This is a genomic window from Paraburkholderia fungorum (assembly GCF_046027605.1).
Lineage (GTDB): Bacteria > Pseudomonadota > Gammaproteobacteria > Burkholderiales > Burkholderiaceae > Paraburkholderia > Paraburkholderia fungorum_F.
In genome coordinates this window covers 1-57,493 of record NZ_JAQQEF010000020.1, presented here as the reverse complement: position 1 = coordinate 57,493, position 57,493 = coordinate 1, and the positions used below count along the sequence as shown (strand labels likewise).

56 protein-coding genes and 2 pseudogenes (1 of these 58 cut by a window edge) are annotated in these 57,493 nt (G+C 59.9%); 21 read left to right on the top strand and 37 right to left on the bottom strand.

Going from position 1 to position 57,493, the window contains the following annotated elements:
• Positions 1–679 carry the 5' end (the start) of a MocR-like pyridoxine biosynthesis transcription factor PdxR gene (gene pdxR, locus PQR53_RS27725; RefSeq protein ID WP_408461175.1) on the bottom strand. It extends 725 nt beyond the left edge of the window, so 679 of the gene's 1,404 nt are visible here — the first part of the coding sequence; the start codon lies at positions 677–679; its stop codon lies off the left edge, out of view.
• A gap of 247 nt (positions 680–926) precedes the next feature.
• Between pdxR and PQR53_RS27720 the strand changes: the two genes are divergently transcribed.
• The 3 genes from PQR53_RS27720 to PQR53_RS27710 all read left to right on the top strand — a co-directional run bounded on the left by PQR53_RS27720 (position 927) and on the right by PQR53_RS27710 (position 3,440).
• Positions 927–1,571 (top strand): HD domain-containing protein, encoded by a 645-nt coding sequence (locus PQR53_RS27720; RefSeq protein WP_408461172.1) that lies wholly within the window; start codon positions 927–929, stop codon positions 1,569–1,571.
• 53 nt (positions 1,572–1,624) lie between these two features.
• Complete coding sequence (locus tag PQR53_RS27715; protein WP_408461169.1) at positions 1,625–2,587, top strand: LysR substrate-binding domain-containing protein; 963 nt, start codon at positions 1,625–1,627, stop codon at positions 2,585–2,587.
• Between the two features lie 145 nt (positions 2,588–2,732).
• Positions 2,733–3,440, top strand: a complete 708-nt coding sequence (locus PQR53_RS27710; RefSeq protein ID WP_408461166.1) for a nitroreductase — start codon at positions 2,733–2,735, stop codon at positions 3,438–3,440.
• 71 nt (positions 3,441–3,511) lie between these two features.
• Here PQR53_RS27710 and PQR53_RS27705 read toward each other — a convergent pair whose 3' ends face one another.
• A complete protein-coding gene (locus PQR53_RS27705) occupies positions 3,512–4,426 on the bottom strand; it encodes a LysR family transcriptional regulator (protein WP_408461163.1) in 915 nt (304 codons plus the stop codon).
• Positions 4,427–4,881: 455 nt separating this feature from the next.
• On the opposite strand from PQR53_RS27705, the gene PQR53_RS27700 reads away from it, so the two are divergent.
• From PQR53_RS27700 to PQR53_RS27680, 5 genes are all read left to right on the top strand, one after another.
• Entirely contained in the window at positions 4,882–6,240 is a 1,359-nt protein-coding gene (locus PQR53_RS27700; RefSeq protein WP_408461160.1) for a Rieske 2Fe-2S domain-containing protein, read from the top strand.
• Positions 6,237–6,725, top strand: coding sequence for a benzoate 1,2-dioxygenase small subunit (gene benB, locus PQR53_RS27695; RefSeq protein WP_408461157.1), 489 nt, complete (start codon positions 6,237–6,239; stop codon positions 6,723–6,725). Before PQR53_RS27700 ends, benB begins: the two co-directional genes overlap by 4 nt.
• A gap of 39 nt (positions 6,726–6,764) precedes the next feature.
• Positions 6,765–7,787 (top strand): benzoate 1,2-dioxygenase electron transfer component BenC, encoded by a 1,023-nt coding sequence (gene benC / locus PQR53_RS27690; protein ID WP_408461155.1) that lies wholly within the window; start codon positions 6,765–6,767, stop codon positions 7,785–7,787.
• Positions 7,784–8,572: a benzoate diol dehydrogenase BenD gene (gene benD / locus PQR53_RS27685; protein WP_408461152.1), complete on the top strand. Its 789-nt coding sequence runs from the start codon at positions 7,784–7,786 to the stop codon at positions 8,570–8,572. Before benC ends, benD begins: the two co-directional genes overlap by 4 nt.
• A gap of 84 nt (positions 8,573–8,656) precedes the next feature.
• A complete protein-coding gene (locus tag PQR53_RS27680) occupies positions 8,657–9,055 on the top strand; it encodes a RidA family protein (protein ID WP_408461149.1) in 399 nt (132 codons plus the stop codon).
• A 65-nt stretch (positions 9,056–9,120) separates the two neighbouring features.
• Here the strand turns inward: PQR53_RS27680 and PQR53_RS27675 are convergent, their stop codons facing one another.
• The 3 genes from PQR53_RS27675 to PQR53_RS27665 all read right to left on the bottom strand — a co-directional run bounded on the left by PQR53_RS27675 (position 9,121) and on the right by PQR53_RS27665 (position 13,346).
• Positions 9,121–10,248, bottom strand: a complete 1,128-nt coding sequence (locus PQR53_RS27675; protein WP_408461146.1) for a porin — start codon at positions 10,246–10,248, stop codon at positions 9,121–9,123.
• Positions 10,249–10,318: 70 nt separating this feature from the next.
• Positions 10,319–11,698, bottom strand: coding sequence for an MFS transporter (locus PQR53_RS27670; RefSeq protein ID WP_408461144.1), 1,380 nt, complete (start codon positions 11,696–11,698; stop codon positions 10,319–10,321).
• Between the two features lie 181 nt (positions 11,699–11,879).
• Positions 11,880–13,346 (bottom strand): amidase, encoded by a 1,467-nt coding sequence (locus tag PQR53_RS27665; protein WP_408461141.1) that lies wholly within the window; start codon positions 13,344–13,346, stop codon positions 11,880–11,882.
• A 133-nt stretch (positions 13,347–13,479) separates the two neighbouring features.
• Here PQR53_RS27665 and PQR53_RS27660 point away from each other — a divergent pair, with 133 nt between their 5' ends.
• Positions 13,480–14,397, top strand: coding sequence for a LysR family transcriptional regulator (locus PQR53_RS27660; protein WP_408461139.1), 918 nt, complete (start codon positions 13,480–13,482; stop codon positions 14,395–14,397).
• A gap of 57 nt (positions 14,398–14,454) precedes the next feature.
• Here PQR53_RS27660 and PQR53_RS27655 read toward each other — a convergent pair whose 3' ends face one another.
• The 15 genes and pseudogenes from PQR53_RS27655 to PQR53_RS27585 form a co-directional block, all read right to left on the bottom strand.
• Complete coding sequence (locus PQR53_RS27655) at positions 14,455–15,471, bottom strand: MBL fold metallo-hydrolase (RefSeq protein ID WP_408461136.1); 1,017 nt, start codon at positions 15,469–15,471, stop codon at positions 14,455–14,457.
• Between the two features lie 13 nt (positions 15,472–15,484).
• On the bottom strand, positions 15,485–16,819 hold the full coding sequence (locus PQR53_RS27650; protein WP_408461133.1) for an MFS transporter: 1,335 nt from the start codon (positions 16,817–16,819) through the stop codon (positions 15,485–15,487).
• Positions 16,820–16,946: 127 nt separating this feature from the next.
• Positions 16,947–17,045: pseudogene (locus tag PQR53_RS27645) on the bottom strand (cyanase); the annotation flags it as partial.
• A gap of 275 nt (positions 17,046–17,320) precedes the next feature.
• The gene (locus tag PQR53_RS27640) at positions 17,321–18,124 is read right to left on the bottom strand and encodes an ABC transporter permease (RefSeq protein ID WP_408461130.1); all 804 of its coding nucleotides are present in this window, start codon (positions 18,122–18,124) and stop codon (positions 17,321–17,323) included.
• Positions 18,121–18,891, bottom strand: coding sequence for an ABC transporter ATP-binding protein (locus PQR53_RS27635; protein WP_408461127.1), 771 nt, complete (start codon positions 18,889–18,891; stop codon positions 18,121–18,123). Before PQR53_RS27635 ends, PQR53_RS27640 begins: the two co-directional genes overlap by 4 nt.
• Positions 18,888–20,183 (bottom strand): acyl-CoA thioester hydrolase/BAAT C-terminal domain-containing protein, encoded by a 1,296-nt coding sequence (locus tag PQR53_RS27630; RefSeq protein ID WP_408461124.1) that lies wholly within the window; start codon positions 20,181–20,183, stop codon positions 18,888–18,890. The genes PQR53_RS27635 and PQR53_RS27630 overlap by 4 nt, the downstream gene beginning before the upstream one ends.
• Positions 20,180–21,259 carry an ABC transporter substrate-binding protein gene (locus tag PQR53_RS27625; protein ID WP_408461121.1) on the bottom strand — a complete coding sequence of 360 codons (1,080 nt, stop codon included), beginning with the start codon at positions 21,257–21,259 and terminating at the stop codon, positions 20,180–20,182. The genes PQR53_RS27630 and PQR53_RS27625 overlap by 4 nt, the downstream gene beginning before the upstream one ends.
• Positions 21,260–21,262: 3 nt before the next feature.
• Positions 21,263–22,840, bottom strand: a complete 1,578-nt coding sequence (locus PQR53_RS27620) for a class I adenylate-forming enzyme family protein (protein ID WP_408461119.1) — start codon at positions 22,838–22,840, stop codon at positions 21,263–21,265.
• Complete coding sequence (locus PQR53_RS27615) at positions 22,837–23,601, bottom strand: VOC family protein (RefSeq protein ID WP_408461116.1); 765 nt, start codon at positions 23,599–23,601, stop codon at positions 22,837–22,839. Before PQR53_RS27615 ends, PQR53_RS27620 begins: the two co-directional genes overlap by 4 nt.
• Complete coding sequence (locus tag PQR53_RS27610; RefSeq protein WP_408461113.1) at positions 23,601–24,032, bottom strand: PaaI family thioesterase; 432 nt, start codon at positions 24,030–24,032, stop codon at positions 23,601–23,603. Before PQR53_RS27610 ends, PQR53_RS27615 begins: the two co-directional genes overlap by 1 nt.
• A 21-nt stretch (positions 24,033–24,053) precedes the next feature.
• Positions 24,054–25,058: a zinc-binding dehydrogenase gene (locus PQR53_RS27605; protein ID WP_408461372.1), complete on the bottom strand. Its 1,005-nt coding sequence runs from the start codon at positions 25,056–25,058 to the stop codon at positions 24,054–24,056.
• Between the two features lie 60 nt (positions 25,059–25,118).
• Entirely contained in the window at positions 25,119–26,120 is a 1,002-nt protein-coding gene (locus tag PQR53_RS27600) for an ABC transporter substrate-binding protein (RefSeq protein WP_408461110.1), read from the bottom strand.
• Positions 26,121–26,155: 35 nt separating this feature from the next.
• On the bottom strand, positions 26,156–26,929 hold the full coding sequence (locus tag PQR53_RS27595; protein WP_408461107.1) for an ABC transporter permease: 774 nt from the start codon (positions 26,927–26,929) through the stop codon (positions 26,156–26,158).
• A 3-nt stretch (positions 26,930–26,932) separates the two neighbouring features.
• Positions 26,933–27,676, bottom strand: a complete 744-nt coding sequence (locus PQR53_RS27590) for an ABC transporter ATP-binding protein (RefSeq protein ID WP_408461105.1) — start codon at positions 27,674–27,676, stop codon at positions 26,933–26,935.
• Positions 27,673–28,446 carry a GntR family transcriptional regulator gene (locus PQR53_RS27585; RefSeq protein WP_408461102.1) on the bottom strand — a complete coding sequence of 258 codons (774 nt, stop codon included), beginning with the start codon at positions 28,444–28,446 and terminating at the stop codon, positions 27,673–27,675. The genes PQR53_RS27590 and PQR53_RS27585 overlap by 4 nt, the downstream gene beginning before the upstream one ends.
• Positions 28,447–28,742: 296 nt before the next feature.
• Here PQR53_RS27585 and PQR53_RS27580 point away from each other — a divergent pair, with 296 nt between their 5' ends.
• From PQR53_RS27580 to PQR53_RS27570, 3 genes are read left to right on the top strand one after another with little or no spacing between them, the layout of a single operon-like run.
• Positions 28,743–29,999 carry an aconitase X gene (locus PQR53_RS27580; RefSeq protein WP_408461099.1) on the top strand — a complete coding sequence of 419 codons (1,257 nt, stop codon included), beginning with the start codon at positions 28,743–28,745 and terminating at the stop codon, positions 29,997–29,999.
• Between the two features lie 4 nt (positions 30,000–30,003).
• Positions 30,004–30,489: an aconitase X swivel domain-containing protein gene (locus PQR53_RS27575; RefSeq protein ID WP_408461096.1), complete on the top strand. Its 486-nt coding sequence runs from the start codon at positions 30,004–30,006 to the stop codon at positions 30,487–30,489.
• Positions 30,482–31,255, top strand: a complete 774-nt coding sequence (locus PQR53_RS27570; protein ID WP_408461093.1) for a pyrroline-5-carboxylate reductase — start codon at positions 30,482–30,484, stop codon at positions 31,253–31,255. Before PQR53_RS27575 ends, PQR53_RS27570 begins: the two co-directional genes overlap by 8 nt.
• Before the next feature lie 25 nt (positions 31,256–31,280).
• On the opposite strand, the gene PQR53_RS27565 is transcribed toward PQR53_RS27570, so the two are convergent.
• The 8 genes from PQR53_RS27565 to PQR53_RS27530 all read right to left on the bottom strand — a co-directional run bounded on the left by PQR53_RS27565 (position 31,281) and on the right by PQR53_RS27530 (position 40,012).
• Positions 31,281–31,958 (bottom strand): GntR family transcriptional regulator, encoded by a 678-nt coding sequence (locus PQR53_RS27565; protein WP_408461091.1) that lies wholly within the window; start codon positions 31,956–31,958, stop codon positions 31,281–31,283.
• Positions 31,959–32,091: 133 nt separating this feature from the next.
• Positions 32,092–33,327, bottom strand: coding sequence for a metal-dependent hydrolase family protein (locus PQR53_RS27560; protein ID WP_408461088.1), 1,236 nt, complete (start codon positions 33,325–33,327; stop codon positions 32,092–32,094).
• Positions 33,328–33,373: 46 nt separating this feature from the next.
• Positions 33,374–34,372 (bottom strand): 4-hydroxyproline epimerase, encoded by a 999-nt coding sequence (locus PQR53_RS27555; protein WP_408461086.1) that lies wholly within the window; start codon positions 34,370–34,372, stop codon positions 33,374–33,376.
• Between the two features lie 57 nt (positions 34,373–34,429).
• Positions 34,430–35,332: a dihydrodipicolinate synthase family protein gene (locus tag PQR53_RS27550; RefSeq protein ID WP_408461083.1), complete on the bottom strand. Its 903-nt coding sequence runs from the start codon at positions 35,330–35,332 to the stop codon at positions 34,430–34,432.
• A gap of 68 nt (positions 35,333–35,400) precedes the next feature.
• Positions 35,401–36,648, bottom strand: a complete 1,248-nt coding sequence (locus PQR53_RS27545) for an NAD(P)/FAD-dependent oxidoreductase (protein ID WP_408461080.1) — start codon at positions 36,646–36,648, stop codon at positions 35,401–35,403.
• A gap of 87 nt (positions 36,649–36,735) precedes the next feature.
• A complete protein-coding gene (locus tag PQR53_RS27540; protein ID WP_408461078.1) occupies positions 36,736–37,884 on the bottom strand; it encodes a branched-chain amino acid ABC transporter substrate-binding protein in 1,149 nt (382 codons plus the stop codon).
• A 163-nt stretch (positions 37,885–38,047) separates the two neighbouring features.
• Entirely contained in the window at positions 38,048–38,593 is a 546-nt protein-coding gene (locus PQR53_RS27535) for a GAF domain-containing protein (RefSeq protein WP_408461075.1), read from the bottom strand.
• Between the two features lie 9 nt (positions 38,594–38,602).
• Entirely contained in the window at positions 38,603–40,012 is a 1,410-nt protein-coding gene (locus PQR53_RS27530; protein WP_408461072.1) for an MFS transporter, read from the bottom strand.
• A 299-nt stretch (positions 40,013–40,311) separates the two neighbouring features.
• Between PQR53_RS27530 and PQR53_RS27525 the strand changes: the two genes are divergently transcribed.
• Positions 40,312–41,847, top strand: a complete 1,536-nt coding sequence (locus tag PQR53_RS27525) for a methyl-accepting chemotaxis protein (protein ID WP_408461069.1) — start codon at positions 40,312–40,314, stop codon at positions 41,845–41,847.
• A 107-nt stretch (positions 41,848–41,954) separates the two neighbouring features.
• Here the strand turns inward: PQR53_RS27525 and PQR53_RS27520 are convergent, their stop codons facing one another.
• The 3 genes and pseudogenes from PQR53_RS27520 to PQR53_RS27510 all read right to left on the bottom strand — a co-directional run bounded on the left by PQR53_RS27520 (position 41,955) and on the right by PQR53_RS27510 (position 44,487).
• Entirely contained in the window at positions 41,955–42,869 is a 915-nt protein-coding gene (locus tag PQR53_RS27520; protein WP_408461067.1) for a VOC family protein, read from the bottom strand.
• A pseudogene (locus PQR53_RS27515) lies at positions 42,805–43,212 on the bottom strand (SDR family oxidoreductase); the annotation flags it as partial. The pseudogene PQR53_RS27515 and the gene PQR53_RS27520, both read right to left, overlap by 65 nt.
• Positions 43,213–44,193: 981 nt before the next feature.
• Entirely contained in the window at positions 44,194–44,487 is a 294-nt protein-coding gene (locus tag PQR53_RS27510; protein ID WP_408461064.1) for a hypothetical protein, read from the bottom strand.
• A 435-nt stretch (positions 44,488–44,922) separates the two neighbouring features.
• On the opposite strand from PQR53_RS27510, the gene PQR53_RS27505 reads away from it, so the two are divergent.
• The 4 genes from PQR53_RS27505 (at position 44,923) to PQR53_RS27490 (ending at position 48,181) form a co-directional block, all read left to right on the top strand.
• Complete coding sequence (locus tag PQR53_RS27505; protein WP_408461062.1) at positions 44,923–45,369, top strand: cupin domain-containing protein; 447 nt, start codon at positions 44,923–44,925, stop codon at positions 45,367–45,369.
• 464 nt (positions 45,370–45,833) lie between these two features.
• A complete protein-coding gene (locus PQR53_RS27500) occupies positions 45,834–46,580 on the top strand; it encodes an SDR family oxidoreductase (protein ID WP_408461059.1) in 747 nt (248 codons plus the stop codon).
• Between the two features lie 152 nt (positions 46,581–46,732).
• Positions 46,733–47,587 (top strand): DJ-1/PfpI family protein, encoded by an 855-nt coding sequence (locus PQR53_RS27495; RefSeq protein WP_408461056.1) that lies wholly within the window; start codon positions 46,733–46,735, stop codon positions 47,585–47,587.
• A 129-nt stretch (positions 47,588–47,716) separates the two neighbouring features.
• Positions 47,717–48,181, top strand: a complete 465-nt coding sequence (locus tag PQR53_RS27490) for a YybH family protein (RefSeq protein ID WP_408461053.1) — start codon at positions 47,717–47,719, stop codon at positions 48,179–48,181.
• Between the two features lie 61 nt (positions 48,182–48,242).
• On the opposite strand, the gene PQR53_RS27485 is transcribed toward PQR53_RS27490, so the two are convergent.
• The gene (locus tag PQR53_RS27485) at positions 48,243–49,190 is read right to left on the bottom strand and encodes a GlxA family transcriptional regulator (protein WP_408461050.1); all 948 of its coding nucleotides are present in this window, start codon (positions 49,188–49,190) and stop codon (positions 48,243–48,245) included.
• A gap of 145 nt (positions 49,191–49,335) precedes the next feature.
• Between PQR53_RS27485 and PQR53_RS27480 the strand changes: the two genes are divergently transcribed.
• Positions 49,336–49,617, top strand: coding sequence for a LysR substrate-binding domain-containing protein (locus PQR53_RS27480; protein WP_408461047.1), 282 nt, complete (start codon positions 49,336–49,338; stop codon positions 49,615–49,617).
• Positions 49,614–49,760, top strand: a complete 147-nt coding sequence (locus tag PQR53_RS27475; protein WP_408461044.1) for a hypothetical protein — start codon at positions 49,614–49,616, stop codon at positions 49,758–49,760. The genes PQR53_RS27480 and PQR53_RS27475 overlap by 4 nt, the downstream gene beginning before the upstream one ends.
• Positions 49,761–50,015: 255 nt before the next feature.
• Here the strand turns inward: PQR53_RS27475 and PQR53_RS27470 are convergent, their stop codons facing one another.
• The 5 genes from PQR53_RS27470 to psrA all read right to left on the bottom strand — a co-directional run bounded on the left by PQR53_RS27470 (position 50,016) and on the right by psrA (position 56,064).
• Positions 50,016–50,699, bottom strand: a complete 684-nt coding sequence (locus tag PQR53_RS27470) for an MgtC/SapB family protein (protein WP_408461042.1) — start codon at positions 50,697–50,699, stop codon at positions 50,016–50,018.
• Between the two features lie 16 nt (positions 50,700–50,715).
• Entirely contained in the window at positions 50,716–52,167 is a 1,452-nt protein-coding gene (gene phnY / locus PQR53_RS27465) for a phosphonoacetaldehyde dehydrogenase (RefSeq protein WP_408461039.1), read from the bottom strand.
• A complete protein-coding gene (gene phnA / locus PQR53_RS27460; RefSeq protein WP_408461036.1) occupies positions 52,164–53,459 on the bottom strand; it encodes a phosphonoacetate hydrolase in 1,296 nt (431 codons plus the stop codon). The genes phnY and phnA overlap by 4 nt, the downstream gene beginning before the upstream one ends.
• 29 nt (positions 53,460–53,488) lie before the next feature.
• Positions 53,489–54,793 carry an MFS transporter gene (locus tag PQR53_RS27455; RefSeq protein WP_408461033.1) on the bottom strand — a complete coding sequence of 435 codons (1,305 nt, stop codon included), beginning with the start codon at positions 54,791–54,793 and terminating at the stop codon, positions 53,489–53,491.
• Between the two features lie 179 nt (positions 54,794–54,972).
• Positions 54,973–56,064 (bottom strand): iron-containing alcohol dehydrogenase PsrA, encoded by a 1,092-nt coding sequence (psrA, locus tag PQR53_RS27450; protein ID WP_408461030.1) that lies wholly within the window; start codon positions 56,062–56,064, stop codon positions 54,973–54,975.
• Between the two features lie 101 nt (positions 56,065–56,165).
• On the opposite strand from psrA, the gene PQR53_RS27445 reads away from it, so the two are divergent.
• On the top strand, positions 56,166–57,059 hold the full coding sequence (locus PQR53_RS27445) for a LysR substrate-binding domain-containing protein (protein WP_408461027.1): 894 nt from the start codon (positions 56,166–56,168) through the stop codon (positions 57,057–57,059).
• A 164-nt stretch (positions 57,060–57,223) separates the two neighbouring features.
• The coding region (locus PQR53_RS27440; protein ID WP_408461024.1) for a dihydroxy-acid dehydratase domain-containing protein at positions 57,224–57,493 on the top strand (270 nt) is incomplete at its 3' end.

Below are 57,493 nucleotides of genomic sequence, written 5' to 3'. Positions count from 1 at the left end.
CGTCGACCGGCACGGCTGTCACGGTCATGCCAGTCAGGCCGAGCGCGGTACGCGTGAGCGGAAAACCGGGATCCTCCATCCAGGCTTCCATGCCTTCAACGCGAAGCCCGCGGATCGCGAGGTCGAGAGCACCAGAGAACCCTGCCGTTACAAGAACCTGCGAGGGATTGCATCGAAGGCCTCGTGCCACGCCGAGGTAAGCTGCGATTTCCCTTCGCAAGCCCGGATCACCGCGAGGATCCGGGTAGCCAACCGGAGCCATCGCAGCTTGCCTGGCCCCACGCGTCAGGATGCGCGACCATAGCTTGAAAGGAAAGGCATCTTGAGCGGGCACCCCCATTTGAAACGTCAGAGGTATCGTGCCGAAGTCATGGAAGAGATCCGGAAGAGGCGGCGCTTCCGGTGCGCAATTGGGTGCCGCAGTCAGGTTCGGGCGCTCGGCTACGCGAGTTCCCGCCGCGCCCAAACCGATTGCGAATTGCTCATCGATCAGACGCTCATAGGCGACACGCACAGTGCCTCGGGAAACGCCGAGTTGCGCGGCTAAATCTAACCAGGAAGGCAGCCGCGCGCCGGAGGCAAGCTGCCCTGTCTCAATCGCATCTCGGATTGCGCGGTAGATCTGTGCGGATAGCGATGTGTCTGCGGAACGATCAAGGCCAATAGGGAGGGTCGTCATCTCCCTAATGGTACATTCAAACCAATCAATCTTGGCACTGTATTGTGACCCGAGAAAAGCGTATTTTTCTCCATGTGAAGGGGCCGATCCGCCCGCTAGCTGGAATTTCCCGACCTAAAATGAATGGGCGCCACAACAAGCCCGGGCTTCAGATGTATGGTGCCCAGCGCATAGGGTTCGGGCGAAGCGGACGCCGGCCTGCTGCCGACAGAAGTGCCCACAAGCCAAGTAATGGAGGATAAAAACCGTGGCGACGAGCGACATTTTCAATGTAAAAATCCCTGACAGTAAATTGACACGCGAGGTTACGCAGCTCATTCGCGACACCGAAAGCGAATTGCTGTTTTCCCATTCAACTCGCGTCTACTTCTGGGGAGCCCTGCTTGGGAAACAGAAGGATCTGACGTTTGATCCCGAGTTACTCTACGTCGCAGCGATGTTCCACGATCTCGGCTTGACATCCATTTATCAGGAGAGTCAGCTTCGCTTCGAGGTGGATGGCGCGAATGCCGCACGCGATTTCCTGCGAAGCCATAACATCTCGAAACAGGACGTAGAGAAAGTCTGGAACGCCGTCGCGCTCCATACGACTCCGGGCATTCCAGAACACATGCATTCAGAGATCGCCCTGTTGCAGGCCGGCGCCGGAATGGACGTGGCCGGACGTGGCTTTGAACAGTTCACAGACGAACAACGCGAAGCGGTAATCGCCGCATATCCCCGCGACACCGATTTTGCCCATCAGATGATCGATGCGTTTTATCACGGTATGAAGCATCGGCCCGGCAGTACATTTGGTACCTTTAACGATGATTTCCTTGCCTACAAGGATCAGAGCTTCCAGCGAGTGAACCTCTGCAGCATCATCCTGGACTCAAAGTGGGAACGGTGAATTTTCCACCTGACGTTCCAATCTGAGGCCTTGATCAATCGTTGATCGTAGCGATGAGAAATCTGGATTTGAATTTGCTTCGTGTGTTTGACGCCATCATCCGGGAACGGAATGTGCTTCGCGCGGGCGAAGCGATCAGCCTCAGTCCGTCAGCGGTCAGTCATGCGCTCTCGCGACTGCGGGCGTTGCTCAATGATGAGTTGTTTGTGCGCACGGTTGCAGGGATGGAGCCGACCGTCCGGGCGCTGGAGATGGCGCCACTCGTGCGAGATGCACTGGTAACGATCGAGCGTGCGGTCGGGCCTGCACAATTCAACCCAGCCGTCACCGACCGTCAATTCTGTATCGCCGCGACCGACTATATGACGGCGGTGGTATTGCCGCACTTTCTCCGAACGATATCGACTCTCGCGCCGCATGCAAGCGTCACCGTGCTGCCCGCGAGCAGGATCGACTTGACCACGCAAATCGATGTCGGTCGCGTGGAGATTGCGCTTGGATCTTTTTCCAGCGTCCCCAGTCGGCTGAGCGAACAAGTGCTATTCGAGGAACGGGACATGATGGTCGTCGACACGGTTCATTCGCTCGCCGGCAGCGAAATTGGCTTGGAGGCGCTTTCCAGCTTGCCATTAATGGTCGTGTCGACCGGCGGCTCGGAAGATGGCCTGCTATCCGAACGAGGGCTGACGCGCCGCACTGAAATGTTCGATCGCACGGCCTTGATGGCTGCGTTCAGTTCGATCGGAAAGCGGCCGAAGTTCACGATTGTCCAACCTCATTTTCTCGCTATTCCCAGCCTGCTGACTGACACCGAGACCGCCGCGATCGTGCCGGCTACTCTGGCGAAGGTTTTCCACCAATCAGGGAGAGCGTATTCCTCGGAGTTGCCTTGGGACGCTCCGCCGCGCGCCGTACAGATGGTCTGGCATGAGCGGCATACTCATGATCCTGGGCACGAATGGCTGCGCAGCATGCTGGCGAATGCGGTACAGCATGTAGCTGGGATGAACGCATAGTCCGTCACCGAAACCCGCTCCAAAAGAGATAGCCCTTAAGTGCACGACATGCATTTTCATTTTATGAAAATTGCACTTCGGTAACGTAAATGAGCGGCGTAGAGTATCCATGGCATAGATATGTCAAATGATAGGACTCTGAACCATGGCCGTTGACCAAACTAAATCGTCGCAAGAATTATCCGAAGTTGAGAAAATCATGATGAGTCGATTTGCCAATCGATTCTATTTGAATCGCGAAGTCGATCTTGAGACCCTCACTGGCATCCTTAGTGCCGCACGTTACGCGGGCACAGGCGCGAATGTGCAACCGTGGCGCGTCTATGTCACGACAGGGGCAGCCAAGACAGCGTTGACAGATGCCATCACTACCGTGCACGAAACGGCATCTGGCGAGCATTCGTCTGAATACCGCTATCTTCCGGACTCGTTACCGGAGCCGTTTGCCTCGCGTCGGCGTGAATTCGGCTCGGTCTTCTACGGCTCCCTGAATATCAACCACGATGACGTGACCGCACGTGCGGCACAGACCGCGCGAAACTGCCGGTTCTTCGACGCGCCAATCGGTCTGATCTTTACAATCGATCGACGCCTTGAAAAAGGAAGCTGGCTTGATCTGGGCATGTTTATTCAGAACATCATGCTCGCGGCAAAAGCGCGAGGACTCGACACCTGCACTCAGGAATTCCTCTCCCGCTACCATGCTGTTATCCGAGCCAATCTGCCTCTCGCTCCTGACGAGTTGGTAGTCTGCAGCATGGCCATGGGTTTCGGTGATCCAGAATGGGCAAAACGGCGGCCACAAATGCCGAAGGCTTCCATCGAAGAATTCGCCTCGCTGCACGGCTTCTGACTTTCAGTTGAGGCCGCTACGCAGCGCGCTCTAAACATGCGCTCCTGCCTGCCGTGCAGAGCGCAAAGCCCTCAGTCGGTACGTGGTCCATGGGGGACCCTTTTTTCCTCGTACAGCCGGTAGATAAGTTCAAGCATTTCCTGAATGTCTCGCGACTCATCGAGCATGCGCATGCTCATAATGATCGGGGATACCAGCGTGGGGTCGTCCAGTTCCTTGTAGCTCACGTCGTCCCGCTTCAGGCCGTACACACTGCTCGGCACCACGGAAATTCCCTCCCCTGCCGCTACGAGACCGAGTGCAATCTGCAACTCTCGTACTTCATATACTCGGCGAGGCTTGAGCGCGCGGTCCTCAAATGCCGAAAGCACCTGGTCTGCATAACTGGGACGCGGCGCCTTCGGGAAAATGATCAGCGTCTCATTGACCAGATCGCTGAGGGCCAGGATGGGCTTGGCGAGTGAGAGTGGATGCCCTTCTGGAAGCGCAACAATCATTTTCTCTTCGCGAAGAATCACTCGGCGGATGCTCGCATCTTCATGTCGAATGCGGCCGAATCCGACATCAATTCGACCGTCCTTCAGCGCTCTGATCTGGTCCATGGTCGACATCTCGTGGAGGCTGAGTTCGACTGTAGCGTTCTCGTCGCGGAAGCGCCGGATGATTTTCGGCAGCATACCGTACAACGTCGAACCCACGAAGCCGACAGAGAGGCTGCGCTGGATGTTGCCCACGCGCCTCGTCATCGATTCGAGTTCGGCTGTCTGAGCCAGCAATTGCACGGCGTGGGCGTAGAAGAACTTACCCGTCTCTGTCAGGTTCAACGGACGTGAGTTGCGCTGGAATAGCTGCACCTCAAGCGTCTCTTCAAGTTGCTGTATCTGACGGCTCAGGGGTGGTTGCGCCATATGCAATCGCTGCGCTGCGCGCGTGAAATTGCGCTCCTCAGCCACTGCTACGAAATAGCGAAGATGCCGCAGCTCCATCTCAATACCTCCAGGATATAGTCCGATACTAAATCAGTGTTGGACGGGGCATTATGGCGTCCATTATCCTGCTTTTACACTCTGTTTTAGCCAGTAATTATACCTTCTGAGCATATCAGAACCAAAGGCAAATCAAGGGTTAACCCCTGCACAAAATAGAAAGATCTAGGAGCCGACGATGCCGCACATTCAACGAGGATTTGATTCCGCATGTGATCCAAAGACTGGCGGCACTCCGCGTGGCATGCAAGCCGACACGAACAAAGACATAGCGCTGACCACGCCGGGTCAAGGCAAGGTAACCAGGTCGCCCATCGCTTGCGTGCGTTAGCCACGACGTAATCGTTCAGCCCGGCGGCTACCTCATGCCACTGCGGCCGCTCGATTCACCGCAAGAATTTCTTTATGCCGATGCGCGTGCTCCATCGCCTGGAGCGCGCATAGGGAGAGCACACATGCCTGTCATTATCGACAAAGCCACGCAACTGGATCAACTGCTGCACGCCGCCGTTCAGGACGACAAACAAAGCGGTGTATTCCGCTGCCGTCGCGATATCTTCACCAACACCGATCTGTTTGAGCTCGAGATGAAACACATCTTCGAGCGCAACTGGGTGTACCTGGCGCACGAAAGCCAGATTCCCAACAACAACGATTACTACACCACCTGGATTGGCCGCCAGCCTGTGGTCGTCACTCGCGACAAGAGCGGCGAACTGCATGCGGTCATCAACGCCTGCGCGCACAAAGGCGCGATGCTATGCCGGCGAAAGCACGGCAACAAAGGCACCTTCACCTGCCCGTTCCACGGCTGGAGCTTCGCCAACACCGGCAAGCTACTGAAAGTGAAGGACGCGAAGACCACCGAATATCCGGTGCAGTTCAATACCAACGGCTCGCATGATCTGAAGAAAGTTGCCCGTTTCCAGAGCTATCGTGGGTTCCTGTTCGGCAGTCTCAGTGAGGACGTGCTTCCGCTGGAGGACTATCTCGGCGAGACCAAGGTCGTCATCGACCAGATCGTCGACCAGGCCGCAAACGGGTTGGAAGTGTTGCGCGGCAGTTCGTCGTACATCTATGACGGCAACTGGAAAATGCAGATGGAAAACGGCTGCGACGGCTACCACGTCAGCACCGTGCATTGGAACTATGCCGCGACCATGGACCGGCGCAAGGTCGACGGCACAAAAGCGGTGGATGCGAATGGCTGGAGCAAGTCGGTAGCCGGCGTATACGGGTTCGACCACGGCCACATTCTGCTTTGGACCAATACGATGAACCCGGAGGTGCGCCCCGTCTATAAATACCGCGACGAAATCAGGGAGCGTGTTGGCGAAGCACAGGTGGAATTTATCGTCAACCAGACCCGAAACCTTTGCCTGTATCCGAATGTATTTCTGATGGATCAGTTCAGCACGCAGATTCGCGTAGTACGTCCAATTAGCGTAGACAAGACCGAAGTCACCATCTTCTGCTTCGCCCCAAAGGGTGAGAGCGCTGCCGACCGCACCACTCGCATTCGCCAATATGAGGATTTCTTCAATGTCTCGGGAATGGGCACCGCAGACGACCTTGAAGAGTTCCGCGCCTGTCAGGCTGGCTATGCGGGCACCACCGCGCTGTGGAACGACCTTTCGCGCGGGGCGCCGTTGTGGATCGAGGGCCCTGACGCAAATGCGAAGAGTATGGGTCTAAAGCCGCTTATTTCCGGTGAGCGCAGCGAAGACGAAGGCCTGTTCGTGTGCCAGCACGAGTACTGGGTTCGGGTGATGCGCGACGCAGTGAAGAAGGAACAAGAGGAGGCGCTAGCATGAGCTTCGACTACCGGAAAATCTGCGCCGTACTGTACCGCGAAGCGCGCCTGCTGGATGATCGTCAGTGGGACGACTGGCTTGCCTGCTATGCCGAGGACGTCACCTACTGGATGCCGGCATGGGATGACGACGACCAGCTTACCGATGACCACGATAGTCAGATTTCACTGATGTATTACGCCGACCGTGGCGGCCTGGAAGACCGCGTGTTTCGCATCAGGACCGAGCGAAGCAGTGCTTCGATGCCTGAACCGCGTACCAGTCACAACGTTACCAATGTGGAAGTGCTGGCCGAGCGCGGCAACGAAGTGGACGTGCGCTATAACTTCAACACGCTCAGCCACCGCTACAAAACCACCGACCAATTTTTCGGCACGATGTTCGTGACTCTTCGGGAAGTCAGCGATGAACTGTTGATTGCCCACAAGCGAATCGTGCTGAAGGACGACTACATCCGCCAGGTGCTCGACGTTTACCACGTCTGATGTCGAGCATTGAAGGAAATCAGAAGTACAGGAGGCAAGATGGTCAATTACAACATTGCACTTAATTTCGAAGACGGCGTGACTCGCCTGGTTACATGTAAGGCGGGCGAGAAGGTACTCGATGCCGCCTTCCGTGCAAAAATCAACCTGCCGATGGATTGCTCCGATGGCGTGTGCGGTACCTGCAAGTGCCACGCCGAGAGTGGACGCTACGACCTGGGTGACGATTACATAGAAGATGCACTGAGCGAGGACGAGAAGGAGAAAGGTCTCGTACTCACCTGTCAGATGGTGCCCGAAAGCGATTGTGTAATTGCGGTGCCGGCAACGTCCGTTGCGTGCAAGACCGAGCAAGGCAGGTTCACCGCGACCGTATCGAAGGTCGAACAGCACAATGATGCGGCCATTCTGCTCGAACTGGACGTGGACGCGACCGCACCGCAATTCCTGCCGGGTCAGTATGTCAACATTGATGTTCCTGGCAGCGGTCAGCATCGTTCGTATTCTTTCTCGTCGGCACCTGGCGAATCCAGAATCAGTTTCCTCATTAAAAGAATCACCGGTGGGATGATGAGCACCTGGCTCGATTCCGCTCAACCGGGCAACAAGCTGGAGTTGACTGGACCGCTCGGCAGTTTCTATCTACGTGCAGTGGAGCGGCCCTTGCTACTCCTCGCCGGCGGCACGGGCCTGGCACCATTCCTGTCGATGCTGGAAGTGCTGGCGCGCACTAATGCGCAACAGAAGGTCCACCTGATCTATGGGGTGACGCGAGACCTCGACCTCGTGCAGGTCGAGGCAATCGAAGCGTACGCGGCGAAGTTGCCGAATTTCAGCTACTCCACCGTCGTGGCTGAAGCCAATTCGAGTCACCCCCGCAAGGGTTGGGTGACGCAGCATATGCCGCCAGAAGCCTTGAATGACGGGGACGTCGACGTCTACCTGTGCGGGCCGCCACCGATGGTCGACGCCGTGCGTAAGCATTTCGACGACAACGGCGTGAAGCCGAACAGCTTCCACTACGAAAAATTCACCCCCAACGCAACCTGGAGAACCGCATGAACAGGCAACGATTTGCTGGCAAGGTCATGGTTGTCACCGGCGCGGCGCAGGGCATCGGTCGCGCTGTGGCGCTTCGTGCCGCCGCCGAAGGCGGCAAGGTGTTGTTCGTCGATCGCGCCGACTTCGTCTCTGAAGTTGCCGCCGAAGCAAACGATACTGACAACACGGACAACGCGGCAGGGTTCATAGCCGACCTCGAGACATACGAAGGTGCGGCGTCGGCGTTGGCTTTTGCGGTGCGCAAGTTTGGCGGTATCGACATTCTTGTCAACGGCGTTGGCGGTGCGATTCGCATGCGTCCGTTCGCCGAGTTCACGCCCACGCAGATTGACGCGGAAATTCGCCGTTCACTCATGCCGACGTTGTACGCCTGCCATGCAGTGCTGCCGCACCTGCTTGAGCGCGGCGGCGGCACCATTGTTAACGTTTCCTCGAATGCCACGCGCGGTATCCGCCGCGTACCCTACTCCGCTGCCAAGGGCGGGGTGAACGCGATTACACAATCGCTTGCGATGGAGTACGCGGAACACAACATCCGTGTCGTCGCCACTGCGCCTGGCGGGACCGACGCACCTCCGCGGCGCATCCCTCGCAACAGCGCCGGCGACAGCGAGCAGGAAAAAGTCTGGATGGGCGATGCGGTGAAGCAGGTCACTGAATCAAGCTTCTTCAAGCGTTACGGAAGCATTGACGAACAGGTGGCGCCGATTCTGTTCCTCGCTTCAGACGAGGCAAGTTATATCACCGGCTCTATATTGCCGGTCGCCGGTGGTGACACTGGTTGACCTATGAATGCGTTGAGCCAATTGTGTCGCCACGCCGCGCATCGCGTGCCCTTCCCCATCAAACTTCCGTAAGAGACGCATGACATGAACGAACGAAAGGCCATTATCCCTGCAGGAATGGACGCAGTGTACGAGAAGATTCGCTACGCACCCGCAGTCAAAGTGGGCAACACGATTTATGTGTCCGGTCAGATTGGTCGTGACATGACCATGCAACTGGTCGAAGGTCGGGAGGCCCAAATGGTGCAGGCATTCGAGAATCTCAAGTTGGTGCTGACGGCTGCAAATGCGTCGCTGAGTGATGTGGTCGACTTGACGACGTTTCACACGGACATGCGCGACCTGCCATTATTCATGCAGGTGCGCGACCGCTACCTCAATACGCATCCGCTGCCAGCGTGGACGGCAGTGGGAGCACACATGCTAGGAGGTGCGGCGGGCTACGTCATTGAAATCAAGGCTGTGGCCGTATTGTCCGATTAACCTCGGAGCTACTGCTTGCCGAGGCACGCCGCTTGAATCGACGGCGGATGTCCAACATCGTGGCGCTAGAAGTATTGCCGCATACCTATCATAGCTCCCAACTGATTCGCGCCACGATGTGGCGTGGTACCGCCGCCGCCTGCGCTAATTGTGTAGGCGGCCTCTGCACTATTCGAGAGGTAGCCAATTTGCGCATACAGTGCGGTGCGCTTCGAAAGCAAATACATACCGCGCACAGTGGTTAATGTCGCACGAGTATCATGCTGCGCATTGACAACCCGGATGATCTCACCTTCGGCAAGCAATGAAGGAGTGACCTGATATGACACACCGCCAAAAAAGATGTCAGAACGGATATCCGGCGTTGAAGAATGATCTTTCGTATTACGATGAAGCCAGCCGCCTTCCACTTTCACCTTGCCAACCATCACATGAGCCGCAAGCAGCAGCCGGGAGTCCATGTCGGTTGGGCGATTGGTTTGCACAGGAGGCACGCCGTCAAAAAAATTGGCAGCTGCTCCCGTGCCTCCCCGCTGTTCGTCGTACGATAACCCACCACCGAACGTCGGTCCGTCGTACTTGATCATCGCTGTCCACTGCCGGCATTGCGTAAATGCTCCCGGAACCGATCCAGCGCACAGACCTTGTCCCGGAGAATTGCCTCCGACTGCGTCTCTACCAAAAGAATAAGTCGCACCAATTGTGACGTCGTGGTAGACACCTTTGTAGCCAATCGCATTGTCGCTACGCGCATTGGGAACGTAGGCGTCAACGGAGCCGACCCCATAGATGGCAGGCCCCATGACATCGTTATCAAGAACCGTGTAGAGGGTCGCCGTATTCTGACGGCCGAGGAACCACGAGCCCGTCGGCCCCGATATCCCAACCCACGCCTGGCGGCCGAATAAGCGGCCACCTTGATTGAGGTCGCCACCTCGTGGATTAAACGAGCTTTCGAGGTTAAATGTTACCGAGTAACCATTCCCCAATACCTCGGAGCCGCGCAGTCCCCAACGTGACGGAGTTGATCCCGTAATTGCGGGTATTCTCACGACGCCGCTACCAGCAGAGTCGGCGTGTGTGACGTACTCCACACCCGTATCTACAATTCCATATAACTGCACGCTTTGTGCGAATACCGAACCACTGACTAAGCCTACCCCTCCGACGAAGGTAATTGCAATTTTTCTCACTGTGTCTCCAAACAATAGCAATACTAACTATATTTCTTTATATGAGATCTTCAGATCGATACGTAGTCGTTTAGTCGGAATCCGGTGTAAGTTGTTGCAGGATTACGTCTGTACGTATTTGCCGCCGTGCCAGACAATCTTTCAATAAAAGAGCCGCGGCTGCGATGAAGCTCGGAATCGCGAGCATGCTTAGAATGGAGCCGATGCCGAATCCGGCCTGGAGGAAGCTTGCTCCGGCCATGGACCCAACAATGCCACCGATCCGGCCTATGCCTAGCATCCACGCAACGCCCGATGCGCGCCCATTGGTTGGGTAGAATGCAGCGGCAATAACCGGCATGGAAACCTGCGCACCGTTTAAACAGGTCCCGGCAATAAAGATCAGCACGCCAACGAAGAGCACGCCACCGGTAAGCTGTCCAATGCTCCAGAGAAAGACGCCGGTCAGAATATAGGTGAAGGCGACGACACGATGTGCGTTAGCGCGGTCCATGAAATATCCGCAGGCAATCGACCCAAGTCCGCCCCCAAGGGGAAACAGCGCTGTGATCAAAGATGCCTGTTTCAAGGTCATCCCACTGTCTTTCAATAGGGTCGGAAGCCAGCTGGTCAGCATGAAGTAGACGAGCAGTCCCATAAAATACGTAAGCCACAGCAGCAAGGTTCCCGCACGAAAATTCTTCGACAGGATCAACGCAACGGACGTCTGTCTGGTAGCTCCAGATTGCTCGTGAAGTGTGAATCGTTGTCCTGTCAACGTCGTGCCGGAGATACGACCGAGCACCGCATTGACGCGTGCCGCGGGCCATGACTTCGCGACCATGAATCGAACTGACTCCGGCAGATAAATGAGAAGTGCAACGGCAAGTAGGAGTGGCACAGCGCCGCTGACGAAAAACACGCTTCTCCATCCGAATCCGGGAATAAGCACAGCGGCTGCGAATCCACCAGCGGAAGCGCCTATCGTGAATCCGCAAAACATCACATTGACCAGAAGTCCCCTGTGCTTTGCGGGTACATATTCCGAAATCATCGTCGTCGCGTTCGGCATGGCCGCACCCAACCCGATGCCGCTGCACAGGCGTAGCATCGTGAGTACTTCAGTAGAATGGGCTTGCGTACAGGCGAGACTGAATGTACCAAACGACAGAACGGCACCCACCAGGACACGTTTTCGACCGACGCGGTCGGCAAGCGGACCTGCGATAAGAGCACCGACTACAGATCCGATGAGCGCAGCGCTCAGTATGGGGCCGAGTTCGAGCCGTGTCAGCCCCCACTCTTTGGCAAGCGCGGGCGCAACGAATCCGCCTGCCGCCGTGTCGAAACCATCCGCGGCAACGATCAGAAAACACAGCGCGAGAATAAGCCACTGGTAGGGAGAGAACCTTTGCTGGTCGATGAAAGCCTGGACATCAACCACGTCAGATGAAGAGTTGGCTGAGGACATAATGAAGTCTCCTGATTGCGCGACTCGTGTGCGCGTTGCTGATTGTGAGTACGTTGCCCACACTTGAATGCTTGTCGATACCGGTACGGAAATCGAAGATGCACTCGCCATCCCGACTTCTGCGTCATACCGGCCGGGTAGTGACTTAAACGGAGCCCGGGAATATCCGGGTCCGGGCATCTCAGTCAGCCCTATAGTCGAGAGCAGATGTCGCGCCGGCATTGCATTCAATGACTGATGCAGCCGCGAGCAGGCGCAATTCCCGAAAACTGTCGGCCACCAGTTGCACGCCTACCGGCAGTCCACTGGACAGACCCGTTGGAACACTGATCCCAGGAAGTCCGAGCGCTGCAGTGGCGATCATGGGACTCTGGGCGGCTACGAGCGCACGCATCTCATCGACCGTTCCCAGGTCCGCGCCCCACGGTTGAGGCAGGCGGCATGAAACGGGCAGCAGGGCAATTGGGTAGCGGCCAAGGAATTCGTTCCACTTGCGACGTAATTCGTCGAGCCGTGCGATTGCCCGAACGTAACCGTTCAGGTCGACTGTAGGCCCGCAATCAGCCATGTTGTGGACCGATCGTTTGATGTCGGCGTCTCCGATCGCATCCACGCCGGCAATCATGCCAAGACGAGACTCCGTCATTACGATCGACTGCCAGACTCCAACGCACTGCTCAATTTCCGGGGGCAGCGCGCGCTCGACAACATAGCCGGCCGCTGAGAGCGCGACCGCCGCCTGCTGGAGCGCTGCCTTGATTTCCGCACAAACCGTGGTTCCCGGAATCTCGTCGATCAGGGCGACCTTAACTGGCGCAAAATCATCCGGGTGTTCCAACCGCGCATCGACCCATGTTGGGTCACGCGTATCGGCGGCGATCATTGCGCGTAGTCCGAGTAACGCATCGGCGACCGATCGAGCGAGTGGGCCCTGCGCGGACATGGACTGAAGGCCGTAGAAGCGCTGGCTGGTGGTCGGGTGATAGGCTGGGACACGTCCCGGCGTGGGACGAAGGCCCACCACACCGTTCACGTACGCGGGGTAGCGGATAGATCCGGCAATGTCGGTGCCATGCGCCAGAGCGCACATGCCGGTCGCTACGGATACACCGGCACCACCGCTCGATCCACCTGACGTAATGTCCTCCCGCCACGGGTTCAGCGTCCTGCCGTGTAGGGGATTGTCGGTGAACCACCGGAAAGAAAACGGCGGTACGTTCGAGCGGCCGATGATGTTCGCGCCGGCATTGCGTAGGTTGGCGACCACGGAACTGTCCGCGGGCGCGACGCGTGCAGCGTAAGCCGGAACGCCATTCGTCGTTGCTTCACCGGCTACGTCGACGTTGAGCTTTATCGTCAACGGTACGCCATGCAGGATTCCGGCTTCGTGGGGTGCGTTTCGCAACAAATCGTCCGCCCGATTCGCGGTCTCGATCGCCTCCTTACGGTCCCCATGCACAATGGCATTCAGTCGTGGGTTGACCGAATCAATGCGCTGGTGGAAGGCCTCGAGCACCTCCGCGCAAGAGACAGAACCTGCGCGAACCTGTGCAGCGATATCGACCGCGTGCCAACGCCAGATCTCGCCTGGCAGTGTGGTGGTTGATCCTTTGGCTTGCAGAAAATCGCCGTTGTGCTTGGTTGACATGTCTAATCCAGCTTAATGTCGTTACGCGGAAAGAAGGGGTGAGTGCGAATATTCTTGCACCGGACCACTATCCAGACAACCGAGCGGCAGGATAAAGTGTATCGAAATTCTTGATATCACCTGGAACGAAACTATGGCTTCCCTTGATGTGGAATGGATCTGGGTTTTCGACGAGATATACAAGACACTGAGTGTGACGAATGCCGCGGATAAGCTCGGCATTACCCAAGGCGCGGCCAGTACCGCGCTTAATCGTCTGCGTGCCTATTACGACGATCAACTCTTCATCCGCACCTCACGCGGCATGCGGCCAACGCCGCGCGCAGTCGCGCTGCACCCCGTGCTGCACCAGGTGCGCGAGGACCTGGAAGTCGCTCGAACAGGCGCGCCCGTCTTCGACCCGGTCAATTCCCATCGGACATTTCGTGTGTGCATGACTGACCTTGGCGAGATATCCCTGCTTCCGCGGCTGCTTAGCCACCTGCAGTCTCACGCACCAGGCATTCATGTCGAGGCCGAGAAGATCAATTCCGACAGTCCACGGCGGCTGGAAGACGGCACAGTCGACCTGGCGGTGGGTTACATGCCGCAACTCGATGCGGGCTTCTATCAGCAATCCCTGTTCGAGCAGGACTTTCAGTGTATTGCCAGCCTTTCGCACCCGCGCATTGGAAAGCGGCTTGGCAAGGCCGCCTATGGCGCCGAACGGCACGTGGAAGTCTCCAACCCAGGGACGGGGCATACCGCGATGGTCGACAAGGCGCTCGCTTCTGCTGGCGTCACACGCGACATCGCATTGCGGGTGCCGAGCTTTCTGGCCGTTGCGCAGATCGTGAGTGAGACGGAACTTCTCGCGACCGTGCCACGCTATTACGCACTCGCCATGTTGTCCCGCGAGCCGATTCGCAATTTGGTGGTGCCGTACGAGTTGCCGCGCTACACCGTGAGGCAGCATTGGCATGCGCGTTTCCATCGCGATCCCGGCAACGTCTGGTTGCGACAGACCGTTGCCAGTCTCATGCCCGCCGCTGTGATGAGACATCCGCTATGAGCGGAGCGAAGCGGCGGCGTGGAAGCCCCGCTCAAGACAGTGGCTTGCCAATAGGGCTTATTGCAGACCGGCGTAGACCATCTTTGTGAACTGGTCGCCATTGAACACAAAATTCCCCCATTTGGCGTCAAACGCGGCTGTGGGCTTGGCGGCAATAATTTCGTCCAATGACTTGCCTTGCTTTTTCAAGGCTGCGACGTTGTCGCGTACCGCGACCAACATGTCGCGAAACTCGATCAGTTGCGCGCGTGTACCCACCGCACCGTGGCCGGGAATTACGATCGTGTGATCTGTCGTGAATGCCACAGCCTTGTTGGCCCATTCGATCGCACCATTGATGTCGCCGCCATCTTCGTTATCGATGTACGGATAAATGCCATTCCAGAAGGTGTCTCCGAGGGCCAGCACATCGGCCTTTTTGAAGTAGATCCACACATCACCGTCGGTATGGCCATGGCCAAAGTTTTCGACTTCGATGCGCGTTCCATCGAAGTTAAAGGTCTTTTCATGGTCGACAATCAGCGTCGGACGCGCACCTGCCGGCACCGGCTCGAAGGTCCAGTTCCAGGCATTGACATGAGTGGTTTCGGTCAAATGCCTCAGGGTATTCTTCTGCGCGACGATGGTGGCGCCGGCCGCATGCATCCATGCATTGCCATCGGTATGATCCCAATGCCAATGCGTGTTGACCACGTATTTCAGCGGTGCGGGACTGATCTTGTCGAGTGCCGCCTGCACTTTTACCTGCGATTTGCTGATGCCCGCGTCAACCAGGAACTTGCCATCCTTGCCCGACAGGACGGTGATGTTTCCGCCGGAACCCATTAGCACGGTGATATTGCCACGCAGAGGTTCCACGACGAGATCAGCATCCGCACGGCGTAAATATCGCGACCCTGCGCCGGTATGAAAGTAGTCATCCGGCACAGCGTCCTTGCCTGATGAAGGCTGAGTGACGGTCTTGGCGAACGCCGCTGTAGAGACCAGCGGAAAGCCGGCAGTCATGGCGATCGACACCAATAGCAGGCTGGGCAATACGCCCGATTGCTTCCACAATTTGATAAACGCATTCATTTTTTATCTCCGTTTAGCGCGCCGAATTGTCCGTATGTGGAACAAGTATGGGGATAGGCAGTGAACTTCGACATCTACGAGGTGAGAGGAACGGTGTCAATGCAAGCATTCCGAGCGCAACGACAAACAAAAGCCAGACTGGAACCGCAAAAGAGCCCGTCAAATCTCGCAGCGAGCCGACAAGCAAGGGCCCGGCAGCCGCAAGCAGGTAACCCACGGTCATGACGAATGCATTCCACGTGTTAGCCTCGTCCGCGTCGTGCACGCTATCGAGTGGCAAGGTCATGCCGAGTGTGAAACCGCCGCCCAGACCAAACGCCGCAATGGCAATCCAGACTTGGGGTATGAGTAACGGCGTCAATGCCAGCCCCAGCGTCCCTACTGCCGCGAGCACCGCGCAAGCGGCGAGCCACCCACGGCGGTCATGGGCCCGGCTCAAAAACCCGAACACAGGAATCCCAACCGTAAACGCCGCTGTGTAGGTTGCGAGCAGAATGCCTGCCGACGCCGCGGACAGTCCGTGCTCCAGATATATTGGCGAAGTCCAGGACAGCAACGCGAAGAACAATAAATTGTCGCAGGCGAAGAACAACGCAATCAGCCACGCTGTCCGGTTCTTCAGCGGTAATCGTGCTGCGCGCGCCGCCCTGTTGACTACAACCGCAGTCTTCCGCCTTTCCCATACAAGGATTGCAAGCCCCGCGAAAACCGCTATCAGCGCGACAGGCGTCCAGACACCTGTTCCAAGTCGCCAGCCATTGGCGCCCGCAATCGCTGCGATCGGCCCGGTCGCGGCAGCAGAGACGCTGCTACTGAACGCGAGCGCGATTGCATAGATGCTCATGAACATCGCAACCTTGGTTGGGAACCTGGACTTGATAAGCCCCGCGAACAACGTTCCGGCTATCGCGATTCCGGCTCCTACCCCTGCTGTAGTCAACAGAAGTATCGAGACGTTCGGTGCAAATGTGCGTGCCGACATCGATACAAATAGCAATACGAGAGACCCAAGCAATACGCCGTTTCTTCCAAAGCGCCGCGCCAGCCACGGGCTCGGCAGCGCCAGCAGCCCCATGAGTAGAATCGGAATGGTCGTCAACAATGACGCCATTGCATGCGAAAGTGAAAACTCCCGGCTGATGAGCGGCAATACCGGCCCGATCGAGGCGATGCCGGGTCGAAGAGCCATCGCTATGACCACCATCGCAATAACTAGCAACACTGCCTCTCTCGTATCAGCCGATCCTTGATGAGTATCTTCAGCATGAATCTCTGTCACAGCACTATTCGACACGATATCCTCGTCATCGCGATCGGCGTCTATGGGTGGTGCTGCAAGCGCTTTCATTGAAATACCCCTTTTGAATTCGTCGAATCTGAGGCAGTGCGGATCATCTCGTCATAGCGCGGAATCCAGGCACGACCCCCACGCTTCCAGTGGGCTGATATTGACCGTTGAGCGGACGACAACGCGCTTACCACCCCTCAGGATCATCGATTGACTGAAGGTCAAATTTGAAATCGATCGCGCTGATGATGAAGTCGCGAGACTTCTCATGAACCGACGCTTTCGATGTCGAACCGTAGGGGGCTGATTAAGAACTGATGGAGGGAGGATGCGCCGATGCGGCTAGAGGTGTCCAAGACTGGTTGATTATCCTGGCTATAGGAGATACCAATACTTGGGAGAGGTGAGAGGTGACGCTGCTGCGGCACATCTCTCATTGCAAGCTCACGCTCGTCAAAACTCAAGCGTAAGCAATCGGCGCATCTGATGTGCGCCGGAGCCTTCCGGGATACCTGAGCATGTCCGTCCTGAATCAAAGTTCCGGACGCTGACCAGCAAGCCTTACGCCGACGTGTCAGTCATCGTGCGGGTTGACTGCTGTTCCCAGAACACGACGCGCCGCTGCAGCACCCGCACGATCTGCGCGCCGCTCACGCCGATCACGGCAAGCAGCACCACGCCTGCGAACATCGTCGCCACACTCATGTTGACCGACGACGAACTGATCAGATAGCCAAGCCCGCGCTGCGACGAAAGAAATTCACCGATCACCGCACCGATTAGCGCAAGTGAAATCCCGATCTGCAAACCGCTGAAAATCTCCGAGGCGGCTGAAGGTAACTTCACGTGCAGAAACAGAAACGCCCGTGACGCGGAAAATGCGCGGCACGCGTCGAGCAAATCCGGATCGGCGCGCCGCAGTCCGTTGACCGTGTTGATGAAGAGCGGAAAAAAGCAGACCAGCACGACGAGCACGATCTTCGACGCGCTACCGTATCCACACCAGACGAGGATGATCGGCCCTAACGCGACCTTGGGCATCGCCTGCAATCCGGCGAGGAGAGGAAACACGAAGCGCTCGAACATGCGCGATTCCGCCAGCAGCGCGCCCAGCAAAACCGCCAGCGCAGACCCGATCGCGTAGCCCGCCAGAGTTTCGACGAGCGTCGCGCCAATATGCGGCCATAACGTGCCGTCGGCGAAACCGTTTACGAGCGCATCGAACACCTGCTTCGGCGCGGGCAGAATGTAGTCGGGAATGGCGAACAGCCGAACCGCAGCCTGCCAGACGGCGATCACCACGATCAGACTGACGAGCGGATAGACGAAGGCCGGCACAGCGGGCCGTGCGCGTCGGGTGGTCATTGGAAATGTCCCCTCAGATAACGGCAGGCCTCGACGAAGGCCGCGCTCGCCATCGTGTCGGCGTTGCGTGGACGCGTGAGCGGTACGACGAAATCGTCGATGATGCGGCCGGGCCGAGCGGACATCACCACCACGCGGTCGGCCAGAAAAACTGCCTCTGGAATGCTGTGGGTAATGAACAGCACCGACTTGCGTTGCGTCATCCAGATGCGCTGCAATTCCAGCGTCAATGATTCGCGGGTCATCGCATCGAGCGCGGCGAACGGCTCGTCCATCAGCAGGAGTTCCGGATCATGCAGCAACATCCGCGCGAGTCCGACGCGCTGCTGCATGCCGCCGGAGAGTTCAGCCGGATAGTTGTCCGCGAACGAGGCAAGACCGACGAGTTCCAGCAAGTCCCTGGCGCGTTCCACTGCGGGTGCGAGAGGCAGACGCAGCGTGTGTGCCGGCAACATCACGTTGGCGAGCACGGTTTTCCACGGCAGCAGATTCGGCTTCTGAAATGCGACGCCTACGTCGCGGCCGGGCCGATCGAGCCGCTTGCCGCCGATCGTGGCGCGACCGCCCGTCGGCGTGATCAGGCCGGCGGCCACTTTCAGCAGCGTCGACTTTCCACAACCGGACGGTCCGAGCAGCGTGACGAACTCGCCGCCCGCGATACGCAGATCGATGTCGCGCAGCGCGTCGATCGTGCCGCCGCGGGTCTGATACCGCACCGAGATGCGCTCGGCAGTGAATGCATCGGTGAAGGAAGTCGTGGAACTCATGCCGCGCCGCTCGCCGTTTCGATGAAACGCAGCACACGTGGCCAGGATGCTTCATTCGCATGTGCATTGGCGGCCGCCGTACCGCCCGCGGTGATTCGCACGCCCGCGACCGGGTGCGGTCGTGCGACCAGCGTGGTCGGCACGTACGGGAACAGAATCGAGTGGCCGGCGCCTTCATAACGCAGATGCTCGACGGAATGCGCGAAGCCGCGCCGCGTCAGATCGTCGACGATCATCGCGGCGTAGTGGCTCGATGGCCAGAAGCCGTCGTCGGTGCCGGAAATCAGCAGGATCGGCGCGGCGATCCGCTCGACCGCGATGCGCGAGCGGGCCACGGCGGCCGAGTCGTCGAGTGCCGAGACGAAGGCGGGCGCCTGGCGGAGCGGTTCGCCGGGCGTGGGCGGATGGCGGAAGGCGCTCCAGTCCGCGTGGCGGTTGTCTTCCCAGACGTGAGGCAGCGGTTTGCCGGCGAGTGTCCACGCCACCGAATCCGGTGGTTCATCGGCGGCGCCCGCGCGCAGCGTGCCGTGCAGCACCGCGCTCGGCACGTAGCCGATCACGCCCGACACGCGCTCCGGATACGTCGCGCCGAGCAGCAACGCAAGTTCGGCGCCGCGTGACTGGCCGGCCACCGCTACGAACCCATTGCGAGGCTGTACAGTCTGGCGCAGCCAGTCCAGTGCCCGCGCGAAGTATTCGAGCGGAGTCCGGGAGATGGTCGGCGGCAATCCGGGCGCCTTGAAATAGCCAAGCGCCAACGCCGCGACGCCATGGGCAGCGTACAGCGCGGCGCGTGGCTCGTTGATGCCGCCGCCAGAACCGTTGAGTACGACGACGGCCGGATGCGGGCCAGGCGTCGCGGGAATGAACAGCGTGCCCACCACGCCGTCGGCATGGACCTCGCGACGCGTCACGCCCTCGGCCTGGATCTGCTGCACGAATGAAGCGCGCGCCGTCGCGCCATGCGAGTCGCGCACCTCGAGGTCGACCTGCAAAGGCTCGATGCTATCGGCGCCAGGCGCCTCCTTCACGCAGCGCATCGACCAGACAACCCCCATCGGCTGCACCCCGCTCGCCGCATAGTCGCCGGACACCGGCGCCGCGGTACGCAGATCGACTGTGCCGGTTTCGTCCGCCACGAAGCGGTTGACGCTCTCCCACTCGCTGCCGTCGTGCTGCCGCTGCCGTGCGGTGACGTCGAGCTCGGCGTGCGGCGAAAAGCCGGATAGCACGATGGCTCGCGCCACGTCGATCAGCGCCGTATGTGGCGTCACCTCAATGCGCGCGCTCATTGCTGCCTCGCACGGTCGCGAAGGGCTGCCGCATCGAAACGGCTGAACTCGGCAACGAACTGATTCGAGAAGACCTGCTCGATGGGCACCTCGCCCTTGGGGAATTCACCGACCTTCTGCATCTCCGCCAGATTCGCCTTCACAGCCGGCAGGTTGTACGCGCCGGCCTGGCGCGGTTTGCCGTCCGGAGTCAGCAGGATGCGGTCGAGCCGACGCTTGAGCAGTTCGACCGCTTCACGCAGATTCTTCGTTTCGTCGCCCTGCGGCTTCGATTCCGGATGCTCGGCCCAGAACGCCTTGACGCAGAACGCGGGGTTCGTCTGACACACGATTTGGACCTTCGTATAGGCACGGCCGAAACGCGCGATCAGATCCGGATGCTCCGTAAAGGTATCTCGATGCGCGATGAAGCCGTTGCCCGCGGTTTCGTCGAACACCGCCGGGTAGCGGATGCGCCGGATCGGCGTGCCTGATAGTTCGAGCATGTCGTCCCAGCTACTGTTGAAATTGAGCGCATCGACAGCACCCGTTTTCAGCGCATGAAAACCCGCGCCCAATGCCCCAACCGCAACATAGTCGACGTTTTCGCCGGGCTTGAGACCGGCCTCGCGCAACGCCGCGCGTCCGCCTGGAATCGTGCCCCAGCTCAGCGCGCCCACGCCGATCTTCCTGTCTTTCAGATCGGCAATCGTTTTTACGGGCGAAGACGTGAGCACGGCGAACTCCATCGTGTTGGCCGGCACGCCATTGTAGAAATACCGTACGGGCACAGGTGTGCCGCCGTTCAGATAGCTCGATAGCACCGGCTCAGCGGTCGGATAGCCGAAGGTGATGCGTTTGCTCGCCACCTGCGGAATCAGCGCGCCCGCACCTTGAAACACGATCAGCTTGACGTCGAGACCCTCTTCCTTGAACAGACCCATCTTGTCGGCGGCGGCATACGGTGCGCCGTCGTGCACGGCAGGCGGTATGGCGAGACCCACGGTGACGGTGTCGAGCGCATGCGCACTCACGGCGTCGAGAACGAGCATTGAACTGCAAACGGCCTTGAGCAAGGTGGCGTGGATCGTCTTCATGATTTATCGAATCCTTGCGGAGGAAAGGTCAGCCGCGACGCGTTCTGCCGCCCATTGTTTGAGGGCGGTCCGATCGACCTTGTTGGTCGACGCGAGCGGTATGGCGTCCACGAACCACACGTGACGCGGATGTTGATACGCCGGTGCGTGCGCGAGCGCGAAAGCCTTGACGTCTTCGGCATTGAGCGCCGCGCCGTGCTTCGGCACGACGAACGCGACAGGCTTGGTCCCCTTGATCTCGTCCGCAACAGGGACGACGCAAGCCTGCTGAATCGACGGATGACGTTCGAGCATGGTTTCGACTTCGCCCGGGAAAATGTTCTCGCCACCTGAGACGAACATATCGTCACGCCGGCCGACGAACGTATAGAAGCCGTCAGCGTCGCGTTGAAACACGTCTCCCGTGCGATAGAAGCCGTCCGGCGTAATCGGCTGGATCAGCTCGGGCCGGTTGTGATAGCCGTTCATGAGCCCCGGGCTGCGCATTTCCAGTTCGCCCTCCTCCACTTCCACACCGTGCGGGTCGACCAGCCGCAGATCGACCAGCGGGTGCGCCACGCCCACTGAGCGCGATGGTGTCGGCAGACCGGCGGGATGCGGTCCGAACACCACCGGTCCGCCCTCCGTCGTGCCGTATGCGTTGATGACCTTCGCGTTCGGCAGCAACGTATGGATCTGCGCCAGCAAGGCGTCGCTTACCGGCGCCGATCCCATGCGCACGTAACGCACCGGCGAAAGATCGGTCTGCGCGAGCAACTCGCGCTCCTGCAACATCATGGCGATCATCGGCGGAACGGACGTGAGCCAGGTGCAGCGCCACGCATCGATTGCGCGGATGTAGTGGCGCGCATTGAACTGCGGCAGCAACACCGTCGTCGCGCGCGCGGCCAGTGCCAGAAACGCAAGCGCAAGCGCATTCATATGGAACAGCGGCGCCGCGATCAGCAAGCGTTCGTCGTGCAATGGTTGCGCCGCGAGCCGTGTCTGCACGACCCACAGATGGCTCTGATGGGATAGCACGACGCCCTTTGGACGTCCGGTCGAACCCGAAGTGTAGAGAATCAGAGCGGCTTCGCCCGGTTCGGGAACGTGGACGTCGAACGGTGCGCGCTGCTGCCACTCGCGGTAAGCGGTATAGGCCGAAAACGTGACGGGCGTAGTGGACAACGGCGTGTTCGCCGACGGGTTGTGCGGTTCGTCGAACACCACACACGGCAGTCCGTCCGGCACGTCGGCGACGCGCCGCTGATCGCAAAACACGAGGCGCGCACCGCTATCGGCGATCACATCCGCGATCAGCGCCCTCGGAAACTTGAAATTGACCGGCACCGCGATCAAGCCCGCGCGCATGACCCCCAGCATGGTCGCGATGTACTGTGCCGAATTGGCTGCCAGCACGGCAATGCGATCGCCCCGCTGATACGTAGCGCTCAAGGTGCGCGCGACACCGTCGGCCATCGCATCGAGTTCGCCGAAAGTGTAGCGAGCCGGTTGCTGTCCTTCCTCGAGACCGACTAGCGCCAGCGCGTGCGGGTCCTGATCGCGAGCGATCAACGCACCGAGATTGAGCGGGAACGTCATCGGATAAATTCCAGCAAAGTATCGAAGCGCGGCAACGCCACCAGCGTGCGATCCTGCTCCGTCTGCGCCGGCAAACCGGCCGCGGCCGCCCGCTCCCCTATCTCGCGCCACTGCGGCGTGCGGATTGTGATCGCCGCATAGCGTGCCGCACGCTCGACGACATGCTCCGCCAGCGGCCCGAACTGCGAGTCGAAGCCCTCCCGGTTCCAGAACACCAGTTCGAAGCCGGGTGCGAGTGCGCCCAGACGCGAATAGGTGTCGGCGGATGCGCCGATCAGATGCAGGCGTTCAAGGGCATACGTGCCGTTGGCATGCGACTGCCACTCGTCGCGAAACACCAGTTCGGGCGTCAGGTGCTGACAGAAATAGACGCGTCCGCCGGGCAACTGACCGGGCGCCAGCCGGACCGTCGTGAATCGCGCGTCGCCCAGCGGCGGCACGGGCCGCGAAAAAGTCTGCGGCGGCGTGGCGTCGAAGCCCGCCGCACGCAAGCCGGTGAACGTCGACTCTGGATCGTCGATGCGGAACACAAGACCATCCGCGCCGAGCGGGCTCGAAACGATTTCCTCGCGAATGGTCTTGCCGTCCGCCGGCAGGCCGATCAGTTCGAGATAGTGTCCGCCGAACACGACGGCGTGATTGATCGAGCCGAGTGTGTGGTAGCCGCGCGGCGTCAACGTGAAACCGAGCTGCTCGAACTGAACGTGAGCGGCGTCGATATCGAAGTGCGTGTTGATGACGAGATGGTCGAGTTTGAGCATCAGCTTTTAGCGGGCTGCGCCGCGGTCGAGTACGCGCCACGGCCGCTTGCCACCAGCTTGCCGTCGGCGTCGAATACATGGGCCTCGGCGGTCGAGACCTGAGAGCCGAACTTGATGAGCTTGCCCTTCACGCGCAGGTCGCCCGGCAACGCCGCGCGGTGATAGTCGACCCGCAGATCGATGGTCGGCACGCCGCGACCGGTCTTCGACACCAGCGCCCAGTCCGCGGCCAGATCGACCAGTGCCGCCAGGATCCCGCCGTGCGTGTAACGCTTGTCAGGATTCACCACCCACTCTTCGCGCCATGTCGCGCTCAGTTCGATTTCGCCATCGGCCACCGCGATCACCTTCAGACCGAGCCATTCATGAAAAGGCCCACGGCGCAGACGCGCCTCGATATCCTGGGGCGTCGGCAATGTTGCTTCGCTCATGTTGTTTCCTTTAATCGATGTTCAGGGATTGACCACGACCTTGCCGAGCACTTCGCGATCGCGAATCAGGCGCAAGCCTTCGGCTGCCTGCTCGAGCGGCAGTGCACGATCAATCGAGGGCTTGAGCACACCCTTGCTGATCTGATCGAGCAGGGCACGCAGGTTGTCGTCATAGAAGCTGTTCGAGCCGATCACCTTGAGCTCGAAGCTCCAGATGTAGCGCAGATCTTCGACCGGCGCATGGCCGGCAGTCGCGCCGCACACCAGCAGCGTGCCGCCGCGCTTCAGGCATTTCAGCGACGGCACCCAGGTGTCGCCGCCCGTAAAGTTCACGACGACATCGACGCCGCCTTCGTAGGTCCGGCGTTGCGGCTTGCCGTACTGACCGATGGCCCACTTCGAGAAGTCGGTGGTCTTGTAGTTGACGACATGGTCCGCGCCCAGCGCCTTGAGTTGGGCGGCTTTTTCGTCACTGCCCGCACACGCGATCACTTCCGCGCCGAGCTGCTTTGCAAGCAACAGGCAAGCCGTCCCCACGCCGCCGCTTGCGCCGAGGATCAGCACGCGGTCGCCGGCTTTTACCGTGTTGTGCGTGATCAGCATCCGGTGCGCCGTACCGTAAGCGACGGGCAACGCCGAAGCGTCATTGAAACTGACCGCGTCAGGCAGCGCAATCAGCTGTTCGGCCGACACCGCGCAGTACTGCGCCATGCCGCCGTCGAGCATTTCACCCATCAGGCCTTTTTCGCGATTCAGCGGATTCACGAGTACGCGATCACCCGGCTTCCAGCCGTCGACGCCTTCACCCACCTCGACGATCTCCCCGGCCATATCGAGGCCGATCACCACCGGCAGCGGCACCTTGATGCCCGGCATGCCCTTGACGGTGAACACATCGTGATAGTTGAACGACGAAGCGCGCACGCGAATCACGACGCTGCCCGCCGCCGCGGCCGGCACGGGTCTGTCGGTCACGACCTTCAGTTGATCCAGGTCGCCGTGTTCGTGCAAAACGAGCGCTTTCATCGTGGATGGGATGGGTGATGCCATGTTGTGCTCCAGTTGTGTCTATTGAATCTATTGAATCTATTGAATCGATTTCGACTCGATGTAGGGGCCGGTGGCGAAGAGGTCGTCAGGCAGCTTGCCCTTGATGACCCCGCCGTCGACGAAAATCTGGTGCTCGCGTTTTAGCGTCTCGAGATCGATCGGTTCGAAGGTCACACGATTGATATCGGACCAGCGTGCGGCATACGCTTGCGCGTCGTTCGCCGGCAGGTTGGCGCTTTTTTGCAGAATCGCCGCCACCTCACTGTGGTGCGTCGCGCCCCACTGCAGCGCGGTGCGCATGCCGGCGATCAGCTTCGCGACGTCCTGCGGATGCCTCTCCAGGTAGTCGGCCCGGATCGCGCTGACGCCGATATAAGGCGTTGCGTCGGACTTCGTGAGCTTCTTCCATTGGTCGCCGAAGCTGCCGAGACGGCGCACCTTCAACTCCTGTAACTGAGCGATCGTCACCGAGCGCAAGGCGGCGGCGTCGACCTGCTTCTGCACGAGGAATTGCGCGAGACGTGACTCATTTCCGGGCACCAGCGAGAAGTCGCCGCTTTTGATGCCCTCATTACCTTGCAGCACAGCCGTCGCAATGGCCGCAACCGAACTGCCGGCGGGCGACATGCCAACCTTTTTGCCGCGCAGTTCCGTAAGCGCCTTGATCGGCGAATCATCCGGCACGACGAATTCGACGTCCGCAGGCTGGGTCGCCAGCACGATCTTCAACGGCACGCCGTCGGCCGCCGTGCTAAATACCGCTGCGGCCGGCGCGGCGAACGCGAAGTCGATCGCATTGGCGGCGAGCGCGCGATTGGGCGCGTTGACATCGGCGAAGCGCACGAACTGAACGTCGAGTCCACGTTGCTGCAGGAATTTCTGCGCTTCGAGCACGGCGCCGAAACCGAGGCTCACGCCGCTCGTCCAGTAGCCGACGCGGATCGGCTCCGCCTGAACCGCGCGTGCGGCACCGAGCAGGCTGGCCGCCACGATCGCCGCCGACAGCACGGCCTGTTTCAGTAAAGGGATACGTCTCATGGTCTATGCCCCGTAGTGTGGTTAGTCTTCTGTGGTCAGGCCGCTTTCTTCCAGCGAAAGAGCCGCCGTTCGAGCGGCTTGAGCACGCCCGCCTCGAGCGCCAGCATCAGAACGACGAGCGTCACTGTCCACGCAAATACCTGGTCCGTCTGCACGAGATCCGCCGCCTGGCGCAACCGGTAACCGATCCCGTTCGATGAACCGATCGTCTCCGCAACCAGCGACACGCGCCAGCCGAAACCGAACGCGAGCCGCGCGCCCGCAAAGAAATGCGGCAGGATGGTCGGCAGGAAAATCTTGCGCATGATCTGGGCGGACGTCATCCGGAAACTGCGCGCCAGTTCGACGTGTTGACGATCCACCGTCAGTGCGCCCTGCCATACGTTGGTCAGAATCAGCGGCATGGCCGTCATGAAGACGACGAAGATGGTCGTCGCATTGGAGATGCCGAACCAGATGATCGCGAAAACCGCCCAGATCGCCGACGACACCGTGTTCACGATCGACAGCAACGGCTCAAAAAAACCCGCCACACGCGGATTCGAACCGAGCACGATACCGAGCGGCGCGCCGACCAGTGCCGCCAGCACGAAACCCGCCAGCACCCGGTACAGCGTGATGCCGAGATCTTCGAAAAAGGTGCCGCTTTGCCACAGCGATACGAATGCCGTACCGACCCTCACGGGCCCGGGCAGCACGAATTGCGGCATCCGCAGTGACGCGAGCCACCACGCGGCGATCAACAGCGCGACGAGCACGACACGCTGGGTGACAAGACCAGAAAAGGAATGGGATGAAGCTGTAGACATGGATCAGAGCAGCAAACGGAGTTGGCGGATCGCCTCGGCGACGGCGGGATCTGTGGCGCTGCGCGGGCGCGGCAGGTCCACCTTGACGATGTCGCGCACGCGGCCCGGGCGCGGCGCCAGCACGACTACGCGGTCGGCCAGTACGACAGCCTCTTCCACATCGTGGGTCACGAACAGGACGGTCATCTGCTGCAACTCGCGGATGCGCAATAGTTCGTGATGCATCTGCTCGCGCGTCTGCGGATCGAGTTTCGAAAACGGCTCGTCCATCAAAAGAATGCGGGGCTCGGTGACGAGGCTGCGCGCCAGCGCAACGCGGCTGCGCATGCCACCGGACAACTGGTGCGGATGAGCGTCACCAAAAGCGCTGAGGCCTACCAGGTCGAGAACGGCATCCGCGCGCGCACGGCGTTCACGCGCAGGCACACGCGGCCGTTGCGCTTCAAGGCCGAACTCCGTATTCGCGCGCGCCGTGCGCCACGGCAGCAGACGGTCCTCCTGAAACATGTAGGCGAGCGCGTGGCGCTCTCGGGTGCCCTCTGCTCGCCTGCCGTTGATCCAGAGTTCGCCCTCATCCGGATCGACCAGGCCCGCAACGATATTCAACAGAGTGCTTTTGCCGCAGCCGGAGGTGCCGAGCAGCGCGACCGTCTCACCTTCCGCGACGTCGAACGCCACGCGTTCGAGCACCGGCAGCGCGCCGTACCGTTTCTCGACGCCGCGCAATGAAATGGCCTGGGCCGTCATCGCCGCAACTCCGCCACGGTGAAGACCGGCAACGACGCGCCGGCACTCGACAGGCTCGCGTAAACCTTCTCCATGGTCATGCTCTGGAAGGTTTCGATATGCCGGCGTGCGATAGTTTCGGCGCGGCGGCCATCGCCGGCTTCGAATGCGTCGATCATGGCATTGTGGTCGTGCTTGATTTCGGGCTTCGTGCCCTGCACGCCGAAGCCGAGCGCGACGAGGCGGCACATTTCGTCCATCAGGCTCGCCAGCGTGCGGTGTAGTCGTTCGTTGCCGCTCGCGGCCGCGATGGCAAGATGGAAATCGCGATTCGCATCGAGAAATACGTCGATCTGATCGGACAGCGCGCGCTCCGGATGCGGGACCCGGCACGCTGCCTCGAGACGCCGCAGCAACGCGATGTCGACGCGCCCGCATGCGAGCCGCGCCGCCAGCGGCTCGAGTTGTACGCGCAGCGTGAAGACTTCTTCGACATCCCTCAGCGTGACTGGGGCGATACGGTAGCCCTGGCGCGGAATCGACCGGATAAAGCCTTCCTGCACCAGACGAACCAGCGCGATCCGGCAACTGTTTTTGCCGATCGCGTAGGTGTCCATCAGTTGGCTCTCGCTAACGGTCGAGCCCGGCATGAACCGACAGGACAGGATATCGCGCCGGATGCGGCCATAAGCGTCATCACCGCGCGACAGCGCTGCGCGCTCTTCGCCTGTGGTGAGATTGACGCCGGGGTCTTCGTGGATCATCGACGATGGTTGTCGTGAGCTGCTCACGAGCTTTCCTTGAAACACTCAAGGGGCCATCGTAGGTGTTCTTCAGCGAATACGTAACGAACAAAATACGCTATAGATCCGATGCATTTTGCTAGCGTGGGCTGCTCAGCAGACCGCTCGTTCTGCAACGGGCTTGCGCTTTACCCTCACAAGGCGCCATGCCGCGAAAGCGGCGCGTCGTTCACCGCGTTAAGCGCGGCAAATTCAGTGAACGTCCACGCGGCCATCCGTGGTCCCCAACACGAACGTGCGGTATCCTCATTCCTGTTGCGCATGACCCCAACAAAGAGGCGAAGGTGCTTGAACTATCGGTTCGTGACAAAGCAATGCTAAGCGGTGAATTCGGCGATGGCGCAGCGCTTGCGATGCGTATAGTCGTCGCCACGGCGCACGTGATGAACGCTCAAAGACTGGTCGATGTTTCCTCCGCTCATATCGACGGGTGTCTGTACCACGGATCCGTGAGTCTCGATTTCGTCGAGCGATTTGTCGCGTCCGGAACGCGGGTCACCGTCCCGACCACACTCAATGTCGGATCGCTCGACCTCATCCACCCGGAGTTGTATCGCGGCAAACCGGCAACTGCGAGCGCGGCAAAGCGCCTGATGGAGGCGCATCTGGAACTCGGGTGCGAAGCGACTTTCACGTGCGCGCCGTACCAGTTAAAACACCGCCCACGCCTGGGCGATCAGATCGCGTGGGCTGAATCGAATGCGATCGTTTTCGCCAACTCGGTTTTGGGCGCCCGCACAAGTCGCTACGGCGATTTTCTCGATCTCGCGGCGGCAATTGCCGGCCGGGTCCCGTATGCCGGATTACATGTCACCGAAAACCGGGCCGCCCGTCTTGTGTTCGCAGCGCCCGACTTCAGCGATTCATCGCGGCGCGACGCCTGTTTCGCCGCTCTCGGCTTTCTTCTCGGCCTTAAAGCTGGAGCAACGGTAGCCGCGATCACTGGATTGCCCGCGGACACGACAGAAGACGAATTGAAATCTCTTGGCGCTGCGGCCGCATCCAGCGGCTCAGTGGCACTCTTCCACGCAGTAGGAATTACCCCAGAAGCTCCGACGCTTGACGCCGCGCTACAGGGCGGCGAGCCGGAGCAGACGATTGTTGTCAGCGAGGCGGACCTGGTCGCGATCCATCGCAAGTGGAACGATGCTCGCTCCAGTGAGCCACTCGCCGCGATCAGTCTGGGAACACCGCATTTTTCGGTCGACGAGTTTCACCGGCTCGCCAAATTGTTCGAATCACACAAGGGGCCGCTCCGATGCGACTTCTATGTCAATACGAGCCGTTATGTTCTCTGGCAGATCGAAGAGGAAGGGCTCGCCCAGCAACTGGCCTCGCGCGGCGTTCAGATTGTGGTGGACACATGCACTTACATCACCCCCGTGATGAAACAGATCAAGGGACGGGTGATGACTAACTCAGGGAAGTGGGCGCACTATGCCCCTGCGAACATCGGCGTCACAGTCGCGTTCGGGAGCATGACCGAATGTGTTCGCTCCGCCTTCGAAGGGAGAGTTTGCACTGATGAACTGGCCGGCTAGACCTATGACCACGATCCCGCCCACTCTCGAGTTTGACGGCCAGGTCCTTGTGCCGGGGCGCGCAAGCGGCCTTACCATCTCGCTCCCCCCGTTGAGCTTCTGGGGCGGCTACGACGCTGAAAACGGGGTGATCGTCGACAAGACACATGCGGGCTACGGACAAAGCCTGAAAGACCGGATGCTTGTGATGCCGCGGGCGCGCGGGTCCAGCTCCAGCAGCAGCGTGCTGGCTGAAGCATTGCGCAATGGGACAGGCCCCAGCGGCATCGTACTGGCAGAACGCGACCTGATTCTCGCCATAGGTGTTATTGCTGCCAACGAACTCTATGCCCTGAACGTACCCGTCGTGAGTGTGGGCGAAGATGTGTTCGCGCAAATTGCGTCTTTCACCGCAACACTGGAGATTGACGCCGACGATACGTCGCGCCCCGCGAGAATTTACGTCCAGAATAGGCTTGTCCCTTCATCCAGGACGCTCGGAAATGATTGAACGAATAGGTTTTATCGGCACGGGGACAATCACCGAAGCGATTGTCACTGGCCTTGCTGCGGCGCCACGTGGGCTACGCGAGATCTGGGTATCACCTCGCAATCAGGAAACAGCAGCAAGGCTGTCAGGCAGACATGCATTGGTTCGCGTCGGCCGGGACAATCAGGATGTCGCGGACAGATGCGACCTGCTCTGCCTCGCCGTGCGACCTCAGATTGCAGAGCAGGTGCTGTCGCAGCTTCATCTGGCGCCGACGCACCACATCCTCAGTTTCATTGCGACGTGGAATCGCGAGCGAATTGCGGCATTGATGCCCGAGGTAAAGCATATCGTCCGTCTTGCCCCTTTGCCGATGGTCGCGCAGGCGATGGGGCCGACCATCATCTACCCAGAGGACCGTGTCGCCACCGAACTGTTTGCGCCGCTCGGCGCCGCTATTCCTGTCGAGAACGAAGACGCTTTTGACTGTCTGTTCGCCTCCACCTCGTTGATGGGAAGTTTCTTTGCCATGATCGAAGCGCAGGCGACGTGGCTGCATCAACAAGGCATCCCCTATCCCAACGCGCGCACCTATCTTGCGTCGCTATTTAACGGGCTGGCCTGCACTGCCAATACAAGACGTGAATCCTTCGCCGAACTCTCGAAGGAATTTTCCACGCCTGGCGGCCTAAACGAGCAAATGACCGCTGACCTTGAATCGCAAGGGGTATTCCGCGCTCAAGCCAGCGCGCTCGACCGCATTCTCGCCCGCATCAGGAAACAGTGAAACGGGCCTTGCGACGATGGCGAAATCAGCGCGTCACCACCGCTTCGACAACCGACATGATCTGCTGTGCGGCCGTCTTGACGTGCTGCTCAAGCAGTTTGGCCCCACGCTTCGCGTCGCGATTCCTGCATGCCTCGACCAAGGCCATATGCTCGTCATGCGACTGTTCGCGGATCGGTACCTGCACGGCCTGAAAGCGGAAATAACGATCGCAGCGGTCATGCAAGACCCGCAACATCTGCAGCGTGATATCGCGCTGCGCAGGCAGATAGAGCGTTTCGTGCAAACGCCAGTTCAACTGTCCCCACACGCCCGAGTCTGCCTTGTCCATTTCCTTGACAAGCCGTTCCGCCTTGTCCATCTCGGCCTCGCCGATGCGCGGGATCGCTTCGGAAAAGATCCACGGTTCAAGACGCAGCCTGATGTCGAACGTCTCCTTCACCTCGTCTATCGAAAGTTCAGAGACATATGCGCCCTTGTGCGGGACATTGGTCAGCAAGCCCTCTGCGGTCAAACGAGTGATGGCCTCACGGATAGGAACGCGGCTGACGCCGAGTTCCTCGGCGAGCGCTTCCTGCCGCAAAGGCTCACCCGGAGCCAGATCGCCGCTCAGGATTCGCTGCCGAATCGCCGTCGTGACGAGCTCGACTGTCGTGGGACGGACAATCTTGCGCGTGCTTTCGTCCGCGATGACTTCACTCATCGTGGACGATTCCCTGGTGCGACGTTTGGCGGCTACTGGAGGCATGATCAGTTTCACTAAAGGATTCAGGATACAGTGACCATGCTACCACGGCATCGGCTTTCGGATCCAAAATCCAATGAGCGGCGCTGCGTCACTGCAACGCTTTCCGTACCCACGCGCCGTTCTTCATCACGCCAGCGATGCGCTCGCCCTGCCCGGTAAGGACGCTGATATCTGTTAGCGGATCACCATCGACGACGAGCAGGTCAGCGAATGCTCCCGCGGCGACGACCCCGAGACGGCCCGGCTGCCCAACGATTTCGGCGCCCACCGCCGTGGCCTGACAGATAGTTTCAAAAGCACCGAGAATTTCCGAACGGATCTTCAGTTCGTCGCTTTGATACTCGTGCATGTCGCCCAGCAGGTCGGTGCCTAGTCCCATTTTCACCCCGTTGCGTTTGAGCAGCTCAAGCGCTTTCAGGCCTTGAATACGAACGTTCTCGTTTTTAGCGAGCGCACTTTCTGACACACCGGACTTCGCACCGACCTTGTTCATCGCGTCATAGGTAACGAGCGTCGGCACCGCAAACGCGCCGAACTCCGCCATCACAGCCGCCGCCTCGTCATCGATCAGATTGCCGTGCTCAATCGTGCGTACGCCGAGCTTCACGACGCGGGAGATCGCCTTACCGGTGTAGGCGTGCGCCATGACATAAGTCTGGTGCGACGCCGCTTCCTCCACGATCGCCTTGACCTCGTCGACGGAAAACTGCAGGTTCCCAATCGGATCCGTTGGCGACGCAACGCCACCCGACGCCATGATCTTGATGTGGTGTGCGCCGGCGCGCATCTCTTCGCGCACGGCCCTGCGTACGTCGTCCACGCCATCGACAATGCGGCCGATCGCCCCGAGATTGCGGTGACAGCCGCAGGGGTCGGGATCGGAGTTGTCGAAGCGCTCGCGGAAGTCGCCGTGACCGCCCGTCTGCGACAGCGCCTTACCGGCCACGAACAGGCGCGGTCCGGCGATCACGCCCTCTTCGATCGCACGTGAGAGCGCGTAGTCGGCGCCGCCGGCATCCCGCACGGTTGTGAAACCCCGGTTGAGCATACCGCTCAGTATCGGTACTGCCCGCAAGACGGCAAAGGTGTTCGGCAAACGTCCGTTGGTACCGAGGTGCGCAACCGATGCAATGACGTGCGCATGGCAGTCGATCATCCCGGGCATGACCGTCTTGCCCCCCACGTCGATAACCTGCGCGCCATCTATCGACACCGGTTCGCGAGTGACGTCCTTGATGACCTCGCCGTCGACGACAATTGAATAACGGGCCGAGTCGTTTTCGTGATTCACGTCCAGGACCCGTGCGTTCTTCAGGATCAACATTTCAATTCCCCAGCCGATTTTTGAGCGACCCACGGGCCGCGGTAGATCACTTCAACAAAAAGCCTTTGGCGAGCGGATCACGGTCATCGACAAAGATCGTGTTGTGTCCCGTCACTCGCGCCCACCCTTCGATGCTCGGAATAATCGCGTCGAATTCACCCACCCTGGTCGCTTCTTCCGGCACACCATTGAAGAGCGTTCCAATAATGCTTTCATGAACAAAACGTTCACCGATCTTCAGTTTGCCCTTGGCGACCAGATGTGCCATTCGGGCGGAAGTCCCCGTGCCGCAAGGCGACCGGTCGATGGCCTTGTCACCGTAGAACACGGCATTGCGTGCACTTGCCCCTTCGACCGTCGGCTCACCCGTCCACATCACGTGGCTCAGACCACGGATTTCCGCCTTCTCGGGGTGAACGAACTGATACTTCTCGTTCGCTTTCTGGCGCAGGATCGGACTCAGACGCTGAATATCCGAAGGCGTGAGTGTGTGAAGGCCATCGAAGTTTTTCTGCGGTTCGACGATCGCATAGAAATTTCCACCGTAGGCGACATCGAAGCGGATTTCGCCGAGCCCCTCGACGTCGACCGTCAGGTCCGTCGAGTGAAGGAATGACGGGACATTGATGAGCTGCACGGAATCGACGTTGTCCCCGTCCATCTTGTAGCGGGCAACCACGAGACCGGCCGGCGTGTCCAGACGCAGCACACCGGGTTCGCGCGGACGCACCAGACCGTGCTCGATGGCTGTTGTTACCGTTCCAATGGTGCCGTGGCCGCACATCGGCAGACAGCCGCTGACTTCAATAAACAGGATGGCAACGTCACAGTCGGAACGGGTCGGCGGATAGAGGATACTGCCCGACATCACTTCATGGCCCCGAGGTTCGAACATGAGCGACGTACGGATCCAGTCGAACTCGCGCTCAAAATGTGCACGTCGCTCGATCATGTTCGCGCCTTCCAGCCGCGGCGCGCCGCCTGCGACGACCCGGACCGGATTGCCACACGTATGTCCATCGATGCAAAAGAATGTCGATTTCATAACCCTGCTTTATCCAGAATGACCTGCAAAAAATAGCCTGGCCCAAATCCATCCGCCTTACTTCGACAGCGCACGCACGTTGGCAAGCGTCTTCTCTACGATTGCTACGACCTTCTGGCGCTCTTCGCCTTCGAGCTTCAGGCGCGGGGCCTTCACGGTTTCCGAATAGCCGGCCGTGATGTTCTCGGCCAGCTTGATGTACTGAACGAGCTTCACGTGCGTATCCAGATGGAACAGGTCGATCAGTGCACGGTACAGCTTGCGGGCCCGTTCATAGTCGCCGGCAACGGCCAGATTCAGCAATTCAACCGATTCTTTCGGCACAGCGTTAGCCATGCCGGAGACCCAGCATGCCACGCCCAGCGCGGCGGACTCAAGCACCAGGTCGTCGACACCGCACACGACGGCAAGGCGGTCGCCGAAACGGCCAATCAGATCGGTGACGCGCGTTGTGTCATACGATTCTTCCTTGATGGCTTCGATCGTCGGCTCTTCCAGCAGTTGTGCCACCACATCGGGCGTCAGGTCCACGCCATATCCACGCGGGTTGTTATAGAGCAGGATCGCGAGGCTGGACGCCTGAGCGACAGTCCTGTAGAAGGCAATCGTTTCCCGCGCGTCGGACTTGTACGTGAGACCCGGAAAAACCATCAGGCCCTGAACGCCGAGCGCTTGCGCGTCCTTCGCGTACTGCACGGCATTTGCCGTGGTGGTTTCGGCGAGGCCCGCAATGACCGGCACGCGTCCGTTCACGGTTTCAAGGGCAAGCTTGATTACCGTGCGCTTTTCTTCCGGCGTGAGCTGGGCGCTCTCACCCACCATACCCATCATGACGACGCCACCGACGCCGCTGTCGATGAGGCGATTCAAGCCGGCCTTCATCGCTTCGTGATCGAGAGAACCGTCGTCCTTCAGCTTCGTCGTGACAGCGGGGAACACACCTTTCCAGTTGACTTGCATGGCTACACCTTTAAAAAAATAATCAGAGGCGGGATCTCCCGCGGGTCGATCGAGGTCGCGGGGCCCCGTTAATTCCGGAAGCGGCTGATCGAGTACGGCTCAAGTCCGATTCCGGGCGTTCGATTGGCAAGCAGGTCCGCGACAAGCGCACCCGTTGTTGCCGATTGCGTCAGACCAAGGTGCCCATGGCCGAACGCATAAATGACGGACGGTGCTCGCGGCGATGGGCCGATGACCGGTAGCGAATCCGGTGTGGCCGGACGGTGCCCCATCCATTTCACGGCGCCCTTGTCGTTGATACCGGGCAGGAAGCGCTTTCCGAGCGCGAGCAACGCGTCACTGCGTTTGTAATTCGGTGGCGCCTTGAGACCGGCGAACTCGGCCGCACCGCCAATGCGCACACCGATATCCAGTGGAGTGGCGACAAATTTGCGCTCGGCAAAAATCACTTCGCGCGACAGGCTGATGCCATGTGCGGGAAGCGTCGTGTTGTAACCCCGCTCGCTGTCTAGCAGGACGCGGTCGCCGATCGATCCGGCCAGCGCGGCGGACCATGCACCCGTCGCCACGACGAGGCGGCGCCCCTTTACCCGCTCGCCTGTCTCGGTGACCGCGGCTGGCGCGAGTGCATCAGCGAGATCAAGTGCCTTCACTGCGCCGACCACAAACGTGGCACCGAGTTGCTTCACGCGCTCACGCAGTTGCGTCACGAGGCGCTTCGGGTCGCCGATGTGCGACCAGTCGTCGAGAAACACACCATGACGAAAAACCGGCGCGAGGGACGGTTCGCAATCGCGAACCTCGTCGGCCGACATGGCGTGCCAGCGCACGCCCAGATCCCGTTTGAATGCCCATTCATGCTGGTCTGCGGCGAAGGCCTCGTCGGTCTCGTAGACCGTCAACGCGCCGCGCCGATAAAAGCTGTCCATCGCGCCGATGTCCTTGAACATCGGGACGATGTCGTCGTAGACGCGGTTGTTCAGCATGGCCAAGGCCAGAGAGATTTCGCGGAAACGGTCCTTGTTGCCCGAGCGCTGAAATTCCATGAACCAGGGCAAGGCGCTCGGCACATGTTTCCAGTCAAGTGCCAGCGGCCCCAAAGGATCGAACAGCCACTTAAGAGCCTTCATGTACAACCCGCTCACTGAAATGGGGGTGCTCTCCGTCACGGCGATACCCCCCGCGTTTCCGTGCGACGTACGGTCGCCTTCGAAGTCGCGGTCGATCATGGTGACAGTAGCGCCATCGCGCAGTGCGGACCACGCACAGGCGAGACCGACGATTCCGCTACCGATAACCACAACGTCGGGGGTCATCCGGGAGTTTTGAGCTTGCTGAGTCATTTCCGTGAGTCGAGGTATTGCATGGGTGGACGGCAGATCTTCCGTCCACCGCGGCTTCAGTTACTTGGATCCGAGCACCGTAATCGGCTTCCACTGTCCGTTTTCACACTTGTACACGGTGATGATCGCGTCGCGCAGATCACCGTACTTGTCGTATGCAAAGTGGTCGCTCGTGACGCCCTTCATGTCGGTCTTCGCGAGCACCGGCAGATAGACGGACGGGTCTGACGAATTGGCCTTCTGCATCGCCTGCATCATGGCTATGGCGCCGTCGTACGTGTACGGCGCATAGGTTGTCGGTTCAGAGCCGAACTTGGCCTTGTAGCGCTGCGTGAAGCCCGCGCCCCCCGGCATCTTGTCCAGCGGCAGCCCTGCGAGCGAGACAATCGCGCCGTCCGCCGCCGGTCCGGCAATCTTGATGAAGTCTTCCGTCTTCGACATTTCACCCGAGGCGAATGTCGCCTTCATCGCCAGCGTGCGAGCCTGCTTCACCATGGGTGCGGACTGCGCATCGGCGCCTGCGTAATAGATGAAATCAGGATTCTTCGACTTGATGCCGGTCAGGATCGCCTTGAAGTCAACCGCCTTGTCGGACGTGAACTGATGGTCAATGACGTTGCCGCCGGCCGCCTTCACGGCCATCTCGAACTGCTCCGCGAGACCCTGGCCGTATGCCGTGCGGTCATCGATGATTGCAATGCGCTTCGCATGGAGCGTCTCGACGACGTACTTGCCCATCACACCGCCCTGCTGCGTATCGGACGTCATCATCCGGAACGTGGTCTTGAAACCCTGACGCGTATACGCGGGCGCGGTTGCCGTCGAGATCTGCGGAATGCCTGCGTGCGAATAGATCGCCGAAGCGGGGATTGTCACCCCGGAGTTGAAGTGACCGAGCATGCCCTTGATGCCGTCGTCGACCAGCTTCTGAGCGACGACGGTGCCCGTCTTCGGGTCCGCCTGATCGTCGAGTGCTTCCAGCACGAACTTCGTTTCCTTGCCGTCGATCGTGGGCTTCGTGGCATTGAAGTCGTCAATGGCGAGCTGCACGCCCGACTCGAAATCCTTGCCATACTGAGCCTGCGCGCCCGTCATTGGAGCGGCCAGACCCAGCTTGACCGTTTGTGTTTCAGCGGCCTGGGCGGCGCCGAGCGACAGAAGCAGAAATCCCGAAGCAGCGGCTGCAAAAGCAGTGGTGCGAATTTTCATATCAGTCTCCTTACTACCCGTAAAGCGCGCATCGAGCGCGCCGAAATATTATATTGGATCCAATATACAGCAATTTTTGGTATGATGCGCGCCTTTCAGCGCGTCTGTCAAATGCGCTCGAAAAATTGGCGGAGCGCGATTTTCCGCCACCCCGCCCCAAGTCCTACACCTGTTCCATCACGTCAGGATCCTCAAGCCCACGCAGCCTGTGAACCTGGTCTTCGAGCGGCGCAACCGCTAGTTGTGCGAACACCAGCGCCAGTCCGGTATCAGCATGGTCATACAGCCCCGCTTGGCCAAGCAGATTCATTGTGCCGAGGGTGACGCCATTCTTGCGCACGGGGATATTCAGCACGCTCTCACATCCAATCGACCACAACGTCTCGTATTCCGAAAACACCGACTTGATGTCCTCGCGCGTTGAGCCGACAAAGATCTCACCGCGGTGAAGAACCTGATCCGACCAGCGACTTTGCGTCACCCGCTTGAGTCCGCCTACCGGATTGATATCCAGGCGATTGCTATGCAGACGTCCCAGACGGCTCGACGCCGCGTCATACGCCAGCACGGTAAAGAGCCGCTGGCCGAAGACCTCTGTTAGGGAGCGTTCGAGCTCCGACCATACGAGGTCGGCATCGCCGCCTTTCTGCTGCACCCGGGCGACACGCTCGATCGCCCGTAAAATAAGTGCGTGGTTTGTATTCGTCACGAAAACTCCTTATTTTGCGGGTCGAAGCGCGGCGCTTTGCGCGTCGGGAAGCATGGAGCCGTACTCCGCCTCCGAAATTTCCTCAAGCGTCTTTCCGGTCGTTGAGACGCCCAGGAAAATCACGGCAAGCGCGCCGACCAACAGGATGACCGTGGTCATGCCAAACACACCGGCGAAGCCCCATAACGGGTAGATATAACCCACCAGCATTGGCGAACAGATTGCACCGATACGGCCAAACGCGGACGCCGTGCCCATTCCTGTGGCGCGCAGATGCGTCGGGAACACTTCAGGCGTATAGGCATACTCGCCTGCGTTGACGCCATTCATCGCGAAGGACATGAAGATTGAAGCAAGGACGATCGACGTGTCGCTGCCCGCATTTGCCAGCCAGATACCTGCAGCACAAGCCAATACCATGTAGGTGACGATCGTTGCCTTACGTCCCAGCTTTTCACAAAAATATGCCGACGAGTAGTAACCGGGAATCTGCGCGAGGTAGATCAGGATCGAGACGGAAAAGCTCTTCGTGATGGTCATGCCATGCTGAACGAGCAAGCCGGGGATCCAGACGAAGAAGGCGTACGAGCAGAACGTCACCGACAGCCACAGACACCAGGTCATCAGCGTCGTCTTCGCGAGAGGCGGTTTCCACAGCAGCTTCAGGTTTCCGAAGAAGGAACCCGAATGCTCATAGCTGGCGGCGGCGCCTGTCACAGGCACGACGGGAGGCAGCGTTACGCCTGTGCTTTCGACCTGCCGCTCGATATCGGACACCACGGCTTCGGCTTCCGCATGACGGCCGCGAATCTCCAGCCACCGCGGGGATTCGTGCAGCGAACGCCGCCACCAGAGCAGCACAACCACCGGTACGGAGACGATCACCAACGCGATGCGCCAACCTTCCGGGTTCAGCGGGATCACGAAGTAACCGATTAGCGCCGCAGCCACGAAGCCGAACGAGAAGAAGCCAGCCAGTGCGGCGGTGAAGGCACCCCGATAGCGGTTGCTGACGAACTCCACCAGGAACGGCGCAATGATCGCGCCCTCGGCGCCCATCCCGATGCCTGCTATGGCTCGCAGCAGAGCGAACGTGTGCCAGTCGTTCACGAATGCGTTGATAAACGTCAGCACGCAGAAGAAGGTCAGCGCCCACATCATCACGACGCGGCGGCCAAAACGATCGCCCAGCAGGCCGGCGAACAGCGCGCCGACCAGAAAGCCAACATAGGTGCTGCTGCCGAGAAGCCCGGTTTCGAAACTCGTCAGATGCCACTTGGTGCGGACAACGGGGAGGATGAACGCAATGATGGCTGCGTCGACGGCCTCGAACATGAAGCCCAGACCGCCCATGAGAAGCAGCTTGAAATGAAAACGGCTGAACGGCAGGCGTTCGAGTCGGGCTGCAATCGGTGACATGTCATTGCTCCCAAAATAAGGGATCGACCGATCCAGAACGTTCCGGATCGAAGTGCGATCACAATATCCTGTATCCAAAATCCATAGTCAAGGCCGGGTAAACCTTTTATGGGAGCCACTCGCCTGCTGGACAGTGACTTGATCGTGCGTCCGGATGCACGATGTGTAACCAGACAATTGTCGACGCCGGTCACGTCACGACCTAAAGTCTGGCGCGAGTGGGCCGTAATAAAGGTGAGATAGCGAACCATCTATAAAAACGCCGCGATGCCGGTACACCGGGACGCGCAGGAGACGATATGCAAATTTCAATCAAGATGCGACTCGCCGTCGCGATGACCTTGCTCGCCTGCCTTTTATCGCTCGCCGGGATATTGGGGCTGACCGGCATGTCGGACAGCAATGAGGCCAACCGCGAAACATATAGCAATAAATTGCCGAGCGCGACCTACATTGGCGACATGGAAATCATCCTTGCCCGTCAGCGCGCAGCGCTGCTTCGCGCGGCACTCGATCCCTCGGCGCCGGATCTCGACGTCATCATCGCCAAGGCAAAGGGCTTTGCCAGCCAGTCCCAACAGATCTGGTCACAGTACCTGGCGCTTCCGCGCACGTCCGAGGGAGACCGCCTGACGCAAGATGTGGCGAGAACGCGCGCGGGACTCAACAAGGGTCTCGACGATTTCGCGCTGACGATCAAGGGCGGCGACCCGAAGGACATCATGCGCTCCGCGCTCAAAAATAACGACCTGTATGCGGATTTCACTGCAAGCAACGACCGGCTCAAGAAATTCCTGTTCTCCGCGGCGAAAGCGGATTACGACGCACAACAACAGGCGTTCGAGCTGTTTCGCGTGGTCATTCTGCTGTCTATTGCAGTCGGCGTGCTTGCGTCCGCGTATAGCTGGTACAGCCTGCGTCGCGCCATTGCGCGTCCGCTCGAATCCGCGCTTGCTCACTTCGATCTGATCGCCGCCGGGGATCTGACTCATCGCGTCGAGGTGACTTCTCGCGACGAAATGGGCCAGCTGATGACTGGACTCGCGAAGATGCGGGAAAGTCTGATTCACACGGTGCGGACCGTGCGAAAGGGAAGCGATGCGATTGCTCTGGCGGCCCGGGAAGTCGCTAGCGGAAATTTGGACCTGTCCGCCCGTACCGAGGAACAGGCCGCGTCGCTCGAGCAAACGGCCGCCAGCATGGAAGAACTGACTGGCACGGTCAAGCAGAATGCGGAAAACGCGCGCCAGGCCGCCGGCCTGTCCGTGACGGCCACTGGTACGGCCGACAAGGGCAGCGAAGTGGTCCGGCGGGTGGTCGACACCATGGCCGGGATCGACGAAAGCTCCGGCAAGATAAACGACATCATCAGCATCATCGAAGGCATTGCATTTCAGACCAACATCCTTGCACTCAATGCCGCCGTCGAAGCGGCGCGCGCAGGCGAGCAGGGGCGCGGTTTCGCGGTGGTGGCATCGGAAGTCCGAAGCCTCGCGCAACGTTCGGCGAGCGCCGCGAAGGAGATCAAGCAGTTGATCGAGCAGTCGGTGGCGCGAGTCGAGGTGGGGACAACGCTGGTCGGCGAGGCCGGCGATACGATGACGGAGATTATCGGCTCCGTTAAGCGCGTCAGCGACATCATGGAAGAGATTGCCGCGGCGACAGTCGAGCAGAGCAGCGGTATCGATCAGGTGTCGCTGGCCGTCACACAGATGGACGAGGTCACGCAACAGAATGCGGCGCTGGTCGAGGAAGCAAGCGCCGCCGCGCAATCGCTTGAAGACCAGGCGCGTGCACTGCGCGACGCAGTGGCTGTCTTCAGGCTCGCGGACTAATATTTCGCCTGACAAACGTCGCAGCGAGGTAGCCCACGAGCCGATGAGAACATTCACATGACTCCGCCGGCCGGGAGTGTCGTGATGGCTTTTGTCGGCTATCTGGCTCAGAACACCCCGCTAAACCCATCGCCGCCCATTTTGTAATTGCGGTTAGTCAGATCCGGATTCCGGTTCACCAACGGCCTCGCATACAGCGGATGACGCAGACTGCGTACTTCATGTTCAAGCGTAAAGCAATGCGTTCCACTCACAGGATCGACGAGTTCGGCGAAGCGATATTGGTGGGACTCCTCGCCATAACTCAACCCCCGACCGGCAAGCCGTTCATAAGGTCGGGAGAAATTGGCCACATAGATCTGAATGTGATGCCCATCGTATTCCCGGCTTGCTGAGGGCGTTTCCGTGTAAACGAGTTGTTGATGCCTGCCGACCGGGATCACTGCTTGCTGCGACCCGTTGCGCTCACGTACGTCGACAGAAGCATCGAAAATCTCGCGATAGAACGCAGCAATCGATGTCGCGCAGTGAACGGGTACATCGAGTTGCACATACACGATACCCAGATCGATGCCCGCCCACGGGTCGCTCGCCGCGCACGTGTCGGGATCGAGGCAGTCGTAACGATTCCCCCATGGACAGATCACTTCCACCCGGTCGTCCCGCTCGGTCCATCCGAATCGGGTCTGCTCCAGCAAGGGCGCCACGGCGCGCAACCGCTCGATCAGCGACGCCCGCCTGCCCACGATCAGCCCAACATGTCCGCGAAGGCACTGTGCGTCGCCGTGCGGCAAGTGAATCTGCGAACGGCCGACGTTGATCCACATGTTGGTCACGCCCGTCATAAGAAAGGGATCGCGTGTGAGACCGAGGGCGCTGACATAGAACGCGGTCGCGAGACGCTGGTCCGGGATCGTGAGATTGACGTGTTCGAGCAGCACAAGATTGCCGATGTCTTCACGTGCGTAGTTGGAACGCTCCATCTGTTTGCCCTCGGAGGATTGACACGGTAGATCGAACATACACCACTCGAGCGATCCTCACGACGCCCTTCCCGCGACGCGCGCCTCTGGCAATTCGATGCGTTTGATATCGCCGAGAATGAAGATGTACGACGCCACCCGGGGCAAGCTCTGCGCCAATTGAACGTACGAGCGAACGGGTCGCCGCCTTCGTCGCGGACAGAATGGACAGGCCGGGTGTACCGACTTCATTGAGAAACGACGTCGTAATGACAATCGACGATCCATGCGACAGATGCGCAGCCGCCTTTTGAATCGTGAAGAACACGCCGTTGAAGTTGAGTGCAAACTGCTCGCTGATCTGTTCAGCTGTGACTGCTTCGAGCGGCGCCGCCGTTCCCGCACCGGCATTCGCTTTTGTTCTTGAGCTTCATTACAGACTCCTTGACATGTATGACGTATCGGTAACTTCAATCGGCATAGCGTTGCCGGGAGACACACTATCGTTTCCGCCATCTCCGCCGACAAATGAGAAGATCTTGCCGGGCTGGAAAGAAAAACTATGCTGCCCTTCGAGGAGGCAGGTTTGAAACCATCAACCCTGCTATCGCACTATCATCGGCATGTTGCCGCGGTGCCAACTTGCGCACGCGCTCCTTATAATGAGGTGCCAATTCATCGATTGTTTGGGGTCGCCCTGTCCCCGCCTTCCCGAGCCACGCCTGCGAAGCGACGGGCAGCACTTATGCCTTGAGAGTAGGATGCCGAATCCCATTTACCTTTTGTGAATCAGCGTATCCGTCCCCCCTTGCCGCCTGAATGGCCCTTTCCGCCTGGTCGCGATGTCGCTGGTCGCACCTTCGGCTACCTTGTCGCGCTTCAATATCGCGGCGCCGATGTATGGCTGTGGAAGTGCCGTTGCGGCCGCCACGTGACTGCCAGGCTGGAGGCGGTAGAAGGCGGCAGAACGCGTGATTGTGGCTGCCGTGAGCAGCGTCGTGTCTGGCGGTCCCGCCCAGGCTCACCTGCGCTGCGAGGCGGTGAGGTGTTTGGCCAGCTGACGACCGATCGGTACGCCGGCGATGGTTTGTGGGTTTGCCGGTGCGACTGCGGCGGTGAGGCAACGGTCAGCGCCGGGCGCCTGCGACTGGGCAAGGCGCGTTCGTGCGGCCGCTGCTTCGGCTCTTCGACCGACTGACCGGCACAGTCTGTTCGGTTTGGTCATGGTTACGGTTTTCGTGAGCATCGTCCGCTACGACACACGCTAAGCGTATCGTTCTGCCGGGGGCCTGAAACCGCTCACGCCCCCATCAGCAATGCGCGTCCATGACATCGCTCAGTCGCTTTGCGCTTATCTGCGCCTGGTTGTCGTCCTGAATCGCTGTTATTGGGCAGCCGGCGACACCGTGCTCGGGGTTGCCAGCGTGTTGTGACTCCCGGGAGCGTTGGTGAGGGACGTCGAGCTATTGTTCGTGCTATTCGGCAGACTCGAGTTCGTTGCCCCGGCGCTCATGCCACTCTCCGAGTTGGCGGCGCCAGGCGTGCCGTAGCCGCTCGTTGCAGCAGCCGGCGACACCGTGCTCGGGGTTGCCAACGTGTTGTTGCTCTGTGCATAAGCACCGGCCGACAGCGTGAGTGCGGCGACAGCCGCGATTAATGTGCTGGTTGCCTTGATCATGACCCGCTCCTCCGTAATTGGACTGGAATTGCAACGCAGACGATCCATTCGTGTTTCTGCATGGCGGTCGCTGTACGCTTGTCCCGTGGCATACAAACTTGCGCGACCGTTCGCAGTGGTGCACGAAAAACAAACAATAGATCGCCGCTCAGGAAGCTTAGGAAAGCGGTCGCAGATAATTAAGTGCTTTGTTCGCAAGGGTGAATTTCGGTTTTAGAAATTGCCCTTGGTGAGGGACGCGGCTCGATCTGAGGTCGGTGTGGTTCGGCACCGCCCGGTGCATGCCGGAAGCATCGAACGTCGCGCCAGGATGTTCTCGGCTTTCATGTCGACATGACCAGTAAAGGTTGACCGTTTTCGGACAGTGCGCGGGTGTATTCTGGCATCGTATGCTCGCCATTTCGTCGACGTCGGCGCTCATTGTCTGGAGAAGCGATGAACATTAGCGCACACAAGCCTGTCACCTCCACCTGCCAACTGGTGCAAGCTGGCCCAGAGTTCGAGGGGAAGCAAGGGCTGACCTACGCTGTAGGTATCTCAGCTGAAAGTGTGGGATCGAAGTATGTGCATCTTCAGCTTGCAACCATTCCGCCAGGAGGCCGTGCCAAAGCGCATCTCCATGCGGAACATGAGACGGCTATCTATCAGCTGAGCGGCGTCTCGGGTTGCTGGTATGGCGAACGATTGGAACACCATGTGGTGGTCCGAGCCGGAGATTTCTTCTACATCCCCGCAGGGGTGCCGCATGTTCCGTACAACGCAAGCGCGGACGAGCCTTGCGTCGCAGTGATCGCCCGAACGGATCCCAACGAGCAGGAAAGCGTCACCATGCGGCCGGATCTTGATGCCTTGCCCGACTGGTCGAGCATTACGCCTTCATAGCTCTAATTGCGCTGAGTGCAACGGAGCAGTTGCACCGTGCCGCGTAGCCCTATCGTCGCTGAGCAGAACAGGCGACTGTCTGGAACTGCACATGCCGTTTGAAGGCATGCGACCCACTTCGACCCATCGCCAACCCTGCTTTCCAGTCCACTCGGTCGCGCTCGCGAAATGCCGGTCACGTTCGTTCGAAATAACCACATACCGCCGATACGGCCTTCAGGTACGCGAGAGGTTCAGCGTCGAGACGATGGGCCGGCGCCTTATGCCAACGCCAGATCTTCAAGCTCGTTATCCGGCCATTAGCCTACGGTCTCGTGGCGTTTTTTGAGGGTTATACGACCTTTGCGCCATTCATCTCAAGTTCCATAATTCGCACAGGAAATCAAGCCGAGACACGCGCGCAAATATGATCGCGCGTTGGACTTTCGGCTTGATCAATCACGAAGCAGAGAAAGGAACAGAAGATGAGGCTTAAGAACAAGTCAGCTTTGATCACCGGCGGTACTAGTGGCATCGGTCTCGCGACCGCCAGGCTCTTCATTGCAGAAGGCGCTCGGGTAGCGGTTACTGGTCGCGATGTGGCCGCATTTGAGCGTGTGAAAGCCGAGCTTGGGGAGAACGCGCTTGTTCTCAAGGGCGACGTACGCTCGATCAAGGACATGCAGGCGATTGCCGCTGAGGTGAAAGAGAAGTTCGGCGGTTTGGATGTCGTGTTTGCCAACGCGGGTCGAGCTTTCCCGTCCGCGGTCAACGACATCGACGAAGATCTCTATAACGAGATTATGGACATCAACGTCAAGGGCGTGGTGGTCACGCTTCAGGCGGTGCTGCCTGATTTGCGTGAGGGCTCTTCTGTCATTCTCAATACATCGTTCGTCGCGCAGACCGGCAAGCACGGCATCTCGTTGACTGCGGCGGCGAAGGCAGCCGTTCGATCACTTGCCCGCAGTTGGTCCTACGAGTTTCTCGACCGCAAAATCCGCTTTAACGCGATCGCTCCTGGCGCGATGGACACGCCCCTGATCACCAAGTGGGGCATGTCCGACGAGTGGGTTCGCGACCGTAAGGCCGAATTCGCCAAAGCTATTCCAGTGGGCTACATGGGCAAGGCCGAGGACATTGCTTATGCGGCGCTCTATCTCGCTAGCGACGAATCCTCCTACGTCGTCGGCACCGAACTGGTTGTCGATGGCGGCGCCTCGCAACTTTAAGGCTTCGGTTCCCGATTCCAGAGCCCTACACGTTTGCGGCTCGTCCACATCTTAATCACACCCCTGCCGCGCTTTTCGTCGTGGTGGTTCTTTAATCCGGCCTACCCTGGATGTGCTCGCAGAGGGGGGCCGAAGTACAAGGCGATATTATCTTGACCGACAATAGCGAAAACAAAGCCTCCGGCGAGCGACTCATCAGCGCCGGCAAGTCTCGCCGCGATCTTCTCAAGTTTGGAAGCTTGACTGCGCTCGGCGCCATCCTGGGAGGCGCAGGCTTGCTTGGCCACGCCACCCCCGCTCTTGCGCAGGCAGGCAGCGAGGGGGAACTTGCCCCGAATGATCCCCTCAATATTTTGATCGTAAATTACGATGGCGGCACGCTTCTCGATTTCGCCGGCCCCAGCGAGATTTTTCACCGGCTACCGAATACGAACGTTCGCTATGCGAGCCTCAATGGGGGCAACGTGACCCTCGAGTTTGGGGTCGTGTATGGCAACACTGAACGACTGGCCGATATTGAGAAGACAGACATGATCCTGGTCCCCGGCGGGTCTAATTTGGCGACACCGATGCGCCCAGAGTATCAAGCTCAAATCCGGCGCCTGGCTGAAGGCGCCAAATATGTTACTTCGGTTTGCAACGGATCGCTCGTGCTCGCCGCAACAGGCGTTCTCAAAGGTAAGCGAAGCGCCTGCCATTGGGCCTTCGTCAACAAGCTGTCTGAATATGGCGCCATCCCCGTTCCGGATCGTTTCGTAGAAGACGACAACGGCCGGTTCATGAGCGGCGGCGGCGTAACGGCGGGCATCGACTTTGCACTTCGCGTTGCCGCGAAGCTGCGCGGTCAAAAAGCCGCTGAATTCACTCAGCTCGTGATCGAATATGATCCTGCCCCGCCGTTCCATTCCGGTCATCCCAGAGACGCGCGGCCAGAAGTCATTGCGATGGTCGACAAGGAACTGCCCGGCGCATCCAAGGGTCTTGCCCGAATCCCAGGCGTTCGCTGAAACGCATGCGGGCTATGTGCACGAGGCCACACCGCTGGCCTCGATGAAGGCCGCAACCGACATTGTCTGTCCCACCTGCCCAATGCGGTGCGGCCCCCTCCAATTCAAGTCAAGATCGGAAATCATTAGATGCGACAGATTCGTCTTTATGCCGCTGCCCTTGCAGCCAGTCTCCCCCTTTTCGCCTTAGCCGCGCCTGCAACTGCCGGCGCCCCGAAGAGTTCAACTGAAACGGCCATTAAAGCAGAGAACGCACGATGGGCTGAAGCTTTTGGGCGAGGTGATTATGAGGCGATAGGCCGCCTCTACACACAAGATGGCGCGCTGTTACCGCCCGGGGGCGACAGAGTCACCGGGGCCGGCGCGATCACCGACTACTTCACCAAGGGCTATGCTGGATCCAAGCCACACACCGTATCCTTCAGCAATTACGAGTTCTACGGTAACGACCGGATCGTGACCGAAGTGTCGGATGCTGAGCTTCATGATCCCAGCGGGAAGCTCGAATTCCGCGGAAAGCAGATCCTCATCTTCCTGAAGCAGGGTGGCGCCTGGAAGCTACATCGCGACATCTGGAATAGTTACGCTCCCTGAAACCTGACGATCGTTAGGTGTCCGGCGAAAGTCTCCTGGGTGGCGGGTCTGAAAGCAGTAATCAGCGCTCACCGTTCAACCTGCTCTCGCGCCGGATCGATTGCGGCGGATGCCCGTGCAGTTTGACGAATGCCCTCCGCATCCGCTCCGGATCGGTGAATCCCACAGCCAGAGCAATCTGTTCAATCGGTTCGCTACCATCCTGCAAGCGCAGCCGCGCAGCTTCAACCCGCAAGCGCTCAACCGCCTTAGCAGGCGTTTCACCAGTTTCCCGGCGAAATGCTCGTCCGAATTGTCGCAGACTTAATCTTGCGGCATCGGCGAGCCGCTCGACAGGTAGCGCTTCAGCCAGATGTTCTCGGGCAAAATTCAGAGCAATGCGGATACGATCCGACTCCGGCTCCATTTGCGACATAGCAGAGAATTGGGACTGACCTCCAGGTCGGCGATACGGAACGACCAAACGCCTGGCGACAGCGCGTGCAATTTCCGCGCCCATGTCTCTTTCAATCATGGCGAGCGCCAGGTCTATTCCGGAGGCGATGCCAGCCGATGTCCAGATGTGGCCGTCCGCTATATAGATACTATCGCCCTCGACCCTGGTGCGAGGGAAACGCGACTGCAATTGAGCAGCGTACAGCCAGTGCGTCGTTGCTCTCAGGCCGTCCAGCAAGCCGGTTTCCGCGAGCAAAAACGCGCCCGTGCATACGCTTGCCACCCGTGAAGCTCTGGAGCCTAATTTCCTGGCGGCGGCGATGTTCTCCGATGTCTGCATCGGATCGATATCGCCGCCCACAAATACGACGGTGTCAAACCTGCGCTTCCCGATCGGCTTTGTCTCGATCGGCAGGCCCGTATTGCCAAGAACTGGCCCTCCGGGCTGCGAGATGACATGAAGATCATATGGGGTATGGCCAGCGGCTTGGGCCACCTGATTAAAAGTCGAAAGTGGTCCAGCAAGATCAAGAGCATCGTGACCACGACAAACGAAGAATCCAATTCGATGCATGAGGAGGTAGCTAACTGGAAATTTTCTATATGACGTATTTTACGGAAAACCCTTAAATAACGCCATCTTGGATTTCCTTGTTTGGTGTGGCCGGTGGCCGAGTGCCGCCTGTCCTGAACACACGCAGTTCTGCGATCTCGGTGGAGTGGCATACGTCAGCCACGGTGCATCCGGCATCGAATCGAGTCTGATCAGCAGTTCATCCGCGGTGTGCGCATTCCCCGCGAATCATCCGCTCGGGCGCAAGGCCGTGCTCGGGCCCACCGACCTGTGGGACGAACAGTTCATCGCGCTGTCGCTTCTCGGTGGCACAGGCATGAAAGTCGATCAGCGCTTCCGGGAAGCCGGCATTGTGCCGCGCAACTCGACGCTCGAAACTCCTTTCGAGGCGACGGTCTGCGCGATGATCGCGGGGGAGTCGGCGTGAGCGTCGCCAGTCAAGTGGTGGCGCGCGCCTGCGTGCATGCGGAACTGGACTTCCACCCGCTCGCGCCAGAGATCATTTCTGAGTCGCATTTGCTGCGCTCGAAGCACGCACCGGAAATTGCGGTCATGCTCACCGTCTCATAAGCGAACTGGTCAGTTGGCCGTGAGCGTCTTCAGTCGCGCAAGCAATTCGCGGTATCCGGTCGATGGTCGTGCGCTTCGCTCCGACGGTGCACGGCGCAGGCGGCGACCACGGATTCGTCACGGTGCTGGCGCGCATCGCTCGCGAAAAGCGCATGTCGGGCTACGCGCACCCCAGCGCTAGCGACCCGCACGCGGCGAGGCCGAACGCCGCGCCGAGCTCCCAACGCGCTGACTGCATGATCGCGGCGTGACCGGTCAGTGCACGTCGATCTCCTCGATCTCGTGCACACCGGCCACCTTTCCGAGCGTGTTGCGATAAGCAACGAACTCGTCCGCGGACATTCGCGCCAGCGAAATCGTGACGAGATCGCGCTGCTCATTGTCGTCCGGGTGGACGCTGATATGCCTGAGGCGCGGGCTGTCCTCGCCGAACAGGCGACAAAGCACCGGTAACGTCAGCGCCCCCCGATCCACCTGAAGTCGCAGCGCTCGACGCAGCCGCCCTTTCGAACGCAACTGGCGGGCGACCGGCTTGACCCATGTGAGCGTCAAAAGAATGATCACTGTTGCCGCCAGCGCCAACACGTAGAGGCCGCCACCCGCTGCGAGCCCAATACCGGCCACGGCCCAGACGCTCGCCGCCGTCGTCAACCCTCGCACCACTTCGCCGCGTAACAGGATCGCGCCGGCGCCGAGAAAGCCGATTCCCGACACGACCTGTGCCGCGACACGTGATGGATCGAGAGCGACGTTCGGCATCGAGCGAGTGTCCTCGAAGCCGAACGCCGAGACCATCATGACCAGGGCGGACGCCACGCACACCAGCATGTGCGTGCGCAGCCCGGCGGGAAACGCAAAGCGCTCCCGCTCGAAGCCGATGGCGCCGCCCAGCACCGCGGCGAACAGCAGCCTCGCGACCAATTCGATGTTGGATGGCATCACGTCCTCCGCAGTTTCAGCCCCAAGGCAAGGTAAACGTCTTCACATTCGTGAAGCTCTTCATCGCTTCCTGGACGCCTTCCTTATGGCCCAGACCCGAATCCTTGATGCCGCCGAACGGCGTCAACTCGATCCGGTAGCCGGGCACTTCCCATACGTTCACGGTGCCCACGTTGAGCTCGTTCGCGAATCGCGTGACGTGTTCGAGGTTGTTCGTGCAGACGCCCGATGAGAGGCCGTACGCGGTGCCATTGGCGATCTGGATGGCCTCGTCGAGATCCTTGAACGTGATGATCGGCGAAACCGGTCCGAAGGTTTCCTGCGCGACCAGTTCCATCGACGGCGTGACGCGGTCCAGCACGGTCGGTGGAAAGAGCGCGCCCTCGCGCTGGTTGCCGCTCAGCAGGCGTGCGCCCTGTGCAATAGCCTCGTTCACGCGCGCTTCGAAGAGCGTCGCGGCGGCCGCGTCGATCACGGTGCCCATGTCGGTGTCGGCATCGGTCGGATCGCCGCACTTCCACGCGCGGGTCTTTTCCACCACCAGATCGGTGAAGCGCTCAGCAACCGTCCGTTGCACCAGAATCCGTTTGACCGCCGTGCAGCGTTGCCCGGAGTTCTTGTACGATCCGAGCACCGCAAGATCCGCCGCACGGTCGAGATCGGCGTCGTCCATCACGATCAGCGGATCGTTGCCGCCGAGCTCAAGTATCACGCGCCGATAGCCGGCCCGCTGCGCGATGTATTTGCCGATGGCCACGCCGCCGGTGAAGGTCACCAGCGCGACGTTCGCGTTGGTGATCAATTCGTCGGCGATCTCGGCGGGAGCGCCGGTCACGACCTGCAGCATCGGCGGCGGCAAGCCCGCTTCATAGAGCAGATCCGCGAGGTAGCAGGCGGATAACGGTACCTTTTCCGATGGCTTCAGCACCGTCCGGTTATTGGTGGCGATCGCCGGCGCGATCTTGTGCGCGACCTGGTTCATCGGGTGATTGAACGGCGTGATTGCCGTGATGACGCCGAGCAGCGGTTCGCGTTGCGTGACCACGCGGCGCTTCTTTCCATGCGGCGTCAGATCGCATGAGAACACCTGGCCGTCGTCACGCAAGGCCTCGTTTGCTGAGAAATTGAACACATCGGCGACGCGCCCGATCTCGTAGCGCGAGTCCTTCATGCACAGCCCCGATTCGAGCGTGACCAGCGCCGCCGCCTCTTCAGTTCGACTGCGCAGCAGTTCCGCCGCGCGATTGAGGATGGACGCGCGCTCGAAGCGCGACAACTTCGGCTTATATCGCATGGCCGCATCGTAGGCCAAGCGCACGTCGTCGACCGACGCCTTGGGCACGGTGCCCACCACGTCTCCGGTGTAGGGGTTCGTCACTTCAATGATGCGGTCGCGCGTCAGCTTGTTGCCGTCGATGCGCAGCGCCTCTTCGCGAAACTGGGACGGTTTCAGATCGATATGATTCATGCGTGCTGCTCCGGAAGATGGGCGTCGGCGGCGTGTTCGTGCAGGGCATTCAACGCGAGATCGAACACGTCGAAATTCCTCAGCGCCCGTCCTTCGAGCGCCTCGGCAAGCGGACGGTTGAACAACAGCGGCACGGTCTGCTCCGACAGGCCACCGTGCGATCGCAATGGCACGGTCAATCCCGACAGGTCGTGCGCGGCGGCGCTACTGCCGAGCACGTACGATTTATCGCTAATCACGACGAGATCGCCGACGCGGTCCGGCGGCAATTCGAAGCGCGCGCACGCTTCGTCGCGAGTCAATACCGCCTCGATGTGCGGCAAATCCATCAGCCGCCTGCGCAGCACGACACCGTCGTCGCCCGACGGCAGATACACCGTCGCGTACGACCCCAGCGCGCCATGGTGGCGCACGTACGGATCCGTGATCGGCAGGATCACTCGCGGACCGCCGTCGGCGACACCGCGCCCCAGCCAGTCGTCGAGCAGGTCCTGCAGATAGATGATGTTCGGCTCACCGGTTTTCGGATCGTGCTTGGCGTTCATCCCGTGATCCGCCGTGATGCCGAGCACCGCGCCCAGTTCGTGCAGACGCGACAGATAGCGGTCCATCATCGCGTAAAACGCGTTTGCGCCCTCGGTGCCCGGCGCAAACTTGTGCTGGACGTAGTCGGTCGTCGACAGATACATCAGATCCGCCCGATCGTTTTCGAGCAGCCACACGCCGGTCGCGAATACGAATTCGGACAGGGCCGCGCTGTAAATCTCCGGCAGCGGCATGTTCACGCGCTCCAGCAGCCGGTCGATGCCGTTTGCCTCGACCGTGGCCTCGTCGGCTTTTTCCGCCGACACGCAGATGCCTTTCAGCCCGTGGCCGAGCAACGCCCGCAGCTTGTCTTTCGCGGTGACCACGGCGACCCGCGAGCCCGCTGCGGCGGCGGCGGCCAGCAGCGTGCCGGCGCGCAGATAGCGCGGATCGTTCATCAGCACTTCGCGGCCGCGGCCTGCATCGGCGTCGCGATCATAGAAATAGTTGCCGCAGATGCCGTGCACGGCCGGCGGCGCGCCGCACACGATCGACAGGTTGTTCGGGTTGGTGAACGACGGCATCACGCATTTCGCCTTTAGCGCGGTACCGTTTGTGAGCAGTTCAGCCAGAAACGGCGTGGCCCCGGCTTCCGCCGCGCGATACAGATAGTCGTATTCGCAGCCATCAATGCAGACGATCACTGTCGGACGGCGCGGCAAGCGATAACTTCTGCCGTTGACGGCAATAGTTGGAACTGAATTCATATCGGGCTCCCCTGATGAAAATCGGATAGTCAAAACGTGCGCCGGATGAAGTACGTGCAAACCGAGCTGAGCAAGCCGACACACGCGATGTAGAGCGCGACCCACCACGGCTGCAGATTGCCGTAATGCAGCAGCGACGTGGCGACGAGCGGCGTGATCGAGCTGGAGACGATGCCCGACACCTGATACACGATCGAGATACCGCTATAGCGCACCCGCGTATCGAACAGTTCGCAGAACATCGCGGCCTCGGGACCGTAGACGAACGCGTAGATCACGCCGAGTACGATCACGATCGTGGCCGTCACGGCAGCGAGACTGGTCGAATAGTGAAATACCGCGAACGACGGCCATGCGCTCAAGCCGCAGACCAGTGCGCCCCAGCCGAACACCTTGCGGCGGCCAATCCGGTCCGACAGGCGCGAGGCGAGTGGAATCATGAAGATCAGCACGAGTGCGGCAAGCGTCACGGCCATCAGAATCGACGACTTCGCGTAGTGCTGGATGCCGATCAGATAGCTCAACGCGAACACCGCATAGGTGTTGAAAATGACACCGTCGATATAGCGGGCGCCCCAACCCAGCAGCACGTTGCCGCGATAGTCGGCGAAAACTTCGCGAACCGGTACTTTCGCGACGGCGTGCGCGTCGCGCAGCTTCGTGAACGCGGGCGTTTCCACGACGCGCAGCCGGATAAACATTCCCACAGCGACGAGCAGAATGCTGGCCATGAAGGCGACCCGCCAGCCCCATTGCAGGAACGCGTCGGGCGTGAGCCAGGTCGTCAGGACGGCGACCGCGCCGCTGCTCAGACACAGGCCGATCGCGAGCCCGATCTGCGGATAGGATGCGTACAGGCCGCGCTGTTTGCGAGGCGCATACTCGAAGGCCATCAGCACGGCGCCGCCCCATTCGCCGCCGAGACCGATGCCTTGCAACAGCCGCAACAGCAGCAGACAGACCGGCGCCCAGATGCCGATCGACGCGTAGGTCGGCAACACGCCGATCAGGAACGTGGACACGCCCATGATCGAAAGCGTCAGCACGAGCAGCGGCTTGCGTCCGAAGCGATCACCGAAATGACCGAAGATCACGCCGCCGAGCGGCCGCGTGACGAAGCCGACCGCGTACACGGTGTACGCCAGCATGGTGGAAACAAAGGCGTTGCCGGTCGGAAAGAAAAGCTTGTCGAACACGAGTCCGGTGATCGTGCCGTAGAGAAAAAAGTCGTACCACTCGACGGTCGTGCCGATCAGACTGGCTAGGGCAACCGACTTGACAGACCTGACGTCGACGTTGACCGTCGCGCCTCCTGCAATATCCACTGCTTCCATTGCTTGTCTCCTGTTAGTTGCCGGGCCCGTGGCGTCATCTGACGTCCGCTGCCTCGGCACTTGCCTTTTAGATGGCTTTTGTCGCGCGACAAGTTACGCCGCGGTGAAACCGGATCGCTCTTTTCCTCCTGGATTGCGCTCAGCAATGCTGATGCGGTTGGTTCGCCGCTGCCCGAACATCAGGCCGCTGCGGCGATGAAGTTACGTCCGCGCGGCCCACTCAACGCATGCGCGATCATCCGGTCCGATTCATCGACGCTTACGCCATAGCTCGAAAACGACGTGTGCACACCCAGTCCTTCGAGGAAACCGGTCAGATAGTCGCGTGCCTCAGACAACGGGCACGGAAAGACTTTGGCAAGCACGGCGTCACGCTCGGCGTTTTTCCCCAGCGCGAGATCCAGCACCATCGGCAGCGTAAATGAACAGGCGATCCCATGGGGCAGACCGTGATGGATCGTCATCTCATACGAAATCGAATGGGCTAGCGCGGTCTTCGTGTTCGAGAACGCGAGCCCCGCTTTGAGCGCGGCGAGCGAGGCCCGTTCGCGCAACGTCCGGTCCTGCAGATTGCCGACCAGCTCAGGCAGCGTAGCCAGCATGTCGCGCGCGGCGGACACGGCGAATTCGTCGGAGATCGGATTCGCATTGACATTCCAGATCGCTTCGAGCGCATGCGAAAGTGCGTCGAGACCGCTTTGCACCGTGACTGATTGCGGTAGCGACAGCGTGAGATCCGGATCGACGATCGCGGCCTCCGGCCAGGTCTGCGGGAGTTGCAGCGAATACTTGCGTTGCTTGATCGTGCGGTCCCAGATCGTCGCCCATGGTGTCACTTCGCTGCCGGTGCCCGCCGTGGTCGGCACCGTGATCAGCGATTTCACACGCGGCGGCGTGAACGGTTTGCCCACATCGAGCAAGGCCAGGAGTTCGTCGAATTCGTTGCGCTCCGTCCCGACCATCAGCGTTTTCGCCGTGTCGAGCACGCTGCCGCCGCCGATCGCGACGATCACGGGACAGCTCTCGTGCCGCCGCCAGAAATCGCGATACAGGCCGGCAATGTGAGTGACGTCCGGATTCGGCTGCACATCGTCGATGACCGCGACCACGCTGTCTCCGCACAGCTCGCGCACACGCCGTACGAGTCCGATCTGCGCCGCCTCCGCGAACGTCACCACGACGGCACGGCGGCCGCCGAGAATCTCGGGCAAGCGCGTGATGCAACCGGCTCCGAAATTGACCTCTACAGGATTCCAAAAGACACCGTTCATCGTCTCCCCTCGTTTGGTAGGTGTTCGTCACGAGTGAATTATGGGAAACATCGATGTATAGTAAAAATACAAATATTTCCATTGATGTATTCAAACAAGCTATGCGACTCACCCAATTGCGCTCGTTTTACGCAGTCGGCAAGCACGGCAGCGTGACCGCTGCCGCTCGCGCGCTACACGTCAGCCAGCCGACGGTCACGACGCAGGTGCGCGATCTGGAGGAAAGCTACGGGGTCGAGCTCTTCCATCGCAGCGGCCGTCGGATCATCTTGACCGCGGCTGGCGAAACCCTGTTTGCGATTGCTCAGCGGATGTTCGGTAACGAACAGGAGGCTATCGATTTTCTGAAGGAATCGGCGGGCCTGAGCACCGGCATCATCCGTGTGGGGGCCGTCGGGCCATTGCACGCAATGGAAATCGTCGCGGCGTTTCATCGTCGCTACCCGGGGCTGCGCGTATCGATCCGGCTCGGCAATTCCGAGGAAACCGTGCACGGCCTGTTGTCGTATGAAACGGACGTCGCAGTGCTGGCGCAATACGGTGCCAACCCTCTGCTCCATTACGTGCCCTATCGGCAGCACCCGCTGGTCATCATCGTTCCGGCGACGCATCGGCTGGCGCGCCGGCGCAGCGTCCGCCTGGAAGAACTTCGCGACGAACCGATGATCATGCGAGAGCCGGGCTCCACCACCCGCAAGGCGCTGGAAGACGCACTACGTCAGCACAGCATCGAACCGAATTTTTCGCTGGAAGTGGGCAGCCGCGAGGCCGTGCGCGAAGCGGTCATACTCGGACTCGGCATAGCTGCGGTGTCGGAGCGCGAACATGTCGATGATTCGCGACTGCGCAAGCTGACGATCCAGGGTGAGCACGTGCTGACGCACGCGCATGTCGCCTGCCTCGCCGAGCGTAAAGCCGCACGGCTCGTGCAGGCTTTCCTGGATGTGGTCAATCAGGTATTGACCGAAAAGGACGCCGAGGCCGCCGCAAACTGAGTGCGGGCAGGCCGTGTGGCGTTCAGAAGCGGGATTCTGGGTTATATGTTTGTCATATTGCGGTGCGATCTCAACACAACGGATCGCGGCGGAGCACTCCGCTCGAACGGATAGTCGATTAGCGGGTTGTCAAAGGGTACTCAACAGATACAGGAGGAGACATCATGCGTAAACTTCGCTCGCAGAGCTGGTTCGGCCGGAACGATAAGGACAGTTTCATTCATCGCTCGTGGATGAAAAACCAGGGCATTCCACACGACGAATTCGACGGACGACCGGTGATCGGCATCTGCAATACGTGGTCGGAACTGACCCCGTGTAACGCGCATTTTCGCGAGCTCGCCGAGTACGTGAAAAAAGGCGTCCACGAAGCAGGCGGTCTGCCGCTCGAATTTCCGGTGATGTCGCTCGGCGAATCGAATCTGCGGCCTACT

Coding starts and splice junctions, on each gene's coding strand:
- PQR53_RS27640 (WP_408461130.1), bottom strand. CDS start 18,124: ATGACCACCCGACGCGCACGGCCCGCTGTGCCGGCCTTCGTCTATCCG.
- PQR53_RS27555 (WP_408461086.1), bottom strand. CDS start 34,372: ATGAAATCGACATTCTTTTGCATCGATGGACATACGTGTGGCAATCCG.
- PQR53_RS27665 (WP_408461141.1), bottom strand. CDS start 13,346: ATGTCAACCAAGCACAACGGCGATTTTCTGCAAGCCAAAGGATCAACC.
- PQR53_RS27445 (WP_408461027.1), top strand. CDS start 56,166: ATGCGACTCACCCAATTGCGCTCGTTTTACGCAGTCGGCAAGCACGGC.
- phnY (WP_408461039.1), bottom strand. CDS start 52,167: ATGAATCATATCGATCTGAAACCGTCCCAGTTTCGCGAAGAGGCGCTG.
- benB (WP_408461157.1), top strand. CDS start 6,237: ATGAGCTTCGACTACCGGAAAATCTGCGCCGTACTGTACCGCGAAGCG.
- PQR53_RS27620 (WP_408461119.1), bottom strand. CDS start 22,840: ATGACGTTCCCGCTCAATCTCGGTGCGTTGATCGCTCGCGATCAGGAC.
- PQR53_RS27570 (WP_408461093.1), top strand. CDS start 30,482: ATGATTGAACGAATAGGTTTTATCGGCACGGGGACAATCACCGAAGCG.
- benD (WP_408461152.1), top strand. CDS start 7,784: ATGAACAGGCAACGATTTGCTGGCAAGGTCATGGTTGTCACCGGCGCG.
- phnA (WP_408461036.1), bottom strand. CDS start 53,459: ATGAATTCAGTTCCAACTATTGCCGTCAACGGCAGAAGTTATCGCTTG.
- PQR53_RS27595 (WP_408461107.1), bottom strand. CDS start 26,929: ATGTCTACAGCTTCATCCCATTCCTTTTCTGGTCTTGTCACCCAGCGT.
- PQR53_RS27700 (WP_408461160.1), top strand. CDS start 4,882: ATGCCTGTCATTATCGACAAAGCCACGCAACTGGATCAACTGCTGCAC.
- PQR53_RS27545 (WP_408461080.1), bottom strand. CDS start 36,648: ATGACCCCCGACGTTGTGGTTATCGGTAGCGGAATCGTCGGTCTCGCC.
- PQR53_RS27705 (WP_408461163.1), bottom strand. CDS start 4,426: ATGGAGCTGCGGCATCTTCGCTATTTCGTAGCAGTGGCTGAGGAGCGC.
- PQR53_RS27625 (WP_408461121.1), bottom strand. CDS start 21,259: ATGAAGACGATCCACGCCACCTTGCTCAAGGCCGTTTGCAGTTCAATG.
- PQR53_RS27590 (WP_408461105.1), bottom strand. CDS start 27,676: ATGACGGCCCAGGCCATTTCATTGCGCGGCGTCGAGAAACGGTACGGC.
- PQR53_RS27635 (WP_408461127.1), bottom strand. CDS start 18,891: ATGAGTTCCACGACTTCCTTCACCGATGCATTCACTGCCGAGCGCATC.
- PQR53_RS27565 (WP_408461091.1), bottom strand. CDS start 31,958: ATGAGTGAAGTCATCGCGGACGAAAGCACGCGCAAGATTGTCCGTCCC.
- PQR53_RS27455 (WP_408461033.1), bottom strand. CDS start 54,793: ATGGAAGCAGTGGATATTGCAGGAGGCGCGACGGTCAACGTCGACGTC.
- benC (WP_408461155.1), top strand. CDS start 6,765: ATGGTCAATTACAACATTGCACTTAATTTCGAAGACGGCGTGACTCGC.
- PQR53_RS27550 (WP_408461083.1), bottom strand. CDS start 35,332: ATGCAAGTCAACTGGAAAGGTGTGTTCCCCGCTGTCACGACGAAGCTG.
- PQR53_RS27530 (WP_408461072.1), bottom strand. CDS start 40,012: ATGTCACCGATTGCAGCCCGACTCGAACGCCTGCCGTTCAGCCGTTTT.
- PQR53_RS27615 (WP_408461116.1), bottom strand. CDS start 23,601: ATGCTCAAACTCGACCATCTCGTCATCAACACGCACTTCGATATCGAC.
- PQR53_RS27560 (WP_408461088.1), bottom strand. CDS start 33,327: ATGTTGATCCTGAAGAACGCACGGGTCCTGGACGTGAATCACGAAAAC.
- PQR53_RS27510 (WP_408461064.1), bottom strand. CDS start 44,487: ATGATCAAGGCAACCAGCACATTAATCGCGGCTGTCGCCGCACTCACG.
- PQR53_RS27485 (WP_408461050.1), bottom strand. CDS start 49,190: ATGCATCGAATTGGATTCTTCGTTTGTCGTGGTCACGATGCTCTTGAT.
- PQR53_RS27505 (WP_408461062.1), top strand. CDS start 44,923: ATGAACATTAGCGCACACAAGCCTGTCACCTCCACCTGCCAACTGGTG.
- psrA (WP_408461030.1), bottom strand. CDS start 56,064: ATGAACGGTGTCTTTTGGAATCCTGTAGAGGTCAATTTCGGAGCCGGT.
- PQR53_RS27660 (WP_408461139.1), top strand. CDS start 13,480: ATGGCTTCCCTTGATGTGGAATGGATCTGGGTTTTCGACGAGATATAC.
- PQR53_RS27525 (WP_408461069.1), top strand. CDS start 40,312: ATGCAAATTTCAATCAAGATGCGACTCGCCGTCGCGATGACCTTGCTC.
- PQR53_RS27490 (WP_408461053.1), top strand. CDS start 47,717: ATGCGACAGATTCGTCTTTATGCCGCTGCCCTTGCAGCCAGTCTCCCC.
- PQR53_RS27470 (WP_408461042.1), bottom strand. CDS start 50,699: ATGCCATCCAACATCGAATTGGTCGCGAGGCTGCTGTTCGCCGCGGTG.
- PQR53_RS27540 (WP_408461078.1), bottom strand. CDS start 37,884: ATGAAAATTCGCACCACTGCTTTTGCAGCCGCTGCTTCGGGATTTCTG.
- PQR53_RS27600 (WP_408461110.1), bottom strand. CDS start 26,120: ATGAGACGTATCCCTTTACTGAAACAGGCCGTGCTGTCGGCGGCGATC.
- PQR53_RS27670 (WP_408461144.1), bottom strand. CDS start 11,698: ATGTCCTCAGCCAACTCTTCATCTGACGTGGTTGATGTCCAGGCTTTC.
- PQR53_RS27715 (WP_408461169.1), top strand. CDS start 1,625: ATGAGAAATCTGGATTTGAATTTGCTTCGTGTGTTTGACGCCATCATC.
- PQR53_RS27605 (WP_408461372.1), bottom strand. CDS start 25,058: ATGAAAGCGCTCGTTTTGCACGAACACGGCGACCTGGATCAACTGAAG.
- PQR53_RS27520 (WP_408461067.1), bottom strand. CDS start 42,869: ATGTTCGATCTACCGTGTCAATCCTCCGAGGGCAAACAGATGGAGCGT.
- PQR53_RS27650 (WP_408461133.1), bottom strand. CDS start 16,819: ATGAAAGCGCTTGCAGCACCACCCATAGACGCCGATCGCGATGACGAG.
- PQR53_RS27610 (WP_408461113.1), bottom strand. CDS start 24,032: ATGAGCGAAGCAACATTGCCGACGCCCCAGGATATCGAGGCGCGTCTG.
- PQR53_RS27500 (WP_408461059.1), top strand. CDS start 45,834: ATGAGGCTTAAGAACAAGTCAGCTTTGATCACCGGCGGTACTAGTGGC.
- PQR53_RS27710 (WP_408461166.1), top strand. CDS start 2,733: ATGGCCGTTGACCAAACTAAATCGTCGCAAGAATTATCCGAAGTTGAG.
- PQR53_RS27680 (WP_408461149.1), top strand. CDS start 8,657: ATGAACGAACGAAAGGCCATTATCCCTGCAGGAATGGACGCAGTGTAC.
- PQR53_RS27630 (WP_408461124.1), bottom strand. CDS start 20,183: ATGAGCGCGCGCATTGAGGTGACGCCACATACGGCGCTGATCGACGTG.
- PQR53_RS27655 (WP_408461136.1), bottom strand. CDS start 15,471: ATGAATGCGTTTATCAAATTGTGGAAGCAATCGGGCGTATTGCCCAGC.
- PQR53_RS27575 (WP_408461096.1), top strand. CDS start 30,004: ATGACCACGATCCCGCCCACTCTCGAGTTTGACGGCCAGGTCCTTGTG.